Source organism: Mesorhizobium sp. M0571 (genome assembly GCF_040320985.1).
In the GTDB taxonomy this organism is placed as follows: domain Bacteria; phylum Pseudomonadota; class Alphaproteobacteria; order Rhizobiales; family Rhizobiaceae; genus Mesorhizobium.
In genome coordinates this window covers 1-41,745 of sequence record NZ_JAMYQT010000044.1, presented here as the reverse complement: position 1 = coordinate 41,745, position 41,745 = coordinate 1, and the positions used below count along the sequence as shown (strand labels likewise).

Genomic DNA, 41,745 nt, shown 5'->3' with positions numbered 1-41,745 from the left:
TGCTGTATTGCTCGACGGACCGCCTCTGTCGTCGTGGCGCGGCCGTGTAGAATCTGTCCCATAGCGCGTCCTTTGATTCGGACGACAATGGTGCGCCATTAAAACCTGAGATCAAACAACCTAGGCACTGCCCACTGAGAGAAAATCAGTGCGCCTTGGCTGCAACCATTCGCCAAGCACCCGGCTTTCCCTCGAACACAGCTTCGACAAGTTTTTCCCCATCGACCCACCCCAGATGCGCTAGGAGTTCGCACGCGATAGAATCTTTGCCAATACTAATACATCGCTTCACGGCAACCGTCGATCCAGTCCCGTGCATTGAGATATCCCAATTGGATAAGCGAAACAGCTCGCCTTTGGCGGTTTCGTCAGATGGCCGGATGGCCGCATCGACAGCGGATTCCATAAGCCCGTTCAATGGAGAAGCGGCTTTTGAGCCTTCACCAAAGTCGAAGCCTCGGCGACCGATCAACGGTGCGGCGTAGATGCCAATAAGGATACCGATCGTCATCCCGAGCAGGAGGCTTCGACCGCTCACGGATCAATAGCCGTTGTCTCGGAGGAACTGGTCGATGGCTGCCTTTATGATCACCGTCATTTTGATATCGTTGTCGAAGGCAGCCTTTTGCAGTCGCATTTTCGTGTCGTAGTCCAGCGGGCAATTGACGTAGTGCTTGGCTTCCCGCGCGTGCGCTCGTTTGAGGTCGCGCAGGCGCGCCCCTTCTCCTGAGAAAGAGCACGTTCGATCGCCTTGCTCTTGCGCTCGTCACTGCTCGGATTTGGCAGACCGCGCCGCGGCCGTTCCCTTGTCGCATCCGCTGCTGAAATCGGCACCGCTGTTGGTTTCCGCGCAGTCATTCCCGCCTCTGCCTCTTCCGACACAGAGGCTGGTTTCATTGTGGCTTTGGATGTCGCCGGCTTCGGCCGCCGCGGTGCGATAGGGAAGTCAGAGACGGACAGTTTGCCTGGCTTAGACATTTCCCACCTTTTCCCGGTTTGCCGCGACATGGCGATCCAGCTCAGTCACAAACGCCGCGACCTCCGCGCGACCCTTCATGACCGGGTCGGTCAGCTCGAGCATCTGCAAGGTGCCGAGGCCGTTGCGGATTTCGCGGTAGCAATTTCTTTCGGCGAGCTTGGTTTCCATCAACGTCGATTCATAGCCATTGGCGCGAAGATTGGCGATGAACGGACGGATCAGCCTGTAAGCCTCGAGAACGCGGCCCGGAAGGGCGATGCGCGTCACCACGTTGACGTGGGGAATCGTACGCCCCTCCCTATCGCCAATATCCGCCGTGATGTTGGCGGCTTCGCCGGCCGCCTTGATTTCATCCTGGTTCGGCTGAATTGGCGTCAGCACCAGGTCGGAGTTGCGGATGATCGTATCGCGGATGACGCTGTCGACGCCCGGTGAGTCCATCAGGATTAGGTCATAGGCGCCGTCCTGTTCGGCAAGAACGGTTTCAATGCTTCGCTGCGTTGCCGCGCTGTGCAGCTCGATGTTGGCCGGAAGATTGTCCTTGGCCTCACATCGCTTCCACCATTCGGCGAGGTTCTGACGCGGATCGGCGTCGATCAGAAGAACCTTCTTTCTCTGAATAGCGTACTCGCCGGCAACGAGGATAATGACCGTCGTCTTGCCGGCACCGCCTTTGCCGCTGATCGCGCAAATTCGTTGAGGCATGTCTGATCCCTCTTTTGCCGTCCCCAAAGCCGAACACGGCAGGCCGTCGCCACGCTCATGCCTCCTCTTGGGCAAACAGCATTTCCAAACGACGTGAATGCTTGGCTTCGTATGGCGCTTTTACACGATGCGATCACGCCTCACTATCCAAGGGTGTGATATTTCAATCACATCGTAGTTTCACATCATAACGTCATGGCATGTGAACACATCGTGTGAAGAAGTCGTGTGAAATGGGATCAACCGCGCGCTCCCGTTTGAGCCATCCTGGAAGTCTCCACAATCGCACAAATTACCCTTGTTGAATCGATGAAGTCAGCTCCGGGCCTCCCGCTCCTTTTGTGGTGAACCCCGGAGCCGCGCGGAGGCCGGCCGTGACGCTCGCACGCAGCTGGCCAGGGCGAAGAGCGGAGCGTCCCTTGCGGGCGAGTACGAGGGGCACACAAAAGCCGACAAAGCGGTCCTGGAGGTGAACCCTGGAAAGCGTTTTGACGTTTGATGGGGCAGGGGCGAAGGCCCTGCTCATGGTCGCGATAAAGTCGTGTGGGCCGCTCGAAGACCAGCCAGTCGAGCATTCCCGAACGCTCGCTGGTCAGGCCCAGCGGCCCCCCTAACCCAAGCTGCTGGGCCGCCCCTAAGGAAGTGCGTGTATCCCTGATGCGGTCGTCGGTGACCCGCCTCCGTACCGCGGCCGGGATCGCAACCACGTCATCGACCCAACGCCCCACATCGGTACCACTCAAACGAATGGCAATTTTCTGTCTAGATGCGTTTAGTATCCATTCTCGGGAGACCCACATGGGTGTCGCGTGGGAGACAAGTGACTCCCCTTTAAAGGCATCGAGATGCTACGAGCGCTGAAAAGTCAGTTCCTTAGACCTAAAGATCGGGCGATTTGCCAGCGGGTTGTCGACCAGATAACCGCCGACGCTAAATGGTACAGCACTTCGATAGACGGTCAGATTCTGGCCTCGACCACGCTGAATCTCTTTCAATCAGGGGTCGTAAACGAAACAAATTTGCTGGCACATGTTCGCGCGCGGCGCCACGACTTCACTAAACTGACAGCCTAGCTCCACCCGGGCGGAAACAGCGCGCTAAGCTGCAGCATACACGTTTCCGCAACGAGAAAAGGCGGCAGATCGAGGGTGCCAGCCCTGTTCTGGCTGAGTATCTTGTAGACACCAGCGATCCTCGTCAACTAAACCAGCTTCAAACAGGGCTTGCCGAAGGCGTTGTGGCCGGCGATTCCGAAACTGCAGAGGCGATGCGGGACTTGATCGAAACTGTTACTGTGTTTCGAGATCCATCAAGGATCGGCGGCATTGAAGTCGAAATCGCCGGGCGTCTCACCGCGCTCTTGGGCGAGGATGCCTTTCCCAACGGCGTCAAAGGAGTGTGGTGAAAGGTGGTAGCGGGAGAGGGACTTGAACCCCCGACCCCAGGATTATGATTCCCGTGCTCTAACCAACTGAGCTACCCCGCCAGGGCGGCGAAGGCCCGAAATCCAGCTTAAATCGGCAGGCATATCGACACGTTCGCCAAGGTCGCGCGGATATAAGGTTGCGACGGCAAGCCTGTCAAGCATCGAAGTGGCTGCAGCGTCGGCATATTCCGCCTGCCCTAAAGCTCTGCCGGGCAGACATTTGAGCGCACAGGCCGGGGTTGAGTTCGGCGAGGCACGCCGCTATGTCTCGGCCACGAAAGTCATGGTCAGAAATTGATGAAACCGCGCATTGCAGTCCTCGGTTGCGGATACTGGGGCAGCAACCACATCCGTACCCTCAAGGCGCTCGGCGCGCTGCACGCGGTTTCGGACGTCAACCCTGCGCGTGCGGAAGGTTTCGCCAGCGAGCAGGATTGCCTGGCGATCGAACCGGAGGCGCTGTTTGCCCGTGATGACGTCGATGCCATCGTCATGGCGCTGCCGCCGCAGTTCCATGCCGACATGGCTGTGCGCGCGGTGCTCGGCGGCAAGGACGTGCTGGTGGAAAAGCCGATCGCGCTGACGGTGGCCGATGCCGAGCGGTCGGTGAAGGCTGCCGCCGACAATGGCCGTGTGTTCATGGTCGGCCATGTGCTGCGCTTTCATCCCGCCTTCGAGACGCTGAAGGCGCTGATCGACAATGGCGAGCTTGGCGAGGTCCGCTACATCCACTCGCACCGGCTCGGGCTCGGCAAGTTCCACACCGAGAACGACGCGCTGTGGGATCTGGCGCCGCACGACCTGTCGATGATCCTGGCCATCACCGGCACTGAGCCGGTCGAGGTGCGCGGCGAGGGGGCTGCCCTTCTCGACAATCTCAGCGACTTCGCGCATCTGCACATGCGCTTTCCCAACGGCTTGCGCGGCCATCTGTTCGCCTCGCGGCTCAATCCTTACCGCGAACGCCGGCTGACCGTTGTCGGCACAAAGGCGATGGCGGTGTTCGACGATGTCGAGCCGTGGGAACGCAAGCTTGCCGTCTACCGCCACGCGGTGTGGCAGGACAGCGGCCAATGGGCGTTTACCGCCAACGAGCCGTCCTATGTCGCGGTCGGCGAGGGCATGCCGCTGACGCGCGAGCTCGAGCATTTCATCCACTGCATCGAGACGCGGGCCGAACCGCGCACCAGCGGCGAGGAAGCCATCCGGGTGCTGCGCATCCTGACCGCGGGCACCGTCGCCCACAGCAGGCCCTGAGAAAATCGGCCCTGAGAAATAGATTCTGAGAAACAGACTTTGAGAGACCAGGCCCCGAGAGGATGGGCCTTGAGAACGACCGCTGTCTATTCGGCGGGAACCCGCGCCGGCTGGACGGCAAGCCGCGTCAACATCGCCTCGGCTTCGGCGCCGCGCTCGGAGCGCTCGATGAAGCCACCGCCGAACACGCGCGCCTCGTTGCCGTCGTCGGAATAGAGCACGCAGGCCTGACCGGGCGCGATGCCGGACTCGCCGTCGACCAGCTCCACGAAAGTGACGCCGGCGCGGTGATGCAGCACGGCCGGACGCGGCGGCCGTGTCGAGCGCACCTTGGCGAAAAGCTCCAGCCCGGCCGCCGGGATATCGGCCAGCGGGCCATCGCCCAGCCAGTTCATGTTGCGCAAGAAGATCTTGTGGGTTTCCAGCGCCTCGCGCGGACCGACGACGACGCGGGCCCGGTCGGCGTCGAGATGGACGACGTAGAGCGGCTCGCCGGAGGCGATGCCGATGCCGCGGCGCTGACCGACGGTGTAGCGCAAAATGCCTTCGTGGCGGCCAAGCACGCGCCCGTCTATATGGACGATGTCGCCCGGATTGGCGGCAGCCGGCTTCAGCTTGGCGATGATGTCGGAATATTTGCCCTGCGGCACAAAGCAGATGTCCTGGCTGTCCTGCTTGGCGGCGACGCTCAGTCCCATCTCCTCGGCGATGGCGCGAACCTGCGGCTTCGACAGGCCGCCGAGCGGAAAGCGCAGATAGTCGATCTGCGCCTGGGTGGTGGCAAACAGGAAGTAGCTCTGGTCGCGGTCGGCGTCGACCGGCCGGTAAAGCGCGCGATGGGCGCCGTTGGCACCGGAACGGATGTAGTGGCCGGTGGCCAGCGCGTCGGCGCCGAGTTCCTTGGCGGTCGCGAGAAGATCGGCGAATTTCACCGTCTGATTGCAGGAGACGCAAGGGATCGGCGTTTCGCCGGCGACATAGCTCTCGGCGAACGGGTCGATCACCGCCTTGCGGAAGCGCTCCTCGTAGTCGAGCACGTAATGCGGGATGCCAAGCGTCTCGGAGACGCGGCGGGCATCGTGGATGTCCTGGCCGGCGCAGCACGAGCCGGCCCGGTGCGTTGCCGCGCCGTGGTCGTAGAGCTGCAGCGTGACGCCGACGACGTCGTAGCCCTCGCGCTTCAAAAGACCGGCAACGACCGACGAATCGACGCCGCCCGACATGGCGACGACGACACGGGTGTTTTCGGGGCGTCCGGGAAGATCGAGGCTGTTCATGGTTCTTTCGTTCTGCGCGGTGCTTCAATGCCAATGGCCGGAATATAGGTCAAGCCTTTCGGCTGCGCCAGCTTTGCCGGGCCAGCTCATTTTTTCCGGCCGGGCTCAACGCGCTTGCCGGCAAATGTCTCAAATGCCGACGAAAAGACTAACGCGGCGTTCATGATCCTTACCTAACCATTAGGGTCTGCTTAGGCAAATTTTAAAGCTGTGGCGGTAATGTGGTGGGGATTGGGTCTTTGAGTTTTTTGTAGAGAGTACGATGACCGATCTAATTAGACCGCGAGTCAAATACGTTATCGGGCCAGACGGCAGCCCACTTACCATCGCCGATCTGCCGCCGACGAACACACGTCGCTGGGTTATCCGGCGCAAGGCGGAAGTGGTGGCGGCGGTACGTGGCGGGCTTTTGAGCCTCGAAGAGGCGTGCCAGCGCTACAAGCTCACCACCGAGGAATTCCTGTCCTGGCAGGCGTCGATCGATGAATACGGCCTTGCCGGGCTGCGCACCACGCGCATCCAGCAATACCGGCATTAACTCGGTCTGAGCAATGATGGAGGGCGCGGTCTGCGCCCTTTTGTTTGTCGGGCGAGAACCCTTCGGTCGTTTTTGCCGGAGCGAGAACTTTTGGCTATTTTGCCGGGGTGAGAACCTTCGGTTCAGATCAGCACCACCTCGCGGCAACGGCGAATTGGCGCGCAAGCTCGGAAGGCATCACGCCGAAAATGCTGACGCAGACGCGCATCCTCGAGCGCGACGGCCTGGTACGGCGCGAGGTGTTCCCGGTCATTCCACCGCGCGTCGAATACGAGTTGACAGAACTCGGCCAGAACCTGGCCGGGCTGCTCAACCAGATCAGGGCCTGGTCGGGGCAGCATGTGCCCTACATCAAGGACGCCCGCGCGCGGGCGGCGGAACAGCAAGGAGATTTGGGTGCCTGAGGCCGGCACCGTTCGGTGCGCCGCAGTAGCGCTCAAGCGCGACGCGCTTTAAAGCCTTGTTTTCAGCCGATCATGGCGCTGCGGCCGCCGGCTTCCGTGTCGCGCGCCTTCGTGTCGCGCGATTCGAGCATCTCGGCCTTGGAAAGTTCGGCTTCAGCTTCGCTCAGCAATGATTCGGCGACATTTCGCTGCTGGGCGAGGTCGCTTTGCGAATTCCTGAGGTTGTCGCGGCGCAGGCGTGCCGCCTTGGCGAAGGTCGGATAGGCAAAATGATTGATGTCGGTGATGCCGGCCTTCTTCTCTTCGGCGGCGATCTGAAGTTCCAGCTCGACGGCCATGCGCTCGAACTCGGCGATCATCATGTCGAGCTGCAGCAGCTGCCGCCGCTTCTCGCTCACCTGAAATTGCTTCAGCCGAACGAGGTTTTCACGTGACTTCATGATTCGGTACTCCCGGAAACGCACACCTGCACATATCGTCCAATTCACCCGGCAAGGCCCAGGCTTCACCCGTTTCCACCGGCTTTCCCGGAACTATGGGAAACAAATTCCTAAAGTTTTTTGCCGGCGGTAACCATTCGTTTACGGGCATTGTTAATCATACGGCTCAGGACTTAAGGGCGGGTAAAAATTCTGCTACTCGTCGCGAAACCCGGCCAACGAGTCCGAAGAGTCACTTAGTCTGGCTTATTAATGTGCTGCATTAACGGTTTAGGTCTGTGATTCATTATTGGATTCAACGAGGTGTAGAAAGGGGTTAAAAAATCTGATACCGTCATGGACGGGGAATTAGGTTTTATTAACCATTCGATGGCAGCCTCTGCTCAGGCAATCACTGCTCCGGTCCTGGACGGGTCGTGAAATGGTCCGGCAGCAGAAAAGGGGAATGAAATGCGCGTTCTGCTGATAGAAGACGACAGTGCAACCGCACAAAGCATCGAGCTGATGCTGAAATCAGAAAGTTTCAATGTCTATACGACCGATCTTGGTGAAGAGGGCGTCGATCTAGGCAAGCTTTATGATTACGACATCATTCTCCTCGATCTCAATCTCCCCGACATGTCGGGCTATGAAGTTTTGAGAACACTTCGCCTTTCCAAGGTGAAGACGCCGATCCTCATTCTCTCCGGCATGGCCGGCATCGAGGACAAGGTGCGCGGCCTCGGCTTCGGCGCTGACGATTACATGACCAAGCCCTTCCACAAGGACGAACTGGTCGCCCGCATCCATGCCATCGTGCGGCGTTCCAAGGGCCACGCCCAGTCGGTCATCACCACCGGTGACCTGGTGGTCAATCTCGATGCCAAGACCGTTGAAGTCGGTGGCCAGCGCGTGCATCTGACCGGCAAGGAATATCAGATGCTGGAGCTGCTCTCGCTGCGCAAGGGCACGACGCTGACCAAGGAAATGTTCCTCAACCATCTCTATGGCGGCATGGACGAGCCGGAGCTGAAGATCATCGACGTCTTTATTTGCAAGCTGCGCAAGAAGCTCGACGCCGCGTCGGGCGGGCAGAATTACATCGAGACCGTCTGGGGCCGCGGCTATGTGCTGCGTGAGCCGGAAGATATCCGGGTCAGCGCCTGAACTAGATCCCGAAAGTGGATGCCGGTTTTCGGAAAAGAACACAGTAAAACAATAAGATAGAACCCATCCCGATTTCGTCAGGATGGAACAGGCTCTGATCAGGCGGCAATCTTCAAGGCGCGGAAGCACTCGAGCAATTGCGGCCGGTTGAACGGCTTCAGCAGGTAGCCCTGGGCGCCGGCGCGTTTTGCCCGCATGATCGCCCCGACGTCGACCTCGACCAGCGAAATCAAGACTTGCGGCAATACCGGGCTTTCCATGGAGCGCACGCGGCGGATGAGTTCCTGCGCCTGCATGTCCGGCAAGGCGCCATCGACAACGATGATGTCCGGCATGTCGGCAGTGCACATCTCGATCGCCTCATGGCCGCTGGCGGCTTCGATCACCATCATGCCGGAGCCGCCCAGGATACGCTTTGCAACCTTCCTGATGACGCTCGAATTGTCGACGAACATGCAGCGTTTCATTCCCGGACCCCTCTTTGCCATGCGGCGAACCGGCAGCGTCGTGGCATCTGCCGGGGAACATAGGCCGATCTGGTAAAGAAGCCGAAAAGCCGTTAGGTAAAATTTTCCTGAAGGTGTTTTAAGCGAAATCTTCTTTCGCAATGCTTCACGCAATCAATCTGCAAGCCCGCCCCACAGATGTTAAGGCAACGCCGCAAATATGACTTGGAGAAAATACTTTCCCGCTCTTTCGGAGAACTTCAGGCTGCGGAAAGGACGATCTCGTCGGCGGTCGCATGGATCGATATCGTCATGTTGGCTTCGCGGGCCAAAAGCAGCGTGTAATAGGGTTGCACCGAATGCGCGTCGATCGGCTCTTCCGGTCTGTGGCCGGAATGCAATTCCAGGAATTTGGGCGGCACGCGCAGCATCGGGCCACTCGCAGCGAGCGCAAAGCGCGGCTCGGTCTCGAGGTTCTCCAGCGTGACCACCAGCCTGCCGCCGCGCGGAATGGCAGCGTTGGCGACGAGGATGAGGTTGAGCAGCAGCTTGACCTTGTTCTTGGGCAACAGCGCGCGGGTCCCGTTCCAGACCAGTTCCGGCTTCTCGTTCTTCAGGAAGGCGATGGCGACGGCCTCGGCGTCCCCGGTGTCGATCAACATGCCGGCGGAACCGGCGGCGCCGAAGGCGATGCGGGCGAATTGCAGGCGGGCGGAGGCGTTTTTGGCGCTTTGGCGGATCAGCTTCATGGCGTCTTCGTCGGCGCCGCCTTCGTCGAGCAGCTCAAGCCCGTTGTTTATGGCGCCGACCGGCGAAATGATGTCGTGGCAGACCCGGCTGCACAGCAGCGCTGCCAGGTCGGGTGCGGAAAGGGTGAAAAGCTCGGCCATCGGCAAAAATCCCTGCAAATTTCACAACAAAATGACCGGGCGATCATGATCACGCCTGTCCACACGAATCACGCTCTCTCCCAAGCATTCTGAATACACAGCGCTTGGGCGTGCAGCAACAAATCCAAAATTATGATTGTCGAAAATGGTGTGTTCACGCAGCATGGGTGCTGCGCGGGCGGTGCAAAACAGCCTTCGAACCGCCATCTTCATGTGAGAGTTTAATGGTTGAAAAAGGATTACGGCATAGTTTGCCCCTAACAGTCATCCTTAACGGCCGCCAAAGAGCCGTACGGGTGCGAGGCGTCGGCGAAGGTGCTCCCTGACGGAGATTGGAAGCATGTTTTCCCGATTCTACGACCGGACTTTTTTCCGTGTCATCTCAATGACGATCGCCCTCATCGGCCTTGTCGCCTTTTCGACATCGGCCGCGCGGGCTCAGGAATATACCGCCCAGGAAATCGTCGATTCCGGTCACAAATTCTTCGGCGCGACATCGGGTGGGCTCGCCACCGTCGTCGAGAAGATTTTCGCCACCTATGGCCTGCCGAACGGCTATCTGCTCGGCGAAGAGGGCTCCGGGGCGCTGATCGGTGGCCTGACCTATGGTGAAGGCACGCTCTACACCAAGAATGCCGGCGATCACAAAGTGTTCTGGCAAGGCCCGTCGCTCGGCTGGGATTTCGGCGGCGAGGGCTCGCGCGTGATGATGCTGGTCTACAATCTCGACGATGTGAGCAGCCTCTATAACCGTTTTGGCGGCGTGGCCGGCTCCGCCTATGTCATCGCCGGCGTCGGTTTCAACGTGCTGAAGAACAACAATGTGCTGCTCGTGCCGATCCGTACCGGCGTCGGCGCCCGGCTCGGCGTCAATCTCGGCTACCTCAAGCTCACCCAGCGCGCGACCTGGAATCCGTTCTGACGGCATGATTGCGTCATTGCTATGGACCTGTGACTGACAGGCTGAGCTTTGCTGCGGCATACCCTTGCCGCGGCGTCGGATTTCCGTCATGCGATGATGGCAAAGTCCAACTTTGGCCGTTGCGTGCCATATATAGCGGCCTGCCATGCATAACGGCCCGCCATGCATAACGGATAGTCACCTTGGTCCAGTCCATCCTGTTCTTTGTCCTTGGCTTTCTCTGCGCGGGATTTCTGGCGCTGATGATTGCCCCGGCCGTCTGGCGGCGGGCGGTGGTGCTGACGCGCAGACGCGTCGAGGGCTCGATGCCGCTGACGCTGGCCGAGATCCAGGCGGACAAGGATCGCGTCCGCGCCGAGTTTGCCGTTTCGGCGCGACGGCTCGAAATGACCATCAAGTCATTGCGCGAGAAAGCGGCCGAACAGCTGGTCGAGATCGGCCGCAACCGCGAAGCCCTGAAGGAATTGGCGGCCGAGCGGCAGGACAAGAACCGGGTCGTCGCCGACCTCACAACCAGGAGCGAGGAGCTTCGCAAGCGCGATGAGCAGCTGCAGCAGCTGTCGGAGCGGCTTGCGGAAACCGAGCGCGCGCTCGAAAAACGCGGGCTCGAACTGCGAAAACTGGAGCACATGTATGACGATGCCAGTTTCTCGTCCAGCAGCCGGCAAATCGAGCTGGTGGCGCGCGAATCCGAGCTGCAGAAGCTGGCAAGCGACATTTCGCTGCTGCGCGGCCAGCGCAAGGAAGCGGACAGGCGCAGCCAGGAGTTGGCAGCCGAGAGCAAGGCCTTGCGGGACGCGCTGAAGGCCGAGAAGAAAAGAACCGGTGAACTGGAAAAGAAAGTCGAACGCCTGCTCGCCACGCTGGCCGATCGCGAGGACAGGCTGGAGCGCCGCGAAAAGGAACTGGCGCGCCTTCGCGAAAAGCCTAGAGGCGCTGAAAGCGCGCCTGCGGTGCGCCTTGCCGGCGTGCCAGGCAGCCAGGTCAGCACGCCCGCCAACGGCGACGACGTCGAAAAGGCAACCGCCAAGCTCGATGGCGATCGCGAGCGGCTGGAGGCCAGACTGACGTCGCTGGCTCGCGAGAACAGGAGGCTGAAGACGGATCTTGCTGCCTCCGAAACGTCGAAATCGCAAGCCGGAGACGATACGGGCCGTGCCAATGCGGCATTGCGCGAGGAGATGAACGATCTTGCGGCGCAAGTCGTGGCCTTGACGGCGAAGCTCGACGGGCCGGATTCGCCGATCGCCCGGGCGCTGGCAGCGCCTGAGGATACGCGGTCGGAGAGTGGCGGGCGCAGCCTTGCCGACCGCGTGCGGGCGCTGCAGAAGGCGGCTTCGACCAATTGAAATACCGCCACTTGGCCGCAAAATGCCCGACTCAAATTCCGGAAAAATGATGAAGTGCAATGGCCGATGCAGCCGCGACGTTCAGGCTGTCGAAGCCTTCCGCCATACCGATCCGCAGCGTCTGCAGGCGGGCAAGCAGGCTTTCCGGCAGGCCTTCGCCCTCGGTGCCGAGATAAAGCGCCAGCCGCTCGTTTCTCTTGGCATCGCGAATGTCGATCTGCCCGCGCGGCGACAACGCGAACTGGCTGAAGTCTTGCCGGTCGAGCATTGCGGTGCAGCCGGCGGCGTCGGCAAAGGAGGCAAAGGGGACCTTCAAGGCGGCGCCGACCGAGACGCGGATTGCCTTGCGGTACAGCGGGTCGCAGCAGGTCGGATCGAGAAGCACGGCATCCGCGCCAAAGGCGGCGGCATTGCGGAAGATCGAGCCCATATTGTCATGATTGGCGATGCCGACCAGCACCACGATCAGCGCGCGGGCGGGCAGTGCGCCAAGCAAGGCCTCGGCGGACGGCGTCGCGCCCTTGCGGCCGATCGCCAATATGCCGCGATGCATGTGGAATCCGGCAATCCTGTCCATGACTTCGCCTGACGCGACATGGATCGGAAGCCCCGCAGGCGCCTTTCGCAAAATCTCGTCCAGGCCAGCCAGCCGGTTTTCGAGCACCAATATCGATTCTGCCTCGAAGCGCCGGGCGGCAAGCAGGGTGTCGAGCACCACCTTGCCTTCGGCGACGAAACGGCCCTGGCGGCCGGCCAGATCGCGTTCGCGGATGTCGAGATAGGCGGCGACGCGGGGATCCTGCGGGTCGTCGATGCGGATGAGGTTCATGGGTTCCTCGGCGGACCATGGCGTCGGCCGCAAATCGGAATTCGGTTTCGGAAGGCACGATGCCGGATCCGAAGTTCAGACCGTATCTCAGCGTCCAAACGGATGCACGTCGCTCTAACGGTCAAATCCACTGGACACAGCTACGATTCCGCTTGGCCTCCTGGCGAGGCGGAGATTTTGTTTCCCGCGGCACGGCTCTTCAGCCAGGCCGCTTCAATTCAGAATTTCGATCGAGCGACGGAACCACACGGGGCCGTGCCGCGTCATAGAAGCGGGCTCCTGTTGCAGTCCACGGAGGACATCGATGATCAGGCTCCTCCTCGTCTTCGCCGCGACGCTTGCCTTCGCATGCGGCGCGCACGCGGCCAAGCTCGATCCAGCCACCGTCAATCAGGCCCAATTCACTATCGGCGAACCGAAGGGTGTCGATCCGATGCTGCTGAAGGCGCAGATCCTTCTGGATCGCGCCCGCTTCTCGCCGGGCCTGATCGACGGTCGCCGTTCCCAGAACTTCGCCAAGGCCGTTGCCGCCTTTCAGGCGGCAAACGGACTTCCGCCTGATGGCAAGCTCAGTCCACAGACCTGGAGCAAGCTCATCGCAACCTCCGCCAAGCCGGTGCTGGTGACCTATGAGGTGATGCGCAAGGATGTGCGCGGACCTTTCACCAAGCGTATTCCGGCTCGCATGGAGAGGATGGCCCGCTTACGGCGGCTCGGCTACCGCAATGCGGTGGAGAGGTTGGCTGAGCGCTTCCATATCAGCGAACAGCTGCTCAGGATGCTCAATCCGGGCGCCCGGCCCAGGAAGCCCGGCACGACCTTGGTGGTGCCTGATGTCGACAGGAGCGACCCTCCCGCCGGCGTCGCCGGCATCGAGATCGACAAGGGCGCTCGCCTGGTGCGTGTGCTCGACCGTGCCGGCAAATGGCTGGCGGTCTACGCCGCCTCCATTGGAAGCGATGAGAAGCCGGCGCCAAGCGGCATGGCAGAGGTCAAGCGCGTGGTTCACAATCCCACCTATCACTATGATCCGGACTTCGCTTTCAAGGGAGTCAAGACCAAGCGGCCCTTCACAATCGCTGCCGGGCCGAACAATCCCGTGGGATCGGTCTGGATCGATCTCTCCATCGAAAGCTATGGCATCCACGGCACGCCCGAGCCAGGCAAGATCGGCACGACCTTTTCGCATGGCTGCATCCGGTTGACCAACTGGGATGCCGAAGACCTTGCCTCCATGGTGCAGCCGGGCACGAAGGTCGACTTCAAGGACGAGGTGGCGCAGGCCGCCGACCAGCGCGCTGAGTAGCAAGGCGGACTTGGCAGCCAAACGGATTTGGCGGGAGCATCCCCGCTCCGGCGCTCAGGTCCCGGCGCGACGCAGCCGGTAAGCCATCTGCGACAGCTCACCTTCCCCGAAAATGCCGTCCAGCATATGCAGCAGTTCGCGCACGGCGTCGGATTTGCAGGAATAATAGATCATTTGCCGATCGCGGCGGGTCTCGACAAGGTCGGATGCCCGCAGCTTGGCCAGATGCTGTGACAGGGCGGATTGGCTGAGCGACACTTTCTCGGCTATGGCGCCGACCGACATTTCGCCCTCGGCCAGATAGCTCATGATCAACAAACGTTTTTCGTTACCCATCAGCGTCAGAAACGCGGCCGCGGCTCCGGCGTTGGCGACTAGCTTGTTCGAGACCATCGATCCCCCATGCCTTCCTGCTCATCTGACGCTATGGGGGCAATAGCGTCTGATTCCATAGACTTCCCAGTAGATTGCACGCCAGCGATTCAGCGTCACTCGCAAAGGTAGAACATTTCGCTCAAATCTCAAGGCTTGCTTTCCATGCAAGCCGATTAACTGTCCAGCTGTGTTCAATTTGCCGAACGGGCAGCCTTTGCCATGTCGACCAGAACAGGCCTGAGGTCGCGTGCCGCCTGCAGCGGATTGGGAAAGAAGACCCGGCAGACATTGTCGCCCGATACGAGATCCATGCCATCGGCGTCGAAGCCGGCGACGGTCCAGCCGTCGCCACTGGCGCCGCCGAAATGGCCCGCATAGAGGGCAATCGCATCAAGATGGTCGGCGTTCATATGGTCGAGTGCCGATTGCTCGCCGGCGGCAAGCTCTTCGACGATCGCTCCCGTCGCGACCAGATCGGTGCGGTCGAGCAGATAGGCCTTGCCGAAGCCGCCGTTCAGGCTGGCGCGCTCCGGTTCGAGCCGGAAAATCGAGAAGTCGCCGAGCCCGGCATAGAGCTTTGCCTTGGGATTGCGGTTGAGATAGCGCCGCTCGGTGCGGGCGTGCTCGTTCGAGCCGCGCTGCAGCCGCACGGCCCGGCAGACCAGCGTCAATCGCGGATGCGCCAGCGGATCGCCCTTGCCGGGCTCGCCGACGAGCAACGAGCAGCGCGGGTCGGCAAGAATGGCGCCGGTATGGGCGGACAGCATCGAGACCAGGATCAGCGGCGTGCCGTCGATGTCGGTGGCGACGCCGACCCTGCTGGCCAGCGGCGAACCGGTTCCTGGTTCGATCACCGCCAGCGCGCCGAAACGGGCGCTGCGGATCAGCGTCTTTGCCAGCCTGATCGCCTCGGCGTCGGTCTCGCGGATTACGTCTTTCTTGGGTTTGTCCAAAGCACCACCGTCGCGTTTATTTCGGCGCCATGCGGATGGCGCCATCAAGCCGAATGGTCTCGCCGTTGAGCATCTGGTTCTCGATGATGTGCAAGGCAAGTGCGGCATATTCGGAAGGCTCGCCCAAACGGGAAGGGAAGGGCACCGCGGCACCGAGCGAATCCTGCACCTCCTGCGGCATGCCAGCCATCATCGGTGTCCTGAAAATGCCGGGCGCGATGGTGCAGACGCGAATGCCGGAGCGGGCGAGATCGCGCGCCACCGGCAGCGTCATGCCGACGACGCCGCCCTTCGACGCCGAATAGGCCGCCTGGCCGATCTGGCCGTCATAGGCCGCGACCGATGCGGTGTTGACGATAACGCCGCGCTCGCCGCCCTGCAGCGGTTCGAGCCTGGCGGCCCGGTCGGCAACCAGGCGGATCATGTTGAAGGTGCCGATCAGATTGACCTCGATCACCTTGCGGTATTGGTCGAGCGGATGCGGTCCGTCCTTGCCGATCGTCTTCACGCCGATGGCGATGCCGGCGCAATTGATCAGGATGCGCGGTCCGCCAAGCTTTGCCACCACGTCCGCGACTGCAGCGGCACCGCTCTCCGCGTTGCTCACGTCGCATCGGACGGCGATGCCGCCGATGTCGGCCGCCACCTTCGCCGCACGCTCGATGCCGAGATCGAGGACGGCAACGCTGGCGCCGCTGGCGGCAAGTGCGCGCGCCGTCGCCTCGCCAAGGCCAGAGCCGCCACCGGTGACGATCGCAATCTGGCCGTTCGGGTTCATCTCGACGGTCCTCCTCTGTGCCCAGACTATGCTGCGAAGCCACCGTACAACAGCACCGGCATGGTCACGCCATCGCGGCGATGTGCTCGGCAATCCTTGCCTGGTCGGCGTGGCAAACCTCTCCCACCAGCTTTGCCACCGCGCCCGGCACGATCTCGTGCGCCAAAAGCCGGTCGGGGTCGACCGGACGTGGCATCGAGATCTGCCCGCGCGGGAGCCTCTTGAAGCCGAGCGGGCCGTAATAGGGTTCGTCGCCGACCAGCATCACGGCCGGCGCGCCAGCCTTGGCGGCGGCTTGCAGGGCGATTGCCACCAGCCGGCGGCCGATGCCGAGATTTTTGAAGGCCGGCTGCACGGCGAGCGGCCCGAGCATCAGCGCGCGGCCGGCGCCGGCGGCGATGCGCGTCATCCGGACCGAGGCGACGACGGTTGCGCCATCGACGGCCACGAAGGACAAAGCGCTTTCATGCGGGCCACCTTGGCGAATCTTGTAGGCGGCGAGCACGAAACGGCCCGGCCCGAAGGCCTCGTCATTGATGGCTTCGATTTCAGAATCATGCGCCGGAGTTTCCGGCAGGTATTTCACGTCGGCAAGGCTCATGGTCTTTGCGTTCCGGTATGCGAGGAAAGGTTTGCTGCAAGCGGCAGCGTTCGCCAGTCAGCGCTTCATCAAGCGCGGGCGCTCTTTCGTCGTCGGTCGAACCGGATCACGGCAAAGTCGAACATGCGGATTGTCCGCTAGCACCAATTTTCAGCCGCCGCAATCGGCCGGTTGCACTCGACGGCGCAGCGGTTGACGATCTGTTCAGCGCTGGCGATTTCGGCAGGTCCATTTCATGCCCTACATCGGGCAGGAACGCGAAAGGACATTTCATGGGATTGCTAGTCGAAGGCCAATGGCAGGACCGCTGGTACGATACCGGGGAGAGCGGCGGCAAATTCGTGCGGGCGCAGTCGCAGTGGCGCGACTGGGTGACGCGCGACGGCGCGCCGGCCGAAGGGCGAAAACGCGGCTTCAAGGCCGAGCCCGGCCGCTATCACCTCTATGTCTCGCTCGCCTGCCCGTGGGCGCATCGGACGCTGATCTTTCGCGTGCTCAAAAAACTCGAGGACGTGATTTCCGTCTCGGTCGTTCATCATTTCATGGGCGCCGACGGCTGGACGTTCCTGGCCGAGGACGGCGCCACCGGCGACACGCTCTACGGCCTCGATTTCCTGCACCAGATCTACACCAGGGCCGATCCCGGCTATTCGGGCCGGGTCACCGTTCCCGTGCTGTGGGACAAACGCGAGCGGACCATCGTGTCCAACGAATCCTCCGAGATTATCCGCATGCTCAATTCGGCCTTCGACGAATGGGGCGATGCCAAGCTCGACTTCTATCCGCAACCGTTGCGCGGCGCGATCGATGCGGTCAATGCGCTGGTCTATCCCTCGGTCAACAACGGCGTTTACCGTGCAGGCTTCGCCACCACGCAGGGCGCTTACGAGGAGGCGTTCGGCGAATTGTTCTCGGCACTCGACACGCTGGAGAACCGCCTGTCAAAGCACCGCTATCTCGTCGGCGGCCACATCACCGAGGCCGACTGGCGGCTGTTCACGACGCTGCTCCGCTTCGACCCGGTCTATGTCGGCCATTTCAAATGCAATCTGCGCCGCATCGCCGACTATCCGAATCTGTCGAATTATCTGCGCGACCTCTATCAGGTGCCCGGCGTCGCCGGCACGGTCAACCTGCACCACATCAAGTCGCACTATTACCGCAGCCACGAGACCATCAACCCGACGCGCATCGTGCCGGTCGGGCCAGAGCTCGACTAGCGGCGCTGCACGACCGCGACCGGTTCAGGAAGGCGGCGTGATCTACCAGTAGGGCGAGACCGCCGCGCCGTCGAAAATCTCGTTAATCCGCCGCAGCGTCGCCGGCGTCGTTCCCTCGGGCAGGCGGTCGAGCGGAAAGAAGGCGGCTTCGGCGATCTCGCGGTCGGGCAGCTTAGGTGCTGGCTGGTCGAACTCTTCGACCAGATAGAGGCCGACATGGTCGCGGCGGCTGGCCCGGCGGTTGAAATGCAGAGATTTCAGCACCGGCGGTCCAGTCAGCGCGATGTTGCCTTCCTCGAACAGTTCGCGCGTCAGCGCCTCGGTCATCGTCTCGCCCAACTCGACACCGCCGCCGGGCAGGTGCCAGCCCGGAACATAGGTGTGGCGGATGAGGAAGACGGAATTGGAGCGGCGGTCGTGGATCAGGCCGCGCACGCCGAGCGTCATCGGCCGCCGCAGTACGAAATACAAGTGAAACAGCCTTGCCCGGAAGCCCGGCCAGCCGGTCTGACGCAGGGCTTGCTCCGGATCCGGCGTCGTCATCGTCCGCGAAACCGTGAGTGGAAAGCGGCGCGCGTGTCGCCTATGAAGAAAGGATGTTCAGGCTCGCGCATATTTCCGATGTCCATCTGGGGCCGCTTCCCGATGTAACCTATCGCGATCTCGCCTCCAAGCGCGTGGTCGGCTACGTCAATTGGCAGCGCAACCGCCGCCGCCACATGCATGATGCCGTCATCGACACGATCGTCGCCGACATGAAGGCCAGCGGACCGGATCATCTCACGATCACCGGCGACCTGGTCAATCTGGCGCTCGACGGCGAGATCGAGATGGCCAAACACTGGCTGGAGACGCTGGGCTCGCCCAATGACGTATCGGTCGTGCCGGGCAACCATGACGCCTATGTGCCGGGCGCCTTCGACAAGACCTGCCGGTCCTGGGCTGCGTGGATGACCGGCGACGGCGTCAATACGCCGGTCGACCGCAACACCTTTCCCTATCTGCGCGTACGCGGCAATGTTGCGTTGATCGGCGTCTCGACGGCGCGCGCCACGGCTCCGTTCATGGCCAACGGCTTCTTTCTGGAAGGCCAGGCGGAAAGGCTGCGCGACATGCTCGACACCACAGGCAAGCGAGGCCTGTTCCGGGTGATCATGATCCACCACCCGCCGGTGCGCGGCGCCGTTTCGCAGAACAAGCGGCTGTTCGGCATCTCCCGCTTCCACAAGGTTCTTCACCGGCACGGTGCCGAACTTGTGCTGCACGGCCATTCGCATGTGCCGTCGCTCTTCTTCATTGGTGCCCGCAAGACCAAGATTCCGGTGGTCGGGGTCGCCGCCACCGGGCAGGCCCCCGGCAGTTCGCATGCGCCGGCGCAATACAATCTGCTCGACATCGACGGTGAAAAGGACGATTGGCGGATCAGGCTGACGCGCCGCGGCCTGACCGGGCCGGCCTTGCCGCCCAGCGACCTGCAGACAATGGAGCTTGGCGTCGAGGCCGACGCCACGCTTGCCGGAGCGCGATGAATTCAGCTGGGAGCGTGTCGCTCTAAAAGCTGATTTTCATCGCGACGATGCGGTCCCAGAACAGCACGAGCGAAACCGCTAGGCCGACCAGGGCGCCGGCGGCGATCAGGCCGAGGCCCGCGAAGAACGCCGACCAGCCGTTGCTGCGCGCAGGGACCTGCAGCGGCGGCTCGGCCTCCGCCACTAGGGCGCGTTTCAGGCTGGCGACGGCTTGCTCGATGCCGCCTTCCATCATTCTCTGGCGTTCGACGACGCGCTCGGCGACATAGCGCGTCACCTGATCGGCAACGATCTTCATCTCGGTCGACTCGGCGAGCACGACGCGGCCGATGCGCGTGTCCTTGAGAAAGCGATAGGTGCGACGGTCGCGTCCCATGGCGACATGGCTGACGGCGTCGATCCACAGCCGTGGCTGCAGGCCGGACGAGACGGCGAAGTCGAAACTGTCCATGTCGGTGGGCACGTCGGCGAAGACCGGCGCGAGTTCAGCGGCAAGCAGATCAAGCCGCATGCGATGCGCTTCGCGCATGTCGACCACGACGTCGTCGCGGTCGGCGAAGGCGTTCTTGATGTCGCGAATGGCATCGGACAGTTTTCGCGACTGATCGATCTGGGTGATGTTCTCGCCTGCGTCCTTCATCGGCGTTGCCTCGCGGGGTTTGGTTAACACCGAATTAACACAGCCGCCGGCAAAATGCACTTGCGAGATCGATGGACCGGCAAGGGTTCGCTGGAGGAGCACCAGCGCCGCCGCCGTGCCTGCGTGAAGACCGATCAGCTCGCCGCTGCAGCGAATCCTGGACGAAGCCGTCTGCTGCGGCGCCTCATATTGCGACGGACGGCCTCGACGATCAGGCCGGGCGCTTCCTCGACCAGCATATGGCCGGCTTCCAGCACGTGGTGCAGATGAAAATGCTTCGGCAGGCCGTCCGGTTGGCTAACGGGCAGCATCGCGTCGTCGCTTCCCCAAACCACCATGACCGGCATGTTCAGCGTTTCGAGCCGTTCGCGCCGGATGACACCTTGCCGATCATCCCTGGTCATGGCCGCTGCGATCTCGACAAGTGTCCGCAGCTGGCCGGGACGCTGGCGCATTTCGTTGAGGAGATTGACCCTATGCTGCGGGGGCCAGCATTGCGGTCCCGACATGGCGGCAAGACAGGCGCGGATTTCATCCGTGCCGGCAGCGGCGGCGTAGCGACGCAGCAGCGGACCATTGATCTCAGGACCGAAACCGCCCGGCGCCAGCAGCGTCAGCGAGGCAATTCTTTCCGGCTCGCTCAATGCCATCAGGGCGGCCACGGCGCCGCCCATCGAATGGCCGACGAGATGGGCCCGCTTTATCCCGCGAGCGGAAAGGTTCGCAAGGACGGCACTGGCCGCGATCCTGGCCGGACCGCCGCCCGGAAAATCAAACGACAAGCCATGACCCGGCAGATCGTAGGCCAAGGTCCGCGCGCCCGGTGCCAGAGGCGCGACGACATCGCGCCAGTCGTCGTGGCAGCCACCGAAGCCATGCAGGAAGACAATCGTCGTCGGGCCGGTGCCCCGTTCGGCAGCGTAAAGGGATGGGGTCATGCAAACTTTATGGGTTGTGCCGGGATCAGTCCGGATGCCGGGAATCAGTCTTTGTGCCGCGATTGGTCTTTATGCCGCGATCCGTTTGGGCCGGTTCAATCGTGTCTGAATTGCGCTTTGGCCGTGCGGATGGCCAGTAAAATTTTCGCGATCACCTGACGTCGTTCAGGCGCCGGAAGACGTCAACTGGCGCCGCCAAGCCCGGCGGCGCGCAGGGCCTCGACCAGACGGTTGGTCAGATCGGCGGGATATCTCCGTTCGACAAAGGTCGTGCGCGGATCGGCTGCGAATTTCGGGAATTTGGTGGTCAGTTCTTGCAGAAGCCTGCTCGTCAGCTTCTCGCGGCCGGCGGCCCTGGCACCGATCAGCCGCGCCGCCAGATAATGCGATTTCATTTCCGTCGTTCGCAAGCCGTCGCTGGCAAGCGTGGCCTTGTTCATGTCGCCCATCATGAACTCTCCGGCGAACAGCCCGTAATCCCACCATGTCGGATGGGCGCTGGCGATATCCACCGCGTGAGCAAGGATCGGTGTGCCCTCGCTGTATCTGCCGGCGAAAATCAGCCCGTAGCCATAGGCGGCGGCCATTGCGAGATCGTAGGAATTGAGCTCGTAGGCCTTGCGCATCCAGCGGATCGATTCCTCGGAATTGCCGATGCGCGAATTGAGATAACCAAGGGCACGGTGCGCATAGGGGCTGGTCGGGCCCATCTGTATGGCGCGATGGGCAAACGTCATCGCTTTTTCGATCGTCGCGTCGGCGGGGTAGGGGTAGTGGTCGGTGACCGCTTCGAGATGCAAGGACGCGAGTTCCGAATAGACGAGCGACGACTTCGCCTCCCGGTTGGCAAGATCTTCGAGGCAGCGGTAAGCGGCTTCGTGCGTCTTGGCGTTCTGGTCGAGATAATATTTGCCGTTGAGCACCAGACACGCCGTCAGCCCGGTCTGGATGCCGCTCTGCTCGATGTAATTGTAGATCGTGCCCGAGGCGGGAAGAGCCGAGCTCAAAATGTCGGAGATATGGTCCTCGATGGCGGAGTTCGTGATGTCGCCGGCGGTCAGGTTGCGTGACAGCAGCACGCGGCCGGTCGCCACGCTTTGCAGCTCGAGCGCAATGTCGCCGGTGCGCGGCCCGGGCAGGACATCGAACACGAAGTTGGCGGCGTCGGTAAGTGGATCCGGCGGGCTATCGGCATCACGGCCGATGAAATTGATGGTATCGAAGCCGCTAAGGCCGGCGCGCAGCGATGCGGCAACGCGGCGAGCCGCGTCGCTGTCGGCCTTGATGGCGATGTAAACCTGGGGAAGGGTTTCAACCGGAGGCGCCGCTATGCTGCCGGTCGCAACCGCGGTCTCGACCGCCGTGTCGCCGCCGGTCAGCAATACCACGCTGCCCTGGCGGAGGATCAGCACGCCCAGCATGAGGATGACCAGCGCGATCGCCAGCCAGAAGAACTGCAAATGGCGCTGCAGCGAAGGTGCGGCGGGGGTGAGGGCTGGAACGCTCAGCAATGCAGCCGGATGTGCCCGGTTGCGGGCATCTTCCGGCGATCCGGGAAGGACGGTTGTCGCCGCTTCCTCTGTTGCTGGTCCCGGCTTGGTCTCCACCTCGGGCGGCAAGCGAATGACGTTGAGTTCGTAGGATGGAACATAGCCGCCGCGCGGAATGGCGATGCGGACCGGTTCGGCAACACCCTCATTGGCAAAGTACTGCTGCAGAAGCTCGCGCAGCCTGCCGGCCTGCACCCGCACCACCGCATCGGTCGACGGATCGAAATCGCCGTCCTTGCCGAAAACGTCCATCGCGATGGAGAAGCCCTTGAGCCTGTCGGCTTCGCCTGCCTGCTCGCGCTCGACCAGGTAACGGAGCAGCTTGCGCGCACGCTCGGATCGCCCGAACGTTTCGCTGGCAAGCAATCGCTCCAACGTTTCGCGCACTGCGGGGGCGGCAGGCGTGGTATGCTGCAAGTGTCGATCCCTTCGAATCCGGCACAGGTTGAGGTACGATCATATAGCGCTGGCGCTGCCATACAAGCATGTGCTTATGGTGCGATAGCGTACCCACCGGATAAATTTCCGGTGGGCTGATGGCGCGAGCCTGGCAGTTTCGGCTAGCCGCGCTTTTGGCCGACGATGCGGTTGGCGGCCGAAACCACGGCTTCGAGCGAGGCGGCGACGATGTTGGTGTTGATGCCGGCGCCGAACAGCTTGCCGCCCGGATGTTCCATCTCGACATAGGAAATGGCCGAGGCATTCGAGCCGCGCTGCATGGAATGCTCGGAATAATCGAGCACCGACATCGGCACCCCGACATGGCGCGACAGCGCATCGACGAAGCCGTCGATCGGGCCGGTGCCGGTGCCGGTAATGGTCACCTCCTTGCCCCTGTCGAGGATCACCGCTTCAACCACGCGCCGGCCCTTGACCTCGGTGTCGGGATAGGTGTGGTGGTCGAGGAACTTCAGCCGCGCGCCGGGCTGGTCGACATAGGTGTCGAGAAAGCCCTCGTAGATGCGCTTGACCGGCACCTCCTTGCCTTCGGCGTCGGTGATCGCCTGGATAGCCTGGCTGAACTCGATCTGCAGGTTGCGCGGCAGGTTGAGGCCGTAATCCGCATGCAGCACATAGGCGATGCCGCCCTTGCCGGACTGCGAGTTGATGCGGATGATGGCTTCGTAGCTGCGGCCGACATCGGCCGGGTCGATCGGCAGATAGGGCACCTCCCAGTGCGGCGTGTTGGCCTTGCGCAGCGCCTTCATGCCCTTGTTGATGGCGTCCTGGTGCGAGCCGGAAAAGGCGGTGTAGACGAGCTCGCCGACATAAGGGTGGCGCTCGGGGATCTTCAGCTGGTTGGAGTATTCGTAGACGTCCTTCATGCGGTTGATGTCAGAGCAGTCGAGCCCGGGATCGACGCCTTGCGTGTACATGTTGAGCGCCAGCGTGACGATGTCGACATTGCCGGTGCGCTCGCCATTGCCGAACAGCGTGCCTTCGACGCGGTCGGCACCCGCCATCAGGCCGAGTTCGGTGGTGGCAATGCCGGTGCCGCGGTCATTGTGCGGATGCAGCGAGATCAGCAGGTTCTCGCGATTGTCGAGGTTGCGGCACATCCATTCGATGCGGTCGGCATAGATGTTGGGCGTCGACATCTCGACCGTGGAGGGCAGATTGATGATCAGCTTGTTTTCCGCCGTCGGCTTGACGATCTCGGTGACCGCGTTGCAGATCTCCAGCGCCACTTCGAGCTCGGTGCCGGTAAAGCTCTCCGGCGAATATTCGAAACGGTAGCCGCCGCCGGCCTTCGCCGCCATGTCGGTGATCATCTTGGCCGCATCGGTGGCGATGCGCTTGATGCCGGCGACGTCCTTCTCGAAGACGACGCGGCGCTGCAGTTCGCTGGTCGAGTTGTAGAAATGGACGATCGGGTTGGTGGCACCCTTCAGCGCCTCGAAAGTGCGGGTGATCAGTTCCGGCCGGCACTGCACCAGCACCTGCAGCGAGACGTCGGCGGGCACGTTGCCTTGTTCGATGCACCAGCGGGCGAAATCGAAGTCGGTCTGCGAGGCCGAGGGGAAGCCGATCTCGATCTCCTTGAAACCCATGTCGAGCAGCAGGGCGAACATGCGCGCCTTGCGTTCCTGCCCCATCGGATCGATCAGCGCCTGGTTGCCGTCGCGCAGGTCGACCGAGCACCAGATCGGCGCCTTGTCGATCACTTTCGAAGGCCATGTGCGATCGGCAAGGCCGACGGTCGGATAGGGCTGGTATTTGCGGGGGGCGTCCGGCATGCCTTTTACCGCAGACTTGGTGATTTCCTCTACATTCAGACGGATATCTTCTCGTGCGTTCATCGTCTTTTCTCCCGGCGGCTCGCGGATCCAGCTTCAGGCGGATGGGTGGCGAGCGGCGCCTTTACCAGAATTTCGATCGCTTGATGTGACGTGCCAATTTGTGACTGGCCAAGGAGCGTGCGCGTGAGCGGCAATTCGACCGCCGGGCGCTCCTTCAGCGAACCCGGCGATCGCCGATAAGGCCGAGAAGCAGCAGGGTGGAGGCGAGCGCGCGAACGGTCTGGCCGGCCATGCCGGTCGGACGGGACGCAAAAGAGGTGGCGCGCGGGCTCATGCGGTTTTCATACAGGAGCGGGCAAAGCGAGGCAAGTGGGAGCAAGCACCGTCGGCGAAGCTGCCGGAGGAGGTGCTGTCCCTGGGACTCTCGAGACCTGGGTTCCTCGCCCACCGAAGCGGGGGAGAGGTGGCCGCCCACGGGTCTTGCCTTCGGCAAGCCCGAGGACAGGCTCCGCGGCCGGAGAGGGGGCCTTCGTAGAGCGCGGTTCCCCCTCTCCGTCTCGGCTCCGCCGAGCCACCTCTCCCCACTTTCGTGGGGCGAGGAACCCACTGGAATGGAGCCGCGATTCAACACTGAAGGCAGGCCAACTTTGTTCTTGCTTTGTGCCGGCAGCTATGCTACTAATTCGGCTATGGTGCTGATTGGCGCCAATGACCCGCCTCCCGAGGCGGGTTTTTTGTGTGTGCCGAGCATGATCGACAGCTTGGAGGTGCAAGTCCTCTATCCAGCCGACATGGCCTTCACGCTGAACGGCGACCGCATCTCCAGCCTGGTGATCAGCTGAAGTTGAGGGTCATTTAGACCACCCTCGCCGACACGGTGCTTGTTGCTCGCGTTGGATCCTTTGGCTTGATGCAAAACATGACTCTGTTTATCATCTTTTAGTAGAAACGTCGGGCCGGTTGTGGCATGCCGCGATGGCGAGGGCGCCGGCGTCTATGGCGATCTCGGGTTCAACGGCATCGGAAAGGCTGCAGCGATGGAGCAATTGAGCGCGCAAACCCAGATCAGCGGTGCCGCCATCCGGTCGGTGATGGACAGGCTGCGCGCCGAGCACGGCGAGTTCGAGATCGACACCGGCCTTGCCGATCAATGGGAATTTCGCACGCATTACGGCTCGTTGAAGGCCACGCTCGGTGATGAAAGCGTGCTGATCCGGGTCGCGGCCGAAGACGAGACCTGCCTGTCCTACATGAAGATGGCGGTCGCCGGCCATTTTTCGGAACATCTCGGCACGACCAGGGGAATTGCCTGGCAGGGCGATGGCAGCCATGCCGGCACGCCGGTCTTCTTCCGCGAGATCACGGTGGTGTCGTCGACGCGGATTTCTCCGCATATGCAGCGTGTCCGCTTCACCGGCAACGATCTCGGGCGCTTTGGCCGTGGCGGCTTGCATGTGCGGCTGCTGCTGCCGCCGCGCGGCAGGCCGCCGGTGTGGCCGGCGATGGGCGCCGACGGCCTGATGGTCTGGCCGTCGGGCGAGGACGCTCTCGTGGTGCGCGTCTACACGATCCGGGCACTGGGCGCCGCAAGCGGCTGGCTGGATGTCGATTTCGTCCTCCACCCGGGCATGGATACGCCCGCCGCAGCTTTCGCGGAAAAGGCGCTTGCCGGCGAGGTCATCGGCATGATCGGACCGGGTGGCGGCGGCGTGCCCGAGGCAGAAAACCTGCTTCTGCTCGGAGACGACACCGCGCTTCCGGCGATTGGCAGGATCCTGGAGCAGCTTTCGCCGTCAAGCCGCGCCGAAGCGTTCATCGAGGTCGATGGCCCCGAGGACCGGATCCCGCTGGCCGCGGGCGAGACCGTCGCCGTCACCTGGCTCTATCGGCATGGGCGCGAGGCCGGCACCGCCAGCCTGCTGCCAGCGGTCCTGCAGCAGCGGAGCCGCACCGCGCTGGCCGGCAATCTCTATGTCTGGGCCGGATGCGAGTTCGGCGATTTTCGCGAGATCCGCAGGATCGTCCGCAAGGAATGGGGCGTGCCGCGCGACCGGCATCTGGTCACCGCCTATTGGCGCCGCGGGACGCAAGGCGATAAAGGGGCGGACGGCAGCGAAGAATAGCGCACAACGGATGCTCTGCGGTCAGCGGCGGTCGGATACCACGACGATCGCCGGGGCCGCCAGCAGCGCGACGAGGCCGGCGCCGGCGAAGAACGCGCCATAGCCGAAATACTGCGCGGCGTAGCCGGCCGCGATCCCGCCGGCCATGCTCACCAATGCGTCCATGCACTGGAACAGCGTGAAGTCGACGCCCGCCTGTCTTGGATCGGACCAGCGCATGAACTGCGCGTAAAGGGCGACGAAGCCAAGAGCCATGAAGCCCGATGAGCTGAGCACCGCGACGACCATCAAAGCGGTGGTCGAGAAGCCGCCCGAGAGATCGAAGACCGAAAAGAAGAACAGCGATCCGGCCTGCAGGACAAGCGCCAGGACGAGCACGTTGCGCGGGCCGAACCATTTGACGAGAGCGCCGCCGGCGAGTGCGGCAGCCAGGCCGACGAACATGCTGCCGACGCCGTTGACAAGCCCGACCATCGAGAGGTCGAGCCCGGCGTCGATCAGAAATGGGCCGAGCATGGCCAGCGCCGCCTTCTGCGCCAGGACATAGATGGCCGACGCTGCCAGGCCGCGCCGAATTTCGGGACGCTTCAACGCGTCAAGGAGGCTGGGAACATGCTCGCGCGTCTCCTCGCGCGCGCGGCCGGCCGCGCCGAGCAGGAAGGGCAGACCGAGCGGCAGAAGCAGCAAGGCCATCGCCCAAACGGCGATGCGCCAGCCATAAGCGTCGACCAGAAGCAGAAACAGGCCGGCGCCGATGGCCGAGCCGAGATAGGCGCCGCCGACCTGCGCGGCGTTGCCCCAGCCGTGGTTTTCCCTGGCCAGGCTCTGCACGGCGAAACCATCGCAGGCAATATCGACGGTCGAAGCGGCGAAGGCGACGGCGGTCAGGCAGGCGAGGACCGGCCACCAGGCCTCCGGCCCGAGCGCGCCGACCGCCCACAGCCCGGCGATGGACACGAGCCCACCGGCGGCGACGATGGTGCCGGTGCGGTTCTTGCCGACGGGCGGAAGGCGATAGCGCTCGACGGCCGGCGACCACAGAAACTTGAGCGCCCATGGCAGCGCGATCAGCGAAACCAGGCCGATCCGATCAAGCGGCAGGCCCTGGTCGCGCATCACCGCCGGCAGGCCCGCCCAGGTGATGCCGCCGATCACGCTCTGCGAGACATAAAGCGCGCCGATCGCCAGGACGATTGCGACAGGCGACGATGTCCGGCTGGAAACGGCGATCGACATCAGAAGCGGTAGCGAAGGCTGGCGAACAGCGAGCGGCCCTCGTCGCGGTAGCAATAGCCGGCCGAGCAGATGGGCTTTTGACCGTCGAACAGGTTCTTGGCGTTGACCTGCAGCTTCACGCCCTCAAGCTTGGGGTTGCGGTAGCCGAAATCATAAGACAGCGAGGCGTCGACGAAAGCGCGCGCATCGTTCTTGAAGGTGTTGGTGTCGTCGCCATAGCTCGAGCCGGCGACGCGAACGCCGGTGCCCAGCCCGAGCCCCTCCAGCGTGCCGTTCTCGAACTGATACTGGCCCCAGAGCGACAGGATGTGATTTGGCGTTGCCGACAGTTCCTTGCCTGCGGTTCCCGTGGCGCCGCGTTCGATTTTCACGCGCAGATAGGTGTAGGAGGCGATGAGGCTGAGGCCGTTGTCGAGCGAGGCGCTGGCTTCCAGTTCGACGCCGCGCGAGTTCAGGTCGAGCTGGCGCTGCTTGTTGATGCCTTGCGAGGCGTCGAAGACGACGCCGTCCTTCTGGTCGATGTCGAACAGAGCGGCGCTAACGGCGGCATTGTAGTCGGCAAATTCGTATTTGACGCCGATTTCCTTCTGCGTGGCGATGGTCGGACGAGCGACGCGACCGATAGGGCTGCTGACGTCGTCATAGACGAAGCCGATATTGGGCGAGAACGACGTCGAATAGTTGACATAGGGCGTGATGCCCCATTCGGTCTGGTAGGACAGGCCGAGCCGGCCGGAAAAGGCACTGTCGTCCTGCTTGGACTTGGTGAAGTCGGCGGCGGTCGAGGTGGTATCGGCCCAATCGTAACGACCGCTGGCGAACAGGGTGAAATCGTTCCACTCCATCTGGTCATGCAGGTAGGCGCCGAGCTGGTTCATCTCCTGCCCGCCGGAGTAGGGGACCGGAGCGGCCTTGATGTCGTCGACGGAGACATAGGACAGGCCGCTGCCGGCGTCATAGTTCGACCAGGCGTAGTCGACGCCGGCTACCGCCGTGTGCCTGATCTGGCCGGTATCGAATTCGAACTGCGCCATGTTGTCGACGACGAAGTTCTTCATGGTCTCGGTGTAGTGGCCCCAGTAGCGCTTCAGATCCGGGCCGCTCGGATAATGACCGCTATATTCGATGTCGCTGTCGACGGCGCTGTAGCGAAGGTTCTGCCGGACCGTCAGCACGTCGTTGAAACGGTGCTCGAATTCGTAGCCGATGCGGCCCTGGGTCTGGTCGAAGTCGTTCCAGGCGGGATCGCCCTCATAGAGATTCGTCAGAGCGCCGCCCGAATTGTAGAATGCAGCCGTGCCGCCGGTGACGGATTTCGAATATTCGCCGAGGATCGTCAGCTTGGTATCCTCGTCCGGCTTGAAGGTGACGGCCGGCGCCAGATAGATCTTGTCGTCGGGATAACCGGGCAGGTCGGTATCGCTGGTGCGGCCGAGGCTGGTGAAGCGATAGAGGATGCTGCCGTCTTCAGTCACCGGGCCGGAAGCGTCGAGAGCGGCCTGGAAGCGATTGTGCTCGCCAAGCAGCATTTCGACTTCGCGAAACCGTTCTTCCTTGGGGCGCTTGGTGACGACGTTGACGATGCCGCCCGGACCGCTGATGCCGTAAAGCGAGGATGCGGGACCTTTCAGTATGGTGACGCCCTCGATGCCGTAGGGCTCCGTCTTGAACCAGGCCGAGGGGCCGTTGTACTGGCGCAGCCCGTCGCGGAACATGCCGTTGTAGAAGGCCTGGAAGCCGCGCAGGAAGAAGGCGTCGTAGCGGGTGTCGAAGCCGAAGCTGTTCGGATTGGCGCTGGCGGTATAGCCGAGCGATTCGTTCAGCGTGCGTGGCTTCTGGTCCTCGATCTGCTTTTGCGTCACAACCGAAACGGCTTGCGGAATCCTAGCGATCGGCGTGTCGGTCTTGGTGCCGATGCGGTCCTTCTTCGCGACGTAGCCGTCCTGCACGAGAATCTCGTCGCTCTCGGCATCCACCTCGATTTTGTTGAGAACGGTGACGCCTCCCTGGTCCTGAGCATGCGCCGGCCCGGACAGGCCGAGCATGGCAACGCTGCCTGGCAACGATATCCCTAGGAGCCATGTCATCGCCCGTGTCCGCATCAACTCGTCTCCATTCTTCCGTGCAACATTGCCGGAAGGCGGTCTCAAATCTGAGTATTTGAGTCAAGTTATTTTTGAGGCTTGTGCGCAGGCTGGTCCGATGTGGTTGCCCGGCAGCAAAGTGCGTCCGGTTTCAGGAAAACCGGCTAGGGATTCAAGAGCGGATGCGGCAGGCCGTTATGGCTTCAGGCTTCTCGCCACCAGCCGCGCCACGCTTGGCCCGACCAACAGCACGATCAGGAAGCGTGCCGATTGCAGCGCCATGACGAAGGAGATGTCGACATGCTGCGCGGCGGCGGCGATGATGGCGACGCTGTCCATGCCGCCGGGGCTGGTCGCCAGATAGGCGGTCAGCGGGTCGATACCGAGCAGATGGCTGATCAGGAAGGCGAGGCCGCCGCAAAACACGATCAGGGCAATGATCGAGCCGACGATCTGCGGCAGCGCGCGGGCGGCGTGGCGCAAAATGGCCCTGGTGAAATTCAGGCCGATGCTCCAGCCGATCATCGTATAGCTGAGAGCAAGCAGCCAGGGCGGTAGCTGCATCGTCACGCCGAGCCCGAGATGAATCAGGGTGCCGAAAATGAAGGTGCCGAGGAAAAACGGCGACGGCAGCCTGAAAAGCTTTCCGGCGAGGCCGCCGACCAGCGCCACAGCGAAAGTTGCGGCCAAGCCCTGCGGATCGACCGGCGGGAACCAGACGATGGCCGGCACCTCGATGCCTGAGGTGTCGACCCAAAGCTTGGCCACCAGGGCCGCCGTCATCGAGACGCAGATGACGCGCAGATACAGCATGAAGGCGACGAGGCGCTGGTCGGCGCCGAAGGCACCGGCCATCAGCACCATGGCGGTGGCGGCGCCCGGCGACGAGCCCCAGACCGCGGTGGTGCCGGGCAGGATACGCCAGCGGCTGATCAGCCAGCCGAGCAGGCTGGATGCCGCGACTGTCGCCATCACGACGCCAAGGAACAGCGGCCATTCCCTGTAGAAGACGGGAAAGATATCGGCCGAGATGGAACTGGCGACCAGGCAGCCGACGACCGCCTGGGCGGAGCCGAACAGAACCCGCGGCACGCGCACCGTGGCGCCGTTGGTGCCGGCGACGATGGCCGCCAGCATCGGCCCGATCAAGAGCGCGGCGGGCAGGGCAGCGAGTTCCAGCGCGCCGGCAAACAGCACCGAGACCACCACCAGGACCGGCCACTGCCAGGCCTTGTGAATCCGCGCCAGGTGCTCGATGGCCGGCAGGTTCGGGGAAGAATCCATATCCGGCTCTTAGACCGGTCGGGGAAAAATGCGAACCCTCTTTGCCGGAGAAAATAGCCTTGGGTGGCGATAGCACCACGCCATCCGTAGCGATCCTTCGCGCCCCCCCTCTGTCCTGCCGGACATCTCCCCCACGAGGGCAGGGCAATCGCATTTGGATTCTTACGAAGATGGACCCCACCCTAACCCTCCCCACAAGGGGGAGGGAACGCTGCCGCGCACCCTTGCTTCTCCTTTTGGCGCCGAAAGGCAGGCAATTTGCCGAGGTCAGCGCCAACGGAAGTCTCCCTCCCCCTTGTGGGGAGGGGTTAGGGGTGGGGGTACATCGTAGAGCGAAAGCCTCGGCTTTCCATCTGCGATAGCCCTGCCCACGAGGGGGAGATCGGCTGTTCCAGCGCCACGCTCATTCCTGTGACGTTTGGTGATTGGCGAAAGCCAAGATGACGGCCAATCTCCCCCCTCGTAGGGGAGATGTCCGGCAGGCCAGAGGGGGGCGCTGTCTCGCCGGCCTATCGCGCCTCGGCCTTAGCCAGCCTTCACTCCAGCCAGCCCGAAACCACCGACAGGATGCGTTTCCACCTGGAATTCAAACCCGGCAATGATCGGCCGTGCCTTGGCGATCGCCGCCTGGACTTCGGGCAGCTGCAGCGAAGCCTTGTGGCTTTCGGCGTCGGTCCACACTTCGGTCACCCAGATCGCGTCGGCATCGGCCGGGTCGGTGGCGATGATGTAGTTCAGGCAGCCGGGCATGGCGCCGGTGCTGGCGAGCAGGATGTCCATCATTGCGTCGCGCTGGCCGCGCGTCGCCCGCATCTTGCCGATCAGTCCGTACATTCGCTTTGCTCCGTTGAGATTACGCGACCAGGAGTATGCAATTCGCCGTCTACGGCATCAACTGGCCGCCATTCACCTCGATCACCTGGCCGGTGATGTAGCCGCTCAACAGATCGGAGGAGAGGAACAGATAGGCGCCGACGCAGTCCTCGGCGGTGCCGGCGCGGCCCTGCGGGATGGTGGCGATCATCCCCTTCATCTGGTCGTCGGTCGAGTAGCGCTCGTGGAAAGGTGTGGCGATCGTGCCGGGTGCCACCGCGTTGACGCGGATGTTGAAACCGATCAGCTCCTTGGCCATGCCGCGCGTGACGTTGGAGACGAAGGCTTTGGCCGAGCCGTAAAGGCCGGCGCCGCCACCGGCGCCGTTGCGCGCGGCGATCGAGGAGGTGTTGACGATGAAGCCGCCCTGCCGCTTCAGCCATGGGATCGCCTTGCGCGAAGCTGTCAGCACCGAGCGGGCGTTGAGGTCCATCACCGCGTCGTAATGCGCCTCGGTCTGCTCGGCATAGGGCACGCGGCCGAGCATGCCGCCGGCATTGTTGACGAGGCCGTCGAGCCGGCCGAATTGTTGCGCACTGTCCTCGACGACGCGCTCGACATCGGCGGGGATCGAGAAATCGCCCTGAACTGGGAATACCTCGCCGCCGCCGTTGCGAATGGTCGCGGCCAGGTTTTCGGCAGCCACCCGGCTCGAATTGTAGTGCAGCGCGACGCGGCATTTCTGCGCGGCGTAGGCAAGTGCAAGCGCCGCGCCGATGCCGGTCGAGGCGCCGGTGACCAGCACCGCCTTTCCTGCGAGGTCGGGGATGACCAGAGTGGGGCTGACAAGGGTGGTGGTCGTGGTGGCTGGCACGTCTATTCCTCCGGGGACTCTGCCTGCTCTTCGTAGGCCCTCGCAGTCCTCGCGTTCAAGTCCGTAAAAGCCTATGGCCGCAGATAGGCGTAGCCTTGGCGCTGCAATTCGGCGAGCTTGACGACGCCGCCTCTGTCGGCGGCGTGGAAGCCGTCGAGCAGGTCGGCCAGGCCGATATCCATGCCGTGCATGGTGTTGGCGCAAGCGTGCGGGCTGAGCCCGTCCTGGACAAGGCCGGCGAAACGCCCGGAAATGGCGGCGGATATGCCCTTCGACTTGAAGGCAGCAAGTGCTGGGCCGTGCACGACAAGCGCGATGTCGACCTTGCCGTCGGTGCCTTCGAAGTGGTTCTTGATGTTGCCGAGCACGAAATTGACCTTGTTGAGATCGCTGAGGTGATAGGCGACCTTTTGCCTTTCCTCTTCTACGGCCTTGACTTCAATGGCTGCGGCCTTGATGGGGCGCAGCCCGAAAAGCCCGGCGGCCCCGGCAAGACCGACGCGGAAAATATCGCGGCGTCGCATGGCTTCATCTCCTATTTGCCGGCCCGCGCAAATTGCGTGGCCTCGGCCCCGATCCTAGCATAAATTGACGCCACGTCTTGTCGGGGCAACGGAGGGGTAGCATGACGTCGAGGACCATAATGGGGACCATTGTGGGCGCCCGACTTGGGGTTGCCTTGCTTGCCGCCGTCGCGGGCACTGCTTTCGCCGACGACACGCTCAGACTCACCGAGCTCAGCCCGGACGGCAAGGACGCCTGCTTCGGCCGCGTCTACGACCCCGCGCATCTCAAGTCGCATCCGCACCAGAAGGTGACGCGCATCTTCTTCTATTATGGCCGCGATCCGGTCAGCCGGCCGAACGAGGAGCCAAGCACCGGCGTCGATTCCTCCTACAATGGCTTCATGGCGACGACGGTGCGCGGCGCAAAGGCGCCGGAATGGCTCGGCGGCTGGTGCAGTCATGAGTCGGAGGACGGCAAGACCGGCCCGATCCATTGCGGCATGGACTGCGATCGCACCATGGCTTCGCTGAAGGTCGACGACAAAGGCCGGCTGATCGTCTCGGACGTGCAGCCCGACCTCTATCTAGACGCGGGATCGGAAGACGAGCTCGGCAAGGCGGAGTACGAACGGCAGGCGTTGGGCAAGGACGACAACGGCTTCAGGCTCGACCCGATGCCGGCCGCGACCTGCAAGGCGGAGTTCGCGCGCATCGACCCGATCGATCCGGCACTTGGCCCGCCATTGCGCGAGCGGCTGAAGCCGGACCAGGCCTTCTGCTACGGTCGTGACTACGATGCCGCGCATCTCGGCTCGCATCCCGATCAGCTGACGCAGACGATCCGGGTTTATCGCGGACCGGTCGAGCTGGCGTCTTTCGCCGGAGCTCGCGATCCGGCCAATTGGCCAAGCGGCGCCGATATCGCCGTTTCGGTTACCACGCGGCAGAAATCGGCCAAGGTCACGCAGGTCTATAACTGCCAGGGCGAGGGCGACCAATGGCGCTGCGCGGCGAGCGCGAAGACGGGTGGTGCCTCCTGCGATATCGCGCAAAAGGAGGTCTTCCTTCGCCGCGGCGCCAACGGCACGATGATGCTGGCCAACCCGAACAGCGGCCTGCCGATCGTCGATTTGTGCTCGGCGGAGGACGACACCAGCTCCGACGACAAGGTCTACCGGCTGGAGCCGATGCCGCAGGCCGCGTGCGGGCCGTGAAATTTGGTCGGCCATCTTGTCATCCATGGGGACGGTATATATCTTTGCCGTATATCTTTTTAGGAGCTGAGCGCGATGGAAAAGGCAAAGGTGTTCTGGTCAGGTCGCTCGCAGGCGGTTCGCCTGCCAAAGGAATTCCGCTTCGAAACCGATGAGGTTTCGATTCGCCGCCATGGCCAAGGTGTCATTCTCGAACCGCTTGCGCAGGACTGGGCTTGGCTCGACAAGGTGATCGGTCCGCTCGATGACGATTTCGCCGAGGCAGCGCTGGAACGTCCGGCTGAGCAGCATCGACCGGCTTTGGACGAGACCTTCAAGTGATCTATCTGCTCGACACCAATGCCGTCATTGCCGTTATGAAAGGCGATGCGGACCTGCTGGCGCGGCTCACGTCCCACGGCCCGCAGGATTTCGCAATGTCGGCGATTGTAGTGCACGAGCTCTACTATGGTGCTCAAAAGAGTCAGCGAAAGACCGACAATCTGTCGCGCATCGAAGCACTCCAGTTCCCGGTTCTCGAATTCGATCGGGAAGATGCAAGGCATGCCGGCGAGATTCGGGCAGTGCTTGCGACGTCGGGAACCCCGATTGGCCCCTATGATGCGTTGATTGGCGCGCAGGCGCGTGCCCGAAATCTCACGCTGATCACCCGCAATGTACGGGAATTCGAACGGATCAACGATCTCGCAATCGAAACGTGGTGAATTGCTTCACGCGAAGGGCACGGCCGTCGTGCCCTTGGGCAGTTTCGCCTCGTCGTCGGGCTCGACATGGATGATGACGCGGACGGAAGGAATCTCGGCCTGCAGCGCGTCCTCGATACGGTCGCAGATGACGTGGCTGGCCCCGACCGACATGTCGGCGTCGACGACCAGATGGAACTCGATGAAGGTGGCGCGGCCGGCGATTCGCGTCTTCAGATCGTGGACCTCGAGCGCACCCTTGCAATTGGCCGAGATGATGTCGCGGATGCGGATATGTTCCTGAGTGTCGACGGCGCGGTCCATCAGGCCGTTCATCGACGAGCCGATGACGTGCCAGCCCTGCCACAGGATGTTCAGCGCCACGATCACGGCAAGAGCCGGATCGAGAACCTGCCAGCCGGTCAGCACGGCGCCGACCAGGCCGATGAACACACCGACCGAGGTCGCCACGTCGGTCATGATGTGCCTGCCGTCGGCGACCAGCGCTGGTGATTTTTCGACCCGGCCGGTGCGGATCAGCGTCGAGGCCCAGACGGCATTGATGACCGTTGCGACGCCGTTGACGGCGAGGCCGGTCCATGGCTGCTCAAGCGGGGCGGGATGCTGCCAGGACCACCAGACCTCGTTGAGGATCAGCAATGCGGCAAGCACGATCAGCACGCCTTCCAGGACGGCCGAGAAATACTCGGCCTTGTGGTGGCCGAACGGATGGTCCTGGTCGGCCGGCTTGTAGCTGACCCGGATCGCCCAATAGGCGGCCGCCGAGGCAATGACGTTGACGATCGATTCCAGTGCGTCCGAATAAAGCGCAACCGAACCGGTGACGTACCAGGCCACCAGCTTCAGGCCGAGCACGACGCAGGCGACGACGATCGACCAGAAGGCGAGGCTGGCGACCTTCTGCCTGGCGGCGGCTTTGCTATCCACCGCGGTCACTGGGGAAGAAATCCCAACACTGAGCCCTCGAATTAAGCGGCCTTTTCCTTGGCCTTGCGCGGCAGGTGCGCGACGATGTTCTCGATGATGCGCATGCCGGCGTTGTGGCCAAGCGTCATGATCGATTCCGGGTGGAACTGCACCGCGGCGATTGGCTCCTTGCGGTGCTCGAAGGCCATGATGATGCCGTCTTCGGTCTCGGCGGTGACGACAAAACCATCGGGCAGCCGCACCGGATCGGCAAAGATCGAATGGTAACGGCCGACCGTCACCTCCTTGGGCAGGCCGGAGAAGATGATGCCCGGCTTCGACACGCGGATGCGCGACGGCTTACCATGCATCGGGATATGCAACTGCCGCAGCTCGCCGCCATAGGCCTCGGCCAGCGCCTGCAGCCCGAGGCAGACGCCGAAGATCGGCAGGTCGCGCGCACGAGCTCGCTTGATGGTAGCGGCGCAGTCGAAGTCCTTCGGCGTGCCGGGGCCGGGCGACAGCACGACCAGGTTTGGCTTCAGCCGGTCGAAGACCTCGTCCGGCACCGGCGTGCGCACCGTCGAGACATTGGCGCCGGTCTGGCGGAAATAGTTGGCGAGCGTATGGACGAAGCTGTCCTCGTGGTCGACCAGGAGGATGTTGACGCCGTCGCCGACACGCGCCGTGCTGCGTTCGGTGCTGGCGGCATTGCCTGATTTGGCGTCGCGGATGGCGGAGAGCATGGCGGATGCCTTCAGTTCGGTTTCGGCTTCTTCTTCCTCGGGAATGCTGTCGAAGAGCAGCGTGGCGCCGGCGCGGACCTCGGCAATGCCGTCCTTGATGCGAATGGTGCGAAGCGTCAGGCCGGTGTTCATGTCACCGTTGAAATTGACCATGCCGATCGCCCCGCCGTACCAGGCGCGCGGGCTCTTCTCGTTCTGCTCGATGAAGCGCATGGCCCATAATTTCGGCGCGCCGGTGACGGTGACTGCCCAGGCATGCGACAGGAAGGCGTCGAAAGCATCCATGCCTTCGCGCAGCCGTCCCTCAATGTGGTCGACAGTGTGGATCAGGCGCGAATACATCTCGATCTGGCGGCGGCCGATGACGCGCACCGAGCCCGGCTCGCAGACCCTCGACTTGTCGTTGCGGTCGACATCCGAGCACATGGTGAGTTCGGACTCGTCCTTCTTGGAATTGAGCAGCTTCAGGATCTGCTCGCTATCGGAAATGGCGTCGTCGCCGCGCTTGATGGTGCCGGAGATCGGGCAGGTCTCGACGCGGCGGCCGTTGACGCGCACGAACATTTCCGGCGAAGCGCCGATCAGATATTCGCCCTCGCCGAGATTGATGAAGAAGGAATAGGGCGAGGGGTTGATGCTCTTCAGCTTGCGCGAAATCTCGGAAGGCTGGGTTTCGCAGCGCTCGTAGAACATCTGCCCCGGCACAACTTCGAAGAGATCGCCGCGTTCAAAGCTCTTCATCGCCTTGCGCACCAGCTTGGCATATTCGCCGGGCTCGTGGTCGCCGCGCGGCGGGATGCGGTCGGCGGTCCTGAACGGCTCGACGATTTCGTCGCGCGGCAGGCCTTCGGTCGAGAAGCCGTCGCCGGAGTAGTCGTAGCGATCGGTCCAGGCCTTGGTCGAATAGTGGTCGACGACGAGAATCTCGTCGGGCAGGAACAGCACGAGGTCGCGCTGGCTCTGCTTGCGCTCGAGCTTGTAGTCGACCGGATCGAACTGGAAGGCGAGGTCGTAGCCGAAGGCGCCATAGAGGCCGAGATTGGCGTCCTCCTCGGTCTTGAACAAAGCGGTGATGGCGCGCAGCACGGTGAAGACCGAAGGGACGCGGCTGCGTTCCTCTTCGGTGAAGACACGGCCGGGCTTGGCGATGTCGAGGCGGATGAGTTTCTGCGACGTCTCGGCGATCGTTACGTCGTCAAGACCGGCAAGCGCCTTGCCGATCACCGGCAAAAGCACCTGGCCACGGCTGTTCAAGGCATCGATGCGCATGGCGCGGCCGTGTGCCGAGATCACCAGCGGCGGATCGATGATGGCGGTGTCCCAGCGCGTATAGCGGCCGGGATATTCGTAATTCGAGGAAAACACCGCGCCGCGGCGCGAGTTCAGGCCATCGACATAGTTGTCGATCGCCCCCTCATACGGCCGATCATGGCGCTGGCGGGTGATCGCCACGCCACCCGCCGTGACGAAGCGCTCGGCTCCATTCTCCAGAACTTTCGTCGTCATTGCCGTCTCCATCAGCGTCTTTGGGGCAACGGACCCGGGAATGGCTTGAAAAACAAATGGCCGCCCGGACATTCCGCTGCGGCCACCCTCTATTTTCACGCGAACGCGTTCGAACAGGCCGCTGTCAGCGAGCCCACCACCAAATGGTCTTGATCGAACGCATATTCATGGCGATTCCCATAGCGGCGATTGGACGGCCGCGCAACTGGATTCAATGAAGGCCTCAGTCCTCCAGCGTCCCCGACCTTGCATCGGCGCTCTTCCTGTCGCCGACCAGCTTCAAGAGGTCTTCGCCGGCACGGATGATGCGCCGGGAACGCCGTGTCAGGATAATGCCCGCCTGCGGCGCCAATACTTCCGTGCGGCCATTGGGCTCACCGGGCGCATGGACGATGGTGGCAAGCCGCGCGCCCTTGGCTACCCGGTCGCCCGGCTTCACGTCATAAAGGATCGCGCCCGAGCGGGGCGCCGGCATCATATCGATGTTTTCGAGCGGCGCGACAATACCGGTAAAAGGACTGGGCCCGGCAAAGCCGCCGGGCGGTGACAGCGCCCGATCCAGGATGACGCCGCGCGCCACCAGCAGCCGGTAGAGCCCTTCGGCATCGGCGCCGGCCAGAGCGCCGTCGACGTCGAGTATGCCGCGATATTCAACCGTGGTGGCGACGCGCCGGTCGAAGCGCGCGACGTCGGCGGGGACATTCTGATACGGCATGATCGAGGCGCCCTCGAAGGTGCCGTCGGGGTCTTCGTCCCATAGCATCACCGCATCGACGCCCATCGCCGCCGCACAATCCGCCATGGCTGGCCACAGGCTGGTGTGGACGTAGAGATAGGCAAGGCCCTCGTCATCGCAGTGCAGGTCGAGCACGATGTCGCGGCCGATGGAGAGTTGCAGCAGCCGCGTCTTCAGTCGCTGGTCGACCGTGCCATGCGCAGGCAAGAGCGCGATGTCGGGTGCGGCGAGCAGCGGAAAGGCGCGGTTGAAATTGGTGCGCGTGCCCAGATGGAAGCGGCCCTGGTGCTCGCCGTAAAGATATTGCGCGCGGCCGATCGGATTGGCCCAGGGCACGATGGTGATATTGCCCCTGACGCGGCCTTCGGCTTCCGCCTTCGCCAGCATAGGCACCAGCGCGTCGATGGCGACGACGCCCGGCAATTCGCCGGCATGAAGCGCCGCCTGCAGATAGGCGGAAGGCGCGGTACTGTCCGACCCGGCGAAGCGGAAGACGGGAAATTCGTAGGAAACGCCTTCGCTGTCGCCGGCGATGCGTTCGATGGATTTCTGCATGCTGTCCTCCGTGAAGAGTTCGGAAGGCATGCCCGTCGCCGGCGCGCTTGTCGATTGGTCCAGCCAGCGGCGCTATGGGCGCAATGAGCCTGCTCGGCAGGATGCGCGAGGGTCGCGAGATACGTCCGGCTTACACCAGCGGCTTCAATTCCCCGGCGATGGTCGGCAGCAGCTCCGAGACGTTCGGATGGATGTGCATGGCGCGCGCCAGCGTGCTGACCGGTGCCTTGGCGTACATCAGGTCGAGCACGCAGTGCACCGCCTCGTCGCCGCCCGGGCCGAGCACCGCGCAGCCGAGGATTTCCTGGCTGTCGGCATCGACCAGGATCTTCATGAAGCCTTGGGTCTCGCCTTTCTCGACGGCGCGGCCGACACGGGTCATCGGCCGCTGGCCGACCAGGGCGCGGCGGCCGGACTTTCGTACCGCGGTTTCGGTCATGCCGCAGCGGCCGAGCGGCGGGTCGATATAGAGCGCATAGGCCTCGATGCGGTCGCTGACCTTGCGCGGATCGTTGTCGAGCAGGTTGGCGGCGACGATCTCGTAGTCGTTGTAGGAGGTGTGGGTGAAGGCGCCCTTGCCGTTGCAGTCGCCCATCGCCCAGATGCCGAGAACGCTGGTGCGGAGCTGGTCGTCGACGACGATGAAGCCATTTTTGTCGAGCTCGACGCCGGCTTTGTCGAGGCCGAGATCGTCGGTGTTGGGTGTCCTGCCCAGCGCCAGCAGCACATGCGAGCCGACCGCAGCCGCCTTGCCGGCCGAAAAGGTCACGGCAATTTCGTTGCCATGTTTGACAAAGCGTATGTCGTCGGCGCCGAGATGGACGGTGATGGCTTCGTTTTCGAGGATGGACAGAATGGCGTCCGAGACGTCCTCGTCCTCGCGGCCGATCAGCCGCGGGCTCTTTTCGATCACCGTGACCTCTGAACCGAAACGGCGGAACATCTGCGCGAATTCGAGCGAGACGTAGCTGCCGCCAACGACGATGAGATGGCGCGGCAGCTCGTCCAGATCCATCATCGACGAATTAGTCAAATACGAAATATCGTGGACGCCGGGCAGGTCCGGCACCGAAGCGCGGCCGCCGGTGTTGAGGAATATCTTTTCGGCGCTCAGCAGGTCGTTGCCGACGCGCACCGTGTTGGCGGATTCAAAACGCGCATGGCCGCGATAAAGCGTGCATTTATCCATGCTGGCGATCCAGCTTTCGAGATTGCCGCGGGCATCGTTCGATACCTTGTCCTTGCGCGCCTTAATCGCGTGATAGTCGACGCCGACCGGACCGGAGAGCGTTACGCCGTAATCGGCGGCGCGGCGGGCGAGGTGCGCGGCGTAGGCACTCGCCACCATCGCCTTGGTCGGCATGCAGCCGGTGTTGACGCAGGTGCCGCCGACCAGCTTTCGCTCGATCAATGCCACGCTCATGCCGGCCGCGGTCAGCCGGCCGGCAAGCGGCGGCCCGGCCTGGCCGGCGCCGATGATGATGGCGTCGAATGTCTTTGCCGTCATGCCACCGCCGCCACGATCAACAGGCCGCCGACGATCGCCACCGCGTCCTCGATGAAGGCGGCGGGCGGATCCTTGCCGAAGGCAGCGGCCAGGCGTTTACGGGCCTCGGCGCCGCCCCCCGGGCCCCTACCCGCGCCGCAGGGGCCCGCGGAGCGGCCGCCCCGTGGGGCGCCCCTGGTGGCGCCGCTAACCCCCCCGGGGAAAACCGCCCAA

General features: G+C 62.9%; 40 protein-coding genes, 1 tRNA gene and 2 pseudogenes. 15 read left to right on the top strand and 28 right to left on the bottom strand.

Annotation, left to right across the window (positions count from 1 at the left end):
• Window positions 1–145: 145 nt before the first annotated feature.
• Window positions 146–511, bottom strand: a complete 366-nt coding sequence (locus NKI85_RS30490) for a hypothetical protein (RefSeq protein WP_352779825.1) — start codon at window positions 509–511, stop codon at window positions 146–148.
• A gap of 459 nt (window positions 512–970) precedes the next feature.
• Window positions 971–1,684, bottom strand: coding sequence for a ParA family protein (locus NKI85_RS30485; protein WP_352523078.1), 714 nt, complete (start codon window positions 1,682–1,684; stop codon window positions 971–973).
• Window positions 1,685–2,921: 1,237 nt separating this feature from the next.
• Between NKI85_RS30485 and NKI85_RS30480 the strand changes: the two genes are divergently transcribed.
• Complete coding sequence (locus NKI85_RS30480; protein WP_352779823.1) at window positions 2,922–3,089, top strand: hypothetical protein; 168 nt, start codon at window positions 2,922–2,924, stop codon at window positions 3,087–3,089.
• A gap of 4 nt (window positions 3,090–3,093) precedes the next feature.
• Here the strand turns inward: NKI85_RS30480 and NKI85_RS30475 are convergent.
• Window positions 3,094–3,170: transfer RNA gene (locus NKI85_RS30475), tRNA-Met, on the bottom strand.
• 237 nt (window positions 3,171–3,407) lie between these two features.
• Between NKI85_RS30475 and NKI85_RS30470 the strand changes: the two genes are divergently transcribed.
• Window positions 3,408–4,367 carry a Gfo/Idh/MocA family protein gene (locus NKI85_RS30470; protein WP_352523079.1) on the top strand — a complete coding sequence of 320 codons (960 nt, stop codon included), beginning with the start codon at window positions 3,408–3,410 and terminating at the stop codon, window positions 4,365–4,367.
• Window positions 4,368–4,453: 86 nt separating this feature from the next.
• On the opposite strand, the gene mnmA is transcribed toward NKI85_RS30470, so the two are convergent.
• On the bottom strand, window positions 4,454–5,644 hold the full coding sequence (gene mnmA, locus NKI85_RS30465; protein WP_352523080.1) for a tRNA 2-thiouridine(34) synthase MnmA: 1,191 nt from the start codon (window positions 5,642–5,644) through the stop codon (window positions 4,454–4,456).
• A 262-nt stretch (window positions 5,645–5,906) separates the two neighbouring features.
• On the opposite strand from mnmA, the gene sciP reads away from it, so the two are divergent.
• On the top strand, window positions 5,907–6,182 hold the full coding sequence (sciP, locus tag NKI85_RS30460) for a CtrA inhibitor SciP (RefSeq protein ID WP_023679563.1): 276 nt from the start codon (window positions 5,907–5,909) through the stop codon (window positions 6,180–6,182).
• Between the two features lie 188 nt (window positions 6,183–6,370).
• Complete coding sequence (locus NKI85_RS30455) at window positions 6,371–6,586, top strand: winged helix-turn-helix transcriptional regulator (RefSeq protein WP_352523081.1); 216 nt, start codon at window positions 6,371–6,373, stop codon at window positions 6,584–6,586.
• Between the two features lie 62 nt (window positions 6,587–6,648).
• Here the strand turns inward: NKI85_RS30455 and NKI85_RS30450 are convergent, their stop codons facing one another.
• Window positions 6,649–7,026: a flagellar export protein FliJ gene (locus tag NKI85_RS30450; RefSeq protein WP_023719275.1), complete on the bottom strand. Its 378-nt coding sequence runs from the start codon at window positions 7,024–7,026 to the stop codon at window positions 6,649–6,651.
• A 450-nt stretch (window positions 7,027–7,476) separates the two neighbouring features.
• Here NKI85_RS30450 and ctrA point away from each other — a divergent pair, with 450 nt between their 5' ends.
• The gene (gene ctrA, locus NKI85_RS30445; RefSeq protein WP_006203583.1) at window positions 7,477–8,172 is read left to right on the top strand and encodes a response regulator transcription factor CtrA; all 696 of its coding nucleotides are present in this window, start codon (window positions 7,477–7,479) and stop codon (window positions 8,170–8,172) included.
• 98 nt (window positions 8,173–8,270) lie between these two features.
• On the opposite strand, the gene NKI85_RS30440 is transcribed toward ctrA, so the two are convergent.
• Window positions 8,271–8,639 (bottom strand): response regulator, encoded by a 369-nt coding sequence (locus tag NKI85_RS30440; RefSeq protein ID WP_352523082.1) that lies wholly within the window; start codon window positions 8,637–8,639, stop codon window positions 8,271–8,273.
• A 239-nt stretch (window positions 8,640–8,878) separates the two neighbouring features.
• Entirely contained in the window at window positions 8,879–9,508 is a 630-nt protein-coding gene (chpT, locus tag NKI85_RS30435; RefSeq protein ID WP_352523083.1) for a histidine phosphotransferase ChpT, read from the bottom strand.
• A 385-nt stretch (window positions 9,509–9,893) separates the two neighbouring features.
• Between chpT and NKI85_RS30430 the strand changes: the two genes are divergently transcribed.
• Entirely contained in the window at window positions 9,894–10,430 is a 537-nt protein-coding gene (locus NKI85_RS30430) for a DUF1134 domain-containing protein (protein ID WP_245278600.1), read from the top strand.
• A 182-nt stretch (window positions 10,431–10,612) separates the two neighbouring features.
• Window positions 10,613–11,779, top strand: coding sequence for a coiled-coil domain-containing protein (locus NKI85_RS30425; protein ID WP_352523084.1), 1,167 nt, complete (start codon window positions 10,613–10,615; stop codon window positions 11,777–11,779).
• 31 nt (window positions 11,780–11,810) lie between these two features.
• Here the strand turns inward: NKI85_RS30425 and NKI85_RS30420 are convergent, their stop codons facing one another.
• Window positions 11,811–12,608: a TrmH family RNA methyltransferase gene (locus tag NKI85_RS30420; RefSeq protein ID WP_352523085.1), complete on the bottom strand. Its 798-nt coding sequence runs from the start codon at window positions 12,606–12,608 to the stop codon at window positions 11,811–11,813.
• 304 nt (window positions 12,609–12,912) lie between these two features.
• On the opposite strand from NKI85_RS30420, the gene NKI85_RS30415 reads away from it, so the two are divergent.
• Window positions 12,913–13,914, top strand: a complete 1,002-nt coding sequence (locus tag NKI85_RS30415; RefSeq protein ID WP_352523086.1) for a L,D-transpeptidase — start codon at window positions 12,913–12,915, stop codon at window positions 13,912–13,914.
• Window positions 13,915–13,968: 54 nt separating this feature from the next.
• Here the strand turns inward: NKI85_RS30415 and NKI85_RS30410 are convergent, their stop codons facing one another.
• The 4 genes from NKI85_RS30410 to NKI85_RS30395 form a co-directional block, all read right to left on the bottom strand.
• Window positions 13,969–14,307, bottom strand: coding sequence for an ArsR/SmtB family transcription factor (locus tag NKI85_RS30410; RefSeq protein WP_352523087.1), 339 nt, complete (start codon window positions 14,305–14,307; stop codon window positions 13,969–13,971).
• A 173-nt stretch (window positions 14,308–14,480) separates the two neighbouring features.
• Window positions 14,481–15,242: a HugZ family pyridoxamine 5'-phosphate oxidase gene (locus NKI85_RS30405; protein ID WP_352523088.1), complete on the bottom strand. Its 762-nt coding sequence runs from the start codon at window positions 15,240–15,242 to the stop codon at window positions 14,481–14,483.
• A 16-nt stretch (window positions 15,243–15,258) separates the two neighbouring features.
• A complete protein-coding gene (locus NKI85_RS30400; protein WP_352523089.1) occupies window positions 15,259–16,020 on the bottom strand; it encodes a 3-hydroxyacyl-CoA dehydrogenase in 762 nt (253 codons plus the stop codon).
• 64 nt (window positions 16,021–16,084) lie between these two features.
• Entirely contained in the window at window positions 16,085–16,621 is a 537-nt protein-coding gene (locus NKI85_RS30395) for a GNAT family N-acetyltransferase (protein ID WP_352523090.1), read from the bottom strand.
• A gap of 272 nt (window positions 16,622–16,893) precedes the next feature.
• Between NKI85_RS30395 and NKI85_RS30390 the strand changes: the two are divergent.
• Window positions 16,894–17,882 (top strand): annotated as a pseudogene (locus NKI85_RS30390) (glutathione S-transferase family protein).
• Between the two features lies 1 nt (window position 17,883).
• Here the strand turns inward: NKI85_RS30390 and NKI85_RS30385 are convergent.
• Complete coding sequence (locus tag NKI85_RS30385) at window positions 17,884–18,384, bottom strand: NUDIX domain-containing protein (protein WP_352523092.1); 501 nt, start codon at window positions 18,382–18,384, stop codon at window positions 17,884–17,886.
• A 53-nt stretch (window positions 18,385–18,437) separates the two neighbouring features.
• On the opposite strand from NKI85_RS30385, the gene NKI85_RS30380 reads away from it, so the two are divergent.
• The gene (locus NKI85_RS30380; RefSeq protein ID WP_352523093.1) at window positions 18,438–19,370 is read left to right on the top strand and encodes a metallophosphoesterase family protein; all 933 of its coding nucleotides are present in this window, start codon (window positions 18,438–18,440) and stop codon (window positions 19,368–19,370) included.
• A 22-nt stretch (window positions 19,371–19,392) separates the two neighbouring features.
• Here NKI85_RS30380 and NKI85_RS30375 read toward each other — a convergent pair whose 3' ends face one another.
• From NKI85_RS30375 to leuA, 4 genes are all read right to left on the bottom strand, one after another.
• Window positions 19,393–20,010, bottom strand: coding sequence for a hypothetical protein (locus NKI85_RS30375; protein ID WP_352523094.1), 618 nt, complete (start codon window positions 20,008–20,010; stop codon window positions 19,393–19,395).
• Between the two features lie 134 nt (window positions 20,011–20,144).
• Entirely contained in the window at window positions 20,145–20,948 is an 804-nt protein-coding gene (locus tag NKI85_RS30370; RefSeq protein WP_352523095.1) for an alpha/beta fold hydrolase, read from the bottom strand.
• A 182-nt stretch (window positions 20,949–21,130) separates the two neighbouring features.
• Window positions 21,131–22,915, bottom strand: a complete 1,785-nt coding sequence (locus NKI85_RS30365; protein ID WP_352523096.1) for a tetratricopeptide repeat protein — start codon at window positions 22,913–22,915, stop codon at window positions 21,131–21,133.
• 143 nt (window positions 22,916–23,058) lie between these two features.
• Complete coding sequence (gene leuA, locus NKI85_RS30360; RefSeq protein ID WP_352779817.1) at window positions 23,059–24,798, bottom strand: 2-isopropylmalate synthase; 1,740 nt, start codon at window positions 24,796–24,798, stop codon at window positions 23,059–23,061.
• A gap of 551 nt (window positions 24,799–25,349) precedes the next feature.
• On the opposite strand from leuA, the gene NKI85_RS30355 reads away from it, so the two are divergent.
• Window positions 25,350–25,580 carry a hypothetical protein gene (locus NKI85_RS30355; RefSeq protein ID WP_352523098.1) on the top strand — a complete coding sequence of 77 codons (231 nt, stop codon included), beginning with the start codon at window positions 25,350–25,352 and terminating at the stop codon, window positions 25,578–25,580.
• A 120-nt stretch (window positions 25,581–25,700) separates the two neighbouring features.
• Window positions 25,701–26,861, top strand: a complete 1,161-nt coding sequence (locus NKI85_RS30350; RefSeq protein WP_352523099.1) for a siderophore-interacting protein — start codon at window positions 25,701–25,703, stop codon at window positions 26,859–26,861.
• Between the two features lie 21 nt (window positions 26,862–26,882).
• Here the strand turns inward: NKI85_RS30350 and NKI85_RS30345 are convergent, their stop codons facing one another.
• The 6 genes from NKI85_RS30345 to NKI85_RS30320 form a co-directional block, all read right to left on the bottom strand.
• Window positions 26,883–28,097, bottom strand: coding sequence for an MFS transporter (locus NKI85_RS30345; protein WP_352523100.1), 1,215 nt, complete (start codon window positions 28,095–28,097; stop codon window positions 26,883–26,885).
• Window positions 28,097–30,184: a TonB-dependent siderophore receptor gene (locus NKI85_RS30340; RefSeq protein WP_352523101.1), complete on the bottom strand. Its 2,088-nt coding sequence runs from the start codon at window positions 30,182–30,184 to the stop codon at window positions 28,097–28,099. Before NKI85_RS30340 ends, NKI85_RS30345 begins: the two co-directional genes overlap by 1 nt.
• A 192-nt stretch (window positions 30,185–30,376) precedes the next feature.
• Entirely contained in the window at window positions 30,377–31,465 is a 1,089-nt protein-coding gene (locus NKI85_RS30335; protein ID WP_352523102.1) for an AbrB family transcriptional regulator, read from the bottom strand.
• A gap of 525 nt (window positions 31,466–31,990) precedes the next feature.
• Window positions 31,991–32,299, bottom strand: a complete 309-nt coding sequence (locus NKI85_RS30330; protein WP_352523103.1) for a putative quinol monooxygenase — start codon at window positions 32,297–32,299, stop codon at window positions 31,991–31,993.
• 49 nt (window positions 32,300–32,348) lie between these two features.
• Window positions 32,349–33,152, bottom strand: coding sequence for an SDR family NAD(P)-dependent oxidoreductase (locus NKI85_RS30325; RefSeq protein ID WP_352523104.1), 804 nt, complete (start codon window positions 33,150–33,152; stop codon window positions 32,349–32,351).
• A 71-nt stretch (window positions 33,153–33,223) separates the two neighbouring features.
• The gene (locus NKI85_RS30320) at window positions 33,224–33,676 is read right to left on the bottom strand and encodes a DsrE family protein (RefSeq protein ID WP_352523105.1); all 453 of its coding nucleotides are present in this window, start codon (window positions 33,674–33,676) and stop codon (window positions 33,224–33,226) included.
• A gap of 101 nt (window positions 33,677–33,777) precedes the next feature.
• Here NKI85_RS30320 and NKI85_RS30315 point away from each other — a divergent pair, with 101 nt between their 5' ends.
• The 3 genes from NKI85_RS30315 to NKI85_RS30305 all read left to right on the top strand — a co-directional run bounded on the left by NKI85_RS30315 (window position 33,778) and on the right by NKI85_RS30305 (window position 35,576).
• A complete protein-coding gene (locus tag NKI85_RS30315; RefSeq protein WP_352779813.1) occupies window positions 33,778–34,872 on the top strand; it encodes a hypothetical protein in 1,095 nt (364 codons plus the stop codon).
• 75 nt (window positions 34,873–34,947) lie between these two features.
• Window positions 34,948–35,193, top strand: a complete 246-nt coding sequence (locus NKI85_RS30310; RefSeq protein WP_352523107.1) for an antitoxin — start codon at window positions 34,948–34,950, stop codon at window positions 35,191–35,193.
• Window positions 35,190–35,576: a type II toxin-antitoxin system VapC family toxin gene (locus tag NKI85_RS30305; RefSeq protein WP_352523108.1), complete on the top strand. Its 387-nt coding sequence runs from the start codon at window positions 35,190–35,192 to the stop codon at window positions 35,574–35,576. The genes NKI85_RS30310 and NKI85_RS30305 overlap by 4 nt, the downstream gene beginning before the upstream one ends.
• Window positions 35,577–35,582: 6 nt before the next feature.
• Here the strand turns inward: NKI85_RS30305 and NKI85_RS30300 are convergent, their stop codons facing one another.
• The 5 genes and pseudogenes from NKI85_RS30300 to NKI85_RS30280 form a co-directional block, all read right to left on the bottom strand.
• A complete protein-coding gene (locus NKI85_RS30300) occupies window positions 35,583–36,512 on the bottom strand; it encodes a cation diffusion facilitator family transporter (protein ID WP_352523109.1) in 930 nt (309 codons plus the stop codon).
• A gap of 32 nt (window positions 36,513–36,544) precedes the next feature.
• Window positions 36,545–38,734, bottom strand: coding sequence for an anthranilate synthase (locus NKI85_RS30295; protein WP_352523110.1), 2,190 nt, complete (start codon window positions 38,732–38,734; stop codon window positions 36,545–36,547).
• A 223-nt stretch (window positions 38,735–38,957) separates the two neighbouring features.
• Window positions 38,958–40,025 (bottom strand): M14 family metallopeptidase, encoded by a 1,068-nt coding sequence (locus tag NKI85_RS30290; RefSeq protein WP_352523111.1) that lies wholly within the window; start codon window positions 40,023–40,025, stop codon window positions 38,958–38,960.
• A 130-nt stretch (window positions 40,026–40,155) separates the two neighbouring features.
• A complete protein-coding gene (locus tag NKI85_RS30285) occupies window positions 40,156–41,532 on the bottom strand; it encodes an FAD-containing oxidoreductase (RefSeq protein WP_352523112.1) in 1,377 nt (458 codons plus the stop codon).
• A pseudogene (locus tag NKI85_RS30280) lies at window positions 41,529–41,745 on the bottom strand (DUF4126 domain-containing protein); the annotation flags it as partial. The gene NKI85_RS30285 and the pseudogene NKI85_RS30280, both read right to left, overlap by 4 nt.

Bases quoted from the DNA above. Each gene is read 5' to 3' on its own strand.
- sciP (WP_023679563.1), top strand. From the start codon at position 5,907: ATGACCGATCTAATTAGACCGCGAGTCAAATACGTTATCGGGCCAGAC.
- NKI85_RS30430 (WP_245278600.1), top strand. From the start codon at position 9,894: ATGACGATCGCCCTCATCGGCCTTGTCGCCTTTTCGACATCGGCCGCG.
- NKI85_RS30415 (WP_352523086.1), top strand. From the start codon at position 12,913: ATGATCAGGCTCCTCCTCGTCTTCGCCGCGACGCTTGCCTTCGCATGC.
- NKI85_RS30315 (WP_352779813.1), top strand. From the start codon at position 33,778: ATGACGTCGAGGACCATAATGGGGACCATTGTGGGCGCCCGACTTGGG.
- NKI85_RS30400 (WP_352523089.1), bottom strand. From the start codon at position 16,020: ATGAACCCGAACGGCCAGATTGCGATCGTCACCGGTGGCGGCTCTGGC.
- NKI85_RS30345 (WP_352523100.1), bottom strand. From the start codon at position 28,097: ATGTCGATCGCCGTTTCCAGCCGGACATCGTCGCCTGTCGCAATCGTC.
- NKI85_RS30440 (WP_352523082.1), bottom strand. From the start codon at position 8,639: ATGAAACGCTGCATGTTCGTCGACAATTCGAGCGTCATCAGGAAGGTT.
- NKI85_RS30320 (WP_352523105.1), bottom strand. From the start codon at position 33,676: ATGCGACGCCGCGATATTTTCCGCGTCGGTCTTGCCGGGGCCGCCGGG.
- NKI85_RS30380 (WP_352523093.1), top strand. From the start codon at position 18,438: ATGTTCAGGCTCGCGCATATTTCCGATGTCCATCTGGGGCCGCTTCCC.
- mnmA (WP_352523080.1), bottom strand. From the start codon at position 5,644: ATGAACAGCCTCGATCTTCCCGGACGCCCCGAAAACACCCGTGTCGTC.
- ctrA (WP_006203583.1), top strand. From the start codon at position 7,477: ATGCGCGTTCTGCTGATAGAAGACGACAGTGCAACCGCACAAAGCATC.
- NKI85_RS30290 (WP_352523111.1), bottom strand. From the start codon at position 40,025: ATGCAGAAATCCATCGAACGCATCGCCGGCGACAGCGAAGGCGTTTCC.
- NKI85_RS30375 (WP_352523094.1), bottom strand. From the start codon at position 20,010: ATGAAGGACGCAGGCGAGAACATCACCCAGATCGATCAGTCGCGAAAA.
- chpT (WP_352523083.1), bottom strand. From the start codon at position 9,508: ATGGCCGAGCTTTTCACCCTTTCCGCACCCGACCTGGCAGCGCTGCTG.
- NKI85_RS30470 (WP_352523079.1), top strand. From the start codon at position 3,408: ATGAAACCGCGCATTGCAGTCCTCGGTTGCGGATACTGGGGCAGCAAC.
- NKI85_RS30485 (WP_352523078.1), bottom strand. From the start codon at position 1,684: ATGCCTCAACGAATTTGCGCGATCAGCGGCAAAGGCGGTGCCGGCAAG.
- NKI85_RS30490 (WP_352779825.1), bottom strand. From the start codon at position 511: ATGACGATCGGTATCCTTATTGGCATCTACGCCGCACCGTTGATCGGT.
- NKI85_RS30370 (WP_352523095.1), bottom strand. From the start codon at position 20,948: ATGACCCCATCCCTTTACGCTGCCGAACGGGGCACCGGCCCGACGACG.
- NKI85_RS30335 (WP_352523102.1), bottom strand. From the start codon at position 31,465: ATGGATTCTTCCCCGAACCTGCCGGCCATCGAGCACCTGGCGCGGATT.
- NKI85_RS30355 (WP_352523098.1), top strand. From the start codon at position 25,350: ATGGAGCCGCGATTCAACACTGAAGGCAGGCCAACTTTGTTCTTGCTT.
- NKI85_RS30330 (WP_352523103.1), bottom strand. From the start codon at position 32,299: ATGTACGGACTGATCGGCAAGATGCGGGCGACGCGCGGCCAGCGCGAC.
- NKI85_RS30410 (WP_352523087.1), bottom strand. From the start codon at position 14,307: ATGGTCTCGAACAAGCTAGTCGCCAACGCCGGAGCCGCGGCCGCGTTT.
- NKI85_RS30450 (WP_023719275.1), bottom strand. From the start codon at position 7,026: ATGAAGTCACGTGAAAACCTCGTTCGGCTGAAGCAATTTCAGGTGAGC.
- NKI85_RS30420 (WP_352523085.1), bottom strand. From the start codon at position 12,608: ATGAACCTCATCCGCATCGACGACCCGCAGGATCCCCGCGTCGCCGCC.
- leuA (WP_352779817.1), bottom strand. From the start codon at position 24,798: ATGAACGCACGAGAAGATATCCGTCTGAATGTAGAGGAAATCACCAAG.
- NKI85_RS30385 (WP_352523092.1), bottom strand. From the start codon at position 18,384: ATGACGACGCCGGATCCGGAGCAAGCCCTGCGTCAGACCGGCTGGCCG.
- NKI85_RS30395 (WP_352523090.1), bottom strand. From the start codon at position 16,621: ATGAGCCTTGCCGACGTGAAATACCTGCCGGAAACTCCGGCGCATGAT.
- NKI85_RS30340 (WP_352523101.1), bottom strand. From the start codon at position 30,184: ATGACATGGCTCCTAGGGATATCGTTGCCAGGCAGCGTTGCCATGCTC.
- NKI85_RS30455 (WP_352523081.1), top strand. From the start codon at position 6,371: ATGCTGACGCAGACGCGCATCCTCGAGCGCGACGGCCTGGTACGGCGC.
- NKI85_RS30310 (WP_352523107.1), top strand. From the start codon at position 34,948: ATGGAAAAGGCAAAGGTGTTCTGGTCAGGTCGCTCGCAGGCGGTTCGC.
- NKI85_RS30295 (WP_352523110.1), bottom strand. From the start codon at position 38,734: ATGACGACGAAAGTTCTGGAGAATGGAGCCGAGCGCTTCGTCACGGCG.
- NKI85_RS30285 (WP_352523112.1), bottom strand. From the start codon at position 41,532: ATGACGGCAAAGACATTCGACGCCATCATCATCGGCGCCGGCCAGGCC.